Source organism: Actinomycetospora lutea (assembly GCF_028737205.1).
GTDB lineage: Bacteria > Actinomycetota > Actinomycetes > Mycobacteriales > Pseudonocardiaceae > Actinomycetospora > Actinomycetospora lutea.
This window is the reverse complement of the sequence record NZ_JAQZAL010000002.1, coordinates 55,255-112,441: the sequence shown is the minus strand read 5'-3', so window position 1 is coordinate 112,441 and position 57,187 is coordinate 55,255. Positions and strand designations below refer to the sequence as shown.

The following is a 57,187-nucleotide window of genomic DNA, read 5'->3' as shown; positions in this document are numbered from 1 at the left end:
ACGGGGTCGAGGAGCGCTGCGTGTACAAGCCGGTGCGCGGCGAGCGCCCGCTCTGGGACTTCCCGGACGGCACCCTCGCAGGCCGCGAGGTGGCGACGTTCCTGGTCAGCGAGGCCGCGGGCTTCCGCGTGGTGCCGCCGACCGTGCTGCGCGACGGCCCCTTCGGGCCCGGCATGGTGCAACGCTGGATCGAGACCGACGACGAGCGCGAGCTGGTCGACATCCTGGCCCCGAAGGACGTGGACGAGAACTGGCGCACCGTGCTGCGCGCCCGCGGCAGGGACGGCGACCCCGCGCTGCTCGTCCACGCCGACGACCCGGCCCTGCGGCGGATGGCCGCGCTCGACGTCGTGGTCAACAACGCCGACCGCAAGGGCGGGCACGTCCTCGCCGGGATCGACGGCGGCGTCTACGGCGTCGACCACGGCATCTGCCTGCACCGCGAGGAGAAGCTGCGCACGGTGCTGTGGGGCTGGGTCGGCGAGCCGCTGACCGACGACGTCGTCGACGGTCTGCGCAGGCTGCGCGCCGCGCTCTCGCCGGGCAACGCCGCCGGGCTGAACGACACGCTGCACGAGCACCTCACCCGCGCCGAGGTCAACGCGCTGCGCTCGCGGATCTCGCGGCTGATCGACGCGAACGAGCTCCCCGCGCCCGGCGGCCGGTGGCCCCCGATCCCGTGGCCCGCGTTCTGACCCCACCCACCCCGTGTGCGCGGAATTCCCGGCTGTCGCCGGGAATTCCGCTCACATTGCTCCGAGGCGAGGTAGCCCGCCGTGCCGTCCGCACGCCGCGACCCGCGCTGGCCGCGCGACTTCCACCACCGGCGCACCGCCGACCTGCTGAGCCCGTGGCAGGCGTTCGAGCTCTTCCGGTCGTTCCCGCCGCAGGCCGAGCGGGACGGCGCCCGGGTCCCGGTGGTCGCCGCCGACCCGTACCCGTCGGTCGGCCCCGGGCGGATCGCGGTCACCTGGCTGGGCCACGCGTCGGTCCTGCTGCACGTCGACGACGTCACCCTGCTCGTCGACCCGGTGCTCGTGGGCGGCATCCCCGGCGCCCGCCAGCGGCTGACCGCGCCGGCCCTGGGCCCCGAGCGGCTGCCGCCGCTGGACGCGGTGCTGATCAGCCACGACCACTACGACCACCTCGACGCGCCCACCTTGCGGCGCCTGCCGCGCGCGACGCCGGTGCTGGTCGGGGGCGGCAGCGCGCCCTGGTTCGCCCGCCGGGGGTTCACCGACGTCACCGAGCTGGACTGGTGGGAGGGCGTCGAGCGGGGCGGGGTGCGGATCGAATTCGTCCCCGCGCACCACTGGTCGCGCCGCACGCTGTTCGACACCTGCCGGCGGCTGTGGGGCGGCTGGGTGGTCACGGGTGCCGACGGGCGCAGCGTGATCCACGCCGGGGACACCGGCTACGGGCCGTTCCCGGCGCGCATCGGGGCCCGGCACCGCGACCTCGCCGTCGCCGTGCTGCCGGTCGGCGCCTACGCGCCCCGCCGCCTGCTGCGCGGGGTGCACATGGACCCCGCCGAGGCGGTCCGGGCCGCCGGCGACCTCGGCGCGCGCCACCTCGTCCCCGTCCACTGGGGCACGTTCACGCTCTCGGGCGAGCCGGTGCTCGAGCCGCTCGAACGCGTGCGCGAGGAGTGGGTGCGCGACGGGCGCGACCGCGCCGACCTCTGGGACCTGCCCGTCGGGGGGACGCGCGTCCTGTGAGCTCTCCCGTCGTCCCCCCGCGGCGGTCCCCGACGCGTTCCGGGTGGCGATGCTCGTGCTGGTGCCGGTGTGGCCGGTCGCGCTGCTCGGGATCGCCCGCTCCGCGCGGCGCGGGCGCGCTCAGTCGGCGGCCGACGGGAACCGCGGCTCCCGCTTCTCGCGCAGCGCCGTGTAGCCCTCGACGACGTCGGGGCCCAGGAAGGTCAGCATCTCGTAGGCCGCCGACTGGTCGAAGGTCGGCCCGGCGCTGCGCAGCCAGTTGTTGAGGCTGCGCTTGGTCAGGCGGATGGCCTGCTGGGCGCCGGTGCCCAGGGTGTCGGCGACGCGCAGGGCCTCGTCGAGCACCTGGTCGCGGGGCAGGGCCTTGGCCACCATGCCGAAGCGCTCCGCCTCGGCCCCGGTGACCATCTCACCGGTGAGCAGGTAGTAGCGCGCCTTGGCCATGCCGGCGAGCAGGGGCCAGATGATCGCGGCGTGGTCGCCCGCCGCCACCCCGAGCTTGACGTGCCCGTCGCCGAGCCTGGCGTCCTCGGCGGCGATCGCGATGTCGGCGAGCAGGGCCACGACGACCCCCGCCCCGACCGCGACCCCGTTGATCGCCGAGATGATCGGCTTCTCGCAGTCGATGATGTTGTAGACCAGGTCGGACATCTCGCGGAGCATGTGCTGGACGCGGTCGTAGTCGCCGGCCATCCGCTCGACCATGGCGAGGTCGCCGCCCGCGGAGAACGCCTTCCCGGCCCCGGTGATCACCGCGACGCGGGTCCGCTCGTCGGCGGACACGTCGCGCCACACGCGGGCGAGCTCGCCGTGGAGCACCTCGTCGGCGGCGTTGTACTTGTCGGGACGGTCGATCGTGATGAGCAGGACGCCGTGGTCGCGGCGCTCGAAGGTCAGCTGCTGGTAGTCCTCGTACAACGTCGACTCCCTCGTCGCGGTCGGTGGTCGTGCTCAGCTCATCGACAGCCCGCCGCTGACGCTCAGCGTCTGGCCCGTGATGTAGGCGGCCTCCTCGGAGGCGAGGAAGGCGACGGCGCCCGCGAGGTCCTCGGGCTGCGCGAGGCGGCGCAGGGGGATGGCCTTGGTCAGCGCCTCGCGCAGCTTCGGGCTGTCGCCGGCGAACTCGGCGAACAGCGCGGTGTCCGTGGGGCCCGGGCAGACGCAGTTGACGCCGATCCCGTGGCGGGCCATCTCGCGGGCGCAGGTCTTGGTGAAGGCGATGACCCCGCCCTTGGCCGCGGAGTAGACGGCCTCGCCGGAGGAGCCGACCCGGCCGGCGTCGGAGGCGAGGTTGACGACACGGCCGCCCCCCTGCTCGGCCATGATCGGCAGGACGGCCTTCGAGGTGTGCAGCACCCCGTAGAGGTTGATCGCGATGACCTTGTCCCAGTCGGCGGGGTCGGAGTCGACGAACGGCCCGGCCTTGTCCCAGCCGGCGTTGTTGACCAGCACGTCGATGCGCCCGAACCGCTCGCGGACGGTGCCGACCATCTCCTCCACCGAGGCGCGGGACGCGACGTCGGTGGCGAGCCCGAGCGCGCCGCCCCCGAGCGCGGCCGCGGTCGCCGCCGCGGTGTCGCCGTCGACGTCGGTGGCGACGACGGTCGCGCCCTCGGCGCCGAGCTTCTCGGCGATCGCCCGCCCGATGCCCCGGCCGGCGCCGGTCACGATCGCGACCCTGTCGTCCATCCTGCCCATGGCGCACGACGCTACTTCGCGGGCTCCGAGGCGCTCGCCGACACCTCGACGGTGCCGGTCAGCCCCGGCCCGTGAGGTGGGCGACGACGATGACGTCGTCCTCGGAGGAGCGCCCGCTCGCGTCGAGCGCGCCCCCGCACGTGATCAGCCGCAGCTCGGCGCCCGCCGTGTCGCCGTAGACGTCGTGGTCGCCACGCCCATCGCCGCGCACGCGGCGCTGACCCCCAACGCGACCACCGCCGTCGCCGGTCCGGGCACGAGCGGGGAGCCGGATCACGATCGGCGACGTAGCGTGGAGCGGTGAGCTCTCCTGCTGCTCCCTCCGTTCCCACCGTTCCCTCTGGTCTCCCGACCACCGCCGGCGAGCTGGCCCGCAGCGGCCACCCGGCGGCGGCGGTCCGCAGCGTGCGGACCGAGCTGCGCGACAACCTGCTCGCTCGCCTGCGCGACGGCTCCCAGAACGGCAGCGACCCCTGGCCGGGGATCGTCGGGTTCGACCGCACCGTGCTGCCCCAGTTCGAGCGCGCGGTCCTCGCCGGGCACGACGTCGTCCTGCTCGGCGAGCGCGGTCAGGGCAAGACCCGGCTGCTGCGCAGCCTCGTGGGCCTGCTCGACGAGTGGACGCCCGTCATCGCCGGCTCCGAGCTCGGCGAGCATCCGGCCGACCCGATCACCCCGGCGAGCCGGCGCCGTGTCGCCGAGCTGGGCGACGACCTGCCGATCACCTGGCGGCACCGCTCCGAGCGCTACGCCGAGAAGCTGGCGACGCCCGACACGAGCGTCGCCGACCTCATCGGCGACGTCGACCCGGTCAAGGTCGCCGAGGGCCGCAGCCTGGGTGACCCCGAGACCATCCACTACGGCCTCGTCCCGCGGGCGCACCGCGGCATCGTGACGATCAACGAGCTGCCCGACCTCGCCGAGCGCATCCAGGTGGCGCTGCTCAACGTCATGGAGGAGCGCGACATCCAGGTCCGCGGCTACACGCTGCGGCTGCCGCTGGACATCATGCTCGTGGCCAGCGCGAACCCCGAGGACTACACCAACCGCGGGCGGATCATCACCCCGCTCAAGGACCGGTTCGGGGCCGAGGTCCGCACCCACTACCCGCTCGAGGTCGCCGGCGAGATCGCCCTGGCACGCCAGGAGGCCCACCTCGTCGCCGAGGTGCCCGACCACCTGGTCGAGGTCCTCGCGCGCTTCACCCGCCACCTGCGCCAGTCCAGCGCGGTCGACCAGCGCAGCGGCGTGTCCGCGCGCTTCACGATCGCCGCGGCCGAGACCGTCGCGGCCGCCGCGCTGCGCCGCGCCGCGGTCACCGGTGAGGAGGTCGCCGTGGCCCGGCCCGTCGACCTCGAGTCGGTGCCGCCGGTGCTGCGCGGCAAGCTCGAGTTCGAATCGGGGGAGGAGGGCCGCGAGGCCGAGCTCCTCACCCACCTGCTGCGCCGCTCGATCACCGAGACCGCCCGCGCCCGCCTGGCCGGGGTCGACCTGACCCCGCTGGCCGACGGGGTGTCCGCGCTCGAGGGCTCCCGCCGCGTGGTCACCGGCGACCGCGTCGCCGCCCGCCAGGTGGTCGACGCGCTGCCCTCGATCTCGGTGGTCTACACGGTGGCCGAGCGCCTCGGCGCCGCGGGCACGGAGGCTCCCGGACCGCTGGCCAGCGCCGTCGAGCTCGCGCTCGAGCACCTCTACCTCACCCGCAAGCTCGCGAAGGACAGCCTGTACAGCGGGGACGCCGAGGACGGGACGGTGGCCTATGGTGGCTGACCCCACCGGCCCGGAGGGGCAGGGGCCCGGCAGCGGGCGCTACTCCTACGGGCGGTACGACGACGGCCCCGACCCGCTCGCCCCGCCCTTCGACCTGCGCGAGGCGATGGACGAGCTGGGCCGCGACGTCATGGAGGGCACGTCGCCGCGGCGGGCGATGCAGGAGCTGATGCGCCGCGGGATGGGAGAGCAGCGGGGTCTCGACGACCTCATGCGCCGGCTCAACGAGCGGCGCAGCCGGCTGCAGCGCACCCACCGCCTCGACGGCACCCTGCAGGAGGTCCGCGAGCTGCTCGAGCAGGCGCTCGAGGCGGAGCGGAACTCGCTGCAGGCCGAGGAGTCCGACGACGCGCGGTTCCGCGAGATGCAGCTCGACGCCCTGCCCCCGTCGCCGGCGGGCGCCGTGCGCGAGCTCGAGTCCTACGACTGGCGCAACGCCGAGGCGCGCCAGGCGTACGAGCAGATCCGCGACCTGCTCGGCCGGGAGGCGCTCGACCAGCGCTTCCAGGGCATGAAGCAGGCGATGGAGAACGCCACCCCGCAGGACGTCGAGGCCGTCCGGGAGATGATCTCCGACCTCAACGACCTGCTCGAGGCCCACGGGCGCGGCGAGGACACCACGGACCAGTTCCGCGAGTTCATGGGCAAGCACGGCCAGTACTTCCCGGAGAACCCGCAGACCACCGACGAGCTGATCGACCTGCTCGCGGAACGGTCGGCGGCGGCCCAGCGGATGATGAACTCGCTGTCGGCCGAGCAGCGCGCCGAGCTCGAGGGCCTCATGCAGCAGGCCTTCGGCGACCCGCGCCTGGCCGAGCAGCTCGGCCGGCTCGACCAGCAGCTGCAGGGACTGCGCCCCGGCGAGGACTGGCAGGGCCGCGGCCGCTTCCGCGGCGAGGACCCGCTCGGCATGGGCGAGGCGACCCGCGCCATGGAGGAGCTCGGGCAGATGGACGCCCTGGCCGAGCAGCTCTCGCAGTCGTACCCGGGCGCGCGCATGGAGGACATCGACCTCGAGGCGCTCGAGGCGACGCTCGGCGAGCAGGCCCGCGTCGATGCGCAGCGCCTGGCGGAGCTCCAGCGCGAGCTCGAGCGGCAGGGTGTGTTCCAGCGTGCGGCCGACGGCTCGTTGATGCTCTCGCCCAAGGCGCTGCGCCAGCTCGGGCAGTCGTCGTTGCGCGACGTCGTCGGCTCGCTGTCGACACGGCGAGGCGAGCGGGAGACGCAGCGATCCGGCGCCGCGGGGGAGGCCACCGGTGCCACGCGGCCCTGGTCGTTCGGCGACACGGAGCAGTGGGACGTGCCCCGGACGCTGCTCAACGCCGAGATGCGGCACGCCTCGGGCGACGCGCGGGCCCTCGACGTCACCGACGTGGAGATCGTCGAGACCGAGCAGCGGACCCGCGCCGCGGTGGCGCTGTGCGTCGACACCTCGTGGTCGATGGTGGCCGACGGCCGGTGGGTGCCGATGAAGCGCACCGCCCTGGCGCTGCACCACCTCGTCTCGACGCGGTTCCGGGGCGACGCGCTGCAGCTGGTCACCTTCGGGCGCCACGCCAAGGAGGTCGACCTGGGCGAGCTGACCGCGCTCGAGGGGGCCTGGGAGCAGGGCACGAACCTGCACCACGCGCTCCTGCTCGCCGGACGGCACCTGCGCAAGAACGCCGACGCGGCGCCGGTCGTCCTGGTCGTCACCGACGGCGAGCCGACCGCGCACCTCGAGCCCGACGGGCACGCGGTGTTCGACTACCCGCCGAGCCCGGAGACGCTGCGGGCGACGCTCGGGGAGGTCGACGCGCTGGCGCGGCTGAACGCGGCGCTGACCGTCTTCATGCTCGGGGAGGACCCGCGCCTGGAGGCGTTCGTGGACCTCGTCGCCCGGCGCGCCGGCGGACGGGTGGTGAACCCCGACCTCGACGGGCTCGGCGCCGCCGTGGTGAGCGACTACCTCGCGAGCCGCCGGAGACGCTGACGCTGCGCACATCGGACGAGGGGCGAACACCCTGATGGGTGAACGCCGACACCGCACTCGGGCGTCACGACCACGGGGGGCGACACCGCGTACGCTCGACCGTGGCTGGAGCCGATCCCCCCCGCGGCTCCCGGCCACCCCGGCCGGGTCCGTCATCCCGTGCAGGGACGACGTGCTCGCCCACGACGACCCTGCTGACACGACCCGGCCGGGGTTCCACACCGGTGTTCGCGTGCCGCGCGCGAGCGGTTCGCCACGAGCACCGGACGCCGCGCGTCGCCGGGCTTAGGCTCGTGACCATGCGAGCCTGGTCATCGGTCGACATCCCGCGGGTCCCCGGAAGCCCGCCCCCGCTGCGCCTGCACGACACCGCGAGCGACAGCATCCGGCCGACCTCGCCCGGGTCGACGGCGAAGATGTACGTCTGCGGGATCACGCCCTACGACGCCACCCACCTCGGGCACGCCGCGACCTACCTGGCGTTCGACCTGATCAACCGCCTCTGGCTCGATGCGGGTCATGACGTGCACTACGTCCAGAACGTCACCGACATCGACGACCCGCTGCTCGAGCGGGCCGAGCGCGACAGCGACGACTGGGTGGTCCTCGGGATGCGCGAGACCGCGCTGTTCCGCGAGGACATGTCGGCGCTGCGGATCCTCCCGCCGCGCGAGTTCATCGGCGCCGTCGAGGCCGTCGACGAGATCAGCGAGCTGGTGGGCAAGCTCCTGGCCAGCGGCGCGGCCTACCGCGCCGACGACGAGCAGTTCCCGGACGTCTACCACGACCACACCGCGACCCGGGACTTCGGCTACGTCTCGCGCTACTCCGAGGCGCGCATGCTCGAGGTCTTCCCGCAGCGCGGCGGCGACCCCGACCGGGTCGGCAAGCGCCACCCGCTCGACGCGCTGCTGTGGCGCATGGCCCGCGACGGCGAGCCGCACTGGGCCTCCGACCTCGGCGAGGGTCGCCCCGGCTGGCACGTCGAGTGCGCCGCGATCGCGCTGAACCGCCTCGGCGACCAGTACGACGTGCAGGGCGGCGGCTCGGACCTCGCCTTCCCGCACCACGAGTTCGGCTCCGCCCACGCCGAGGCGCTCACCGGCGCGCACCCCCTGGCCCGGCACTACTGCCACGCCGGGATGATCGGCCTCGACGGCGAGAAGATGTCGAAGTCGAAGGGCAACCTCGTCTTCGTCTCCCGCCTGCGCGCCGACCGCGTCGACCCCATGGCCGTCCGCCTCGCCCTGCTGTCCGGGCACTGGCGCACCGACCGGTCCTGGACCGCGGAGCTGCTCACGGCGGGCCAGGCGCGCCTGCACCGCTGGCGCGAGGCGGCCAGCTCGCCGACGGGCCCGGACCCCGACGACACCATCGCCCGCGTGCGCGCCCACCTCGCCGACGACCTCGACACGCCCGGCGCGCTGGCCACCCTCGACGCGTGGGCCGACGAGGTGCTCGCCCGGCGCGACGGCGCCGGCTGGACCCCCGAGGGTCCCGCCCGGATCACCGACGCCGTCGACGCGCTGCTCGGCGTCCCGCTGCGATAGGCCGTCCGCGGGTACGTGGATCCCATGGCCCGCAACGTCCTCGGCGAGGAGCTCGCCGACTGCAGTCACGACCCCGTCACCGGCTTCTACCGCGACGGGTGCTGCGAGACCGGCGCCGACGACGCGGGCGTGCACACCGTGTGCGCCCGCGTCACCGCCGAGTTCCTCAGCTTCAGCGCGTCCCGGGGCAACGACCTGACGCGCCCGGCCCCGCAGTTCCCGGGCCTGAAGCCCGGCGACCGCTGGTGCCTGTGCGCGAGCCGGTGGAAGGAGGCCCTCGACGCCGGCGTCGCGCCGCCGGTCGTCCTCGAGGCCACCCACGCCCGCACCCTGGAGTGGGTCGACCTCGCCGACCTGGAGGCGCACCGCGCCCCGGAGTGAACGGTGCGCCGGGCCCTGTCGCCGCGAGGGGCACGTTGCGCATGATCGGCGGGCCCGCCGACCTGCCGGACGTGCCGCTCGGCCGCGGCAACCGGCCCACGCGCCGCGCGCGGATGCGGTAGGCATCGCGCTGTGCCCTCGGACTCCCATGGGTCGAGCTCCCCTATCGGCGTACTCCTCTTTCCCATGCGTCTCCCACCACCCACCGCGACCCAGGTGCAGGCGCACCGGTTCGCGGTGCGCCGGCTGGAGTCCGCACTGGTGGGCCGGGACCCGACGCCCCGCCACGACCCGGGCCGCCGGCAGAACCGCGCGCTGCTGGTCGGCGCGGTGCTCGGCGTGCTCGCGCTCGTCGGGTTCGCCGTGGTCGGGCTGGTCCGGGGCGACGAGGGCTGGCGCGACGAGGCCGTGGTGCGCGGCGAGCCCTCCGGCGCGCTGTACGCCGTCGCCCACGGGCCCGACCGCCTCGTCCCCGCGCTCAACCTGGCCTCGGCCCGGCTGCTCGCGGCGGCGGCGGGCAACGCCCCCGGCGGCCTCCTCGGCCCGCCGGTCCCGGTCCGCGACGACCTCCTCGCCGAGGCGCCCCGCACCGCGCCGGCGGGCATCCCCGGCGCGCCGTCGGTGCTGCCGGACCCGGCCGCGCCGGCTCCCGACGCCTGGGCGGTCTGCGACCGCGTGACCCTCGACCCCTCGGTGCCCGACCCGGCCGCCGACCCCGCGCTGACGACGGTCGCGCTCGGCGGCCTGCCCTCGCCGGGACGTCCGCTCGCCCCGGACGAGGCCCTGCTCCTGCGCGTCGAGGACCGGTTCTGGCTGGTCACCGAGGGACGGCGCGCGCTCATCACGCCGCAGGCCGGCGCGGTGGTGCGCGGGCTGGAGCTCACCGGCGCCCGCGCGCGGGTCGCGAGCCCCGCCCTGCTCGGCACGCTGCCCGAGGCGCCGCCGCTGCAGCCCGTCACCGTGCCCGGCTCCGGGGCCACGCCGACCGAGCCGCGCACCGCCGCGCTCGGGGTCCCCGTCGGCGCGGTGGTGAGCCCCGACGGCGCCCGCTTCTTCCTCGTGGCCCCCGACGGGGTGCAGGAGGTGCCCGCGGTCGTCGCCCAGCTCGCCCGGTTCGCCAACCCCGACCCGACCGCCGACCCGGGCATCGCCGCCGTGCCGGCCGGGCGCCTCGACGACACCCCGCGGGTCGCGGTGGTCGACGTCCGCGCGTACCCCGCGACCTTCCCGCGCCCGGTGACCTACGACGCCGCGACCACCGTGTGCGTGCGCCCCGACGCCACGGGCGCCGCCGCGGTGTTCGCCGGGCCCGCCCTGCCCGGTCCCGCCGAGCCCACCCCGCTCGCCGGCCCGCCCCTGGACGGCGCGTGGGTGGCGGGCGGCGGGGCCCACGTCGTCCCGAGCGCGCCGGGCGCGCCGGGCGGGCCCGCCGTGCTCGTGGACGCCGGCGGGCGGGTCTTCCCCGTGCCCGATCCGGTCGCGGCGTCGGCCCTCGGCCTCGGCGCCCCGCGCCCGGCCCCCCGCGCGGTGCTCGACCTCCTCCCGCGCGGACCCACCCTCGACCCGCTCGCGGCGCAGACCGCCCGCTGAGCCACCGCATGCGGCAGGGTGCCGGCATGGGCGTGCGGACCTCGCGGAGGACGGGTGCGATCGCGGCGCCCTGGGCGCTGTGGACCGTCGTGCTCGTCGTCGCCTTCGGCACCAACGTCCCGACGCCCCTCCTGCTGGTCTACCGGGACACGCTCGGGCTCGCGCCGACGACGCTGACCGCGGCGTTCGGCGTCTACGCCGCCGGCCTCATCCCGGCGCTGCTGCTCTCGGGGCCCGCGTCCGACCGGTTGGGGCGGCGGCCCATCGTCGTGCCGTTCGTGGTCCTCGCCGGGCTCGTCTCCGTGCTCTTCCTCGCGGCCGGGTCGTCGGTGCTCGTGCTCTTCCTCGGGCGCTTCCTGCAGGGTGCGGTGTCCGGGGTGGTGTTCAGCGTCGGCACCGCGTGGCTGGGGGAGCTGATCGGCGAGGCCGGCCGCTCGGCGCGCCTGACGACGATCGCGCTGGCGATGGGCTGGGCCACCGGGCCCCTGGTCGCCGGCCTCATGGGGCAGTGGGTGGTGCTGCCGACCGTGCTGCCCTACCTCGTGCACGTCGCGCTGATGGTCGGCGCGATCGCGCTGCTGCCCGGCATCCCCGAGACGCTGGGCCCGGAGCGGCGCCGGGCCGGCGGGCCCGTCGTGAACCTCGGCGTCCCGGCGGGCGCCCGGCGCGCCTTCGTCCGGGTGGTCGTGCCGATCGCCATCGGGGTCTTCGCCTTCCCCTCGACCGCCGCGACCGTCCTGCCGCTGCTGCTCACCCCGCAGATGCCGGGGATCGCCGTCGCGGTCGCCGGGATCGTCGCCGGGGTGACGCTCTCGACCGGCGCGCTCGTGCCGCCCCTCGCGCGCCGCCTCGGCGCGCCGCGGGCCGGCCCGGCGGGCCTCGCGCTCGGCGCCGCCGGTCTCGGGCTCGCGCTCCTCGCCCTGGCGACGGGCGCGTGGCCGGCGCTGCTGCCCGCCGCACTGCTGCTCGGCGCCGGCTACGGGCTCTGCCTCGCCTCGGGGCTGACGATCGTCGCCGGGCTCGCCCTGCCCAGCGAGCGCGGGGCGCTCACCGGCACGTTCTACGCCTGCGCCTACCTGGGCTTCGGCGTGCCCTTCCTGCTCTCCGCCCTCGCCGGCGACGGCGACCTCACCGGCCCGCTCGCCGGGCTGGCGATCGCCTCGGCGGTGGTCGCCGCGGTGCTCGCGCTGCCCGCGGCCCGCCGGCTCGTCACCCCCTGACCCCGCTGCTCACCCCGCGCGGCGCCAGCAGCCCCGCCGCGAGGAGCACCACGGCGGCGAGACCGAACCCGGCGACGGGGGAGAGGTGGTAGGGCGCGAGGAACACCGCCGGCGCGGCGGACGCACCCAGGAAGCGCCCGGCCTGGACCACCGAGACCCCGCCCGCCGTGGTGCCGCGCAGGACGAGGGTGTTGACGCCGACGAGCACGAGCTGCGCGGCGGCGCCGGCGAGCGCCCAGGCCGCGCCGATGGCGATCACCGAGGGCAGCACCCCGACCGCGCCGACGAGCAGCGCGCCGGCGATCGCGCCGACCCGGACCGTCACGCCGGGCCCGAAGCGGTCGACCCCGGACCCGATGACTCGCGCGGTGAGCAGCCCGCAGACCCCGAAGCCCGTGAGCAGGGCGCCGCGCAGTGCCGCGCCGACGGTGAAGGCGTCCTCGACGCGCAGGGCCACGAGGAACGACAGCCCGCCCAGCGCGGCCCACGCGAGCCCCGCGACGAGCGCGAGGCGCAGCACCGCGGGCCGCCAGGCGTCGCGCAGGCGGGGCCGCCCGGCGCCGTCGCCCGCCCGTCCGGCCGGCGGGTCCGCGGGCAGCCCGGCCACCGCGAGCAGGGCGGCCACCACGGCGACGCCCACGAACGCCGCGCGCCAGTCGACGCTGGCGGCCAGCCCGCCCACCAGCGGCGCGAAGGTCATCCCGGCCGCCTGCAGCGAGCCCATCACCCCGAGCGAGCGGCCGAGGCGCTCCGGCGGGGTGGCGGCGGCCAGCGAGGCGAGCAGCAGCGGCGTCGTGAACGCGTTGGCCGCGCCCTGCAACGCCCGCGCGCACAGGAAGAGCCACCCGGTGCCCGCGACCGCTCCGAGCAGCGAGAACACCACGTACGCCACGTAGGCCCACCGCACGGTGCGCGCGGCGCCCCAGCGCTGCCCGAGCGTCCCGGACACGAGCATGAGCAGCGCGAACGGGAGCAGGTAGGCGGTCAGCGAGGCCGACGCCGCCGACGGGGAGAGCCCGAGGTCGGCGCCGAGCTCGGGCAGCATCGAGGCGGTGATGCCGCCGCCGAACGGCCCGAGGAACGCGCCCGCGTAGAGCGCCCCGATCCGGAGACGGGCGAGGCGGGACGGGGACTGCGTGGACGGGGGCGCGCTCACCGCTCCCAGGGACCCTTGCCGGGCCCGGGCGGGCCGCCGGCGGTGCCGCCGGGGCCGCCGCCGGGGCCGCGGCGGCGCAGGTAGCGCTCGAAGTCGGCGGCGATCTCCTCGCCGGAGGCCTCCTCGAGGTCGGTCTCGGCGTCGCCGGCCTCCTCGAGGGCCTTGACGTACTCGCGCACCTCGTCGTCCTCGTCGGCCATCTCCGAGACCGTGCGCTCCCACTTCTCGGCCTGCTCGGGCAGGCCGCCGAGGGGCACCTCCACGTCGAGGACCTCCTCGACGCGCTGCAGCAGCGCGATCGTGGCCTTCGGGGCGGGCGGCTGGGAGACGTAGTGCGGCACCGCGGCCCAGAAGGAGATCGCGGGGATGCCGGCCTGCACGCAGGCGTCCTGGAGGACCCCGACGATGCCGGTGGGGCCCTGGTAGCGCGAGCGCTGCAGCCGGTAGCGGGCCGCGGACGCCTTGTCGAACGAGGTGCCGGTGACGGGCACCGGGCGGGTGTGGGGCGTGTCGGCGAGCAGCGCGCCCAGCGTGATCACCGTGCCCACGCCCAGCTCGCGGGCGTGCTCGATGATCTCGGCGCAGAACGCGCGCCAGCGCATGTTCGGCTCGATCCCGCGCACGAGGACGAGGTCCTGGGCGGAGCCGGGCGGGCGGCAGCGGGTCAGGCGGGTGGTGGGCCAGTCGATCGCGCGGCTGACGCCGTCGACCAGGCGCATCGTGGGGCGCGAGACCTGGAAGTCGTAGTACTCGTCGGGATCGATGGCGGAGAGCTCGGTGGCGTCCCAGTGCAGCGAGAGGTGCTCGACCGCCGTACTGGCCGCGTCACCGGCGTCGTTCCAGCCCTCGAAGGCCGCGAGCATGACGGGAGCGGCGGCGTCCGCGGTGTCGTCCGGGGTGTCGTCCGGGGCGTCTTCCGGGGAGGGGACGGGGTCGTCGGGGCGGTCGTCGGGCACGGACACGCGGACAGCCTACGTCCCGTGACGAGGCTCGCAGTGCGCCTGGCACTGCTCCTCGATCACGTTACGATCGTTCGATGACTACTTCGAGTGAGTCTGCATTCCTGTCCGCTCTGCACTCCCGGGTCCTCATCGGCGATGGTGCCATGGGGACCGCGCTGCAGGACCAGGACCTCTCGCTCGACGACTTCGAGCAGCTCGAGGGCTGCAACGAGATCCTCAACGTCTCGCGCCCCGACGCCGTGCTGGCCGTGCACCAGGGCCACCTCGAGGCCGGCGCCGACGTCATCGAGACGAACACGTTCGGCACCAACTGGCCGAACCTCAACGAGTACGACATCCCGGACCGCATCCGCGAGCTCGCCCTCGAGGGCACGAAGATCGCGCGCCAGGCCGCCGACGAGTACGCCACCCCCGAGCGCCCCCGGTTCGTGTTCGGCTCCAACGGCCCCGGGACGAAGCTGCCCACCCTCGGGCACGCTCCGTACGCCCAGCTGCGCGACGCCTACATCGAGTCGGTGCTCGGCCAGCTCGAGGGCGGCGCCGACGCGATCCTCGTCGAGACCTGCCAGGACCTCCTGCAGTCGAAGGCCGCAATCCTCGGCGCGTACCGCGCCATGGACCAGTACGGCAAGCGCGTGCCGGTCATCTGCCACGTCACCGTCGAGCTCACCGGCACGATGCTGGTCGGCTCCGAGATCACGGCGGCGCTCACGGCGCTCGAGCCCCTGGGCATCGACGGCATCGGCCTGAACTGCGCCACCGGCCCGGCCGAGATGAGCGAGCACCTGCGCGCCCTGAGCCGCCAGAGCCGCATCCCGGTCAGCGTGATGCCCAACGCCGGCCTGCCCGAGCTCGGCCCGAACGGGCCCGAGTACCCGCTGACCCCGGACGAGCTGGCCGACTACTGCGCCTCGTTCATCACCGACTACGGGCTCCAGCTCGTCGGCGGCTGCTGCGGCACGACGAACGACCACGTCCGCGCGCTCGCCGAGAAGTGCCGGGACCTCACGCCCACCGAGCGCGACCCGCAGCCCGAGCCGGGCATCTCCTCGATGTACCACTCGGTGCCGTTCCGCCAGGACACGGGCCTGCTCATGATCGGTGAGCGCTCCAACGCCAACGGCTCGAAGGCGTTCCGCGAGTCGATGGTCGAGGACGACTACGAGAAGTGCGTGGAGATCGCCAAGGCGCAGATCCGCGAGGGCGCGCACTGGATGGACCTCTGCATCGACTACGTCGGGCGCGACGGCGTCGCCGACATGGACCGCCTCGCCCACGACGTGTCGACGGCCTCGACGCTGCCGGTGGTGCTGGACTCCACCGAGCCCGAGGTGCTCGAGGCCGGGCTGGAGCAGCTCGGCGGGCGCTCGGCGATCAACTCGGTGAACTACGAGGACGGCGACGGGCCGGACTCGCGGTTCCAGAAGATCATGCGTCTGGTGCGCGAGCACGGCGCCGCCGTCGTCGGCCTCTGCATCGACGAGGAGGGCCAGGCCCGCACCGCGGAGTGGAAGACCCGCGTGGCCTTCCGCCTCATCGAGGACCTCACCGAGAACTGGGGCATGCGGGTCGAGGACATCATCATCGACTGCCTGACCTTCCCGATCTCCACCGGCCAGGAGGAGGTCCGCCGCGACGGCATCGAGACGATCGAGGCGATCAAGCAGCTCAAGGAGAAGTACCCGCAGGTCCAGACGACGCTGGGGCTGTCGAACATCTCGTTCGGTCTCAACCCGGCCGCCCGCCAGGTCCTGAACTCGGTCTTCCTCAACGAGTGCGTCGACGCCGGTCTCGACACCGCGATCCTCAACGCCTCGAAGATCCTGCCGTTCTCGCAGATCGACGACGAGCAGCGCGAGGCCGCGCTCGACCTCGTCTACAACCGGCGCGAGAAGCACGACCCGCTGCAGCACTTCATGAACCTCTTCGAGGGCGTGTCGGCGCAGTCGGCGAAGGACGAGCGGGCCGAGAAGCTGGCCGCGATGCCGCTCTTCGAGCGCCTCGCGCAGCGGATCATCGACGGCGACCGCAACGGCCTCGAGGCCGACCTCGACGCCGGCATGCAGGAGAAGGACCCGCTCGAGATCATCAACACCGACCTGCTCGGTGGCATGAAGGTCGTCGGTGAACTCTTCGGCGCCGGCAAGATGCAGCTGCCGTTCGTGCTCGCGTCGGCCGAGGTCATGAAGGCCGCGGTGGCCCACCTCGAACCGCACATGGAGGCGACCGACAACTCCGGCAAGGGCAAGATCCTGCTGGCGACGGTCAAGGGCGACGTCCACGACATCGGCAAGAACCTCGTCGACATCATCCTGTCCAACAACGGCTACGACGTGGTGAACATCGGCATCAAGCAGCCGATCAACGCCATCCTCGAGGCCGCGGACGAGAACAAGGTCGACGCCATCGGGATGTCCGGGCTGCTGGTGAAGTCCACCGTGGTCATGAAGGACAACCTGCAGGAGATGAACGACCGCGGGGTCGCCGAGCAGTACCCGGTGCTCCTCGGCGGTGCGGCGCTCACCCGCTCCTACGTCGAGAACGACCTCGGCGAGATCTACCAGGGCGACGTCCGGTACGCGAAGGACGCCTTCGAGGGCCTGCGGCTCATGGACTCGGTCATGACGGGCGAGGGCCCGTCGGACGAGGAGAAGGAGAAGATGGCCGAGCGCAAGGAGCGCCGCGAGCGTTCCGAGCGCATCAAGGCCAAGCGCGAGGCCGAGGCCGGCGAGGAGAACCCGGCGTTCGACCCGACCGCGATCTCCGACGTCGCGCGGCGCATCGAGGTCCCGACGCCGCCGTTCTGGGGCACCCGCGTCGTGCGCGGCCTGCGCCTGCAGGACTTCGCGGCGCTGCTCGACGAGCGCGCCACGTTCTTCGGGCAGTGGGGACTGCGCGGCCAGAAGGGCGACGAGGGCCCGTCGTACGACGAGCTCGTCGAGACCGAGGGCCGCCCGCGCCTGCGCTACTGGCTCGACCGGCTGCAGTCCGAGGGCATCACCAGCCACGCCGCGCTCGTCACCGGCTACTTCCCGGTGATCTCCGAGGGCCAGGAGGTCGTGGTCCTCGACGAGGCCAAGCCGGACGCCGGCGAGCTGCACCGCTTCGCGTTCCCGCGCCAGAAGCGCGACCGGCGCCTGTGCCTCGCCGACTTCTTCCGCACCCGCGACGAGGCCCGCGAGCTCGGCGGCGTCGACGTCATGCCGATGAACCTCGTGACGATGGGCCAGCCCATCGCCGACTTCGCCAACAAGTTGTTCGCGGACAACTCCTACCGCGACTACCTCGAGGTCCACGGCCTCGGCGTGCAGCTCACCGAGGCGCTCGCCGAGTACTGGCACCGCCGCGTGCGCGAGGAGCTGACCTTCGCCGACGGCTCCACGATGGCCGACCAGGACCCGGCGGACGTCCACGAGTACTTCAAGCTCGGCTACCGCGGCGCCCGCTTCTCGCTGGGCTACGGCGCCTGCCCGGACGTCGAGGACCGCGCCAAGATCGTGGACCTGCTCGACCCGAGCCGCATCGGCGTCGAGCTCTCCGAGGAGGACCAGCTGCACCCCGAGCAGTCCACGGACGCGCTCGTCGTGCACCACCCGGAGGCCAAGTACTTCAATGCCTAGCCTCGCGGCACGCCGGTCCGACCCGGCGTGCGGCGCCGCGTCCAGCTGATCACGTAGAGGAGCTCGTGTGGAGTTGCAGGCCGTCCTGTGGGACATGGACGGCACGCTGGTCGACTCCGAGCGGCTCTGGGACGTGTCCCTGGCCGACCTCGCCGCGCACCTCGGCGGCACGCTCTCGGCGGCGAGCCGCGAGGACCTCGTGGGCTCGTCGCTGCGGCGCTCGGTGGCGGCGGTGCGCGCCGAGGCCGGCCTCGACCCCGACGACGACGCCGCGGTGCACGCGGACGGGCGCTGGCTGCTCGAGCGGACCAAGGTCCTGTTCGCGCACGACCTCCCGTGGCGCCCCGGCGCCCGGGAGGCGCTGGCGACGGTCCGGGACGCGGGGCTGGCGACGGCACTCGTCACCAGCACCTACCGGGAGCTGACCGACGTCGCGCTCGACACCATCGGGCGCGGGTTCTTCGACGTCACCGTGTGCGGGGACGAGGTGCCGGCGACCAAGCCCGACCCGGCGCCCTACCGGCGGGCCGCGGAGCTCCTCGGCGTCGACGTCGCGGCGTGCGTGGCGGTCGAGGACTCGCCGACCGGGACCCGCTCGGCCGTCGCGGCCGGCGCCACCGTCCTCGTCGTGCCCTCCGAGGTGGCCGTGGCGCCGGGGGAGCGCCGTGTGCTGCGCGGGAGCCTCGTCGGGCTGGGCGTGGACGAGCTGAACGCGGCCGTCCGGGACCACGCGTCCGGGCGGCGCGACCACCGGACGCGGGCCGACGTGCACTGAGCGCGTGGCGTCCCCGCGCGAACGGGGGATGCGGGACCCACTCGCGGGCGTGTCCGCCCGCCCGACCGTCCGTTCGGCGCCCCCCGGAGCCCGGAGGGCGCACCGGGACCGTGACGGGCGTGGGGACCGGGGAGAGTGGGGTCAGCCCGTGGTGTGCGACCGGTTTCGGGTCCGTGCGACGATTGCTCGACGTGAAGACGTTCGACGAGCTCTTCGACGAGCTGACCGTCAAGGCCCGGGACCGGCCCGAGGGGTCGGGGACCGTGGCTGCTCTGGATGCCGGGGTCCACGCCCAGGGCAAGAAGGTGCTCGAGGAGGCCGGCGAGGTGTGGATCGCGGCCGAGTACGAGACCGACGACAAGCTGGCCGAGGAGATCTCCCAGCTGCTCTACCGCGTCCAGGTCATCATGCTCGGGCGCGGCCTGTCCCTCGACGAGGTCTACAAGCACCTGTAGTCGACACCCGCGGGTGTCAGGAGGAGAAGGACCCATGCTCCGCGTCGCCGTTCCCAACAAGGGATCCCTGGCCGAGGAGGCGTCGACGATGCTGCGCGACGCCGGCTACCGGCAACGGACGGACAGCCGCGACCTGAGCCTGCAGGACGAGGCCAACGCGGTCACGTTCTTCTACCTCCGCCCGAAGGACATCGCGACCTACGTCTCCGAGGGCCAGCTGCACCTCGGGATCACCGGGCACGACCTCACCGAGGAGTCCAGCGCCTCGGTCAACCAGCTGCTCCAGCTCGGGTTCGGGCACTCGAAGTTCCGCTACGCCGCGCCCCTGCGCAACGAGTGGAGCATCCAGGACCTGGCGGGCAAGCGGATCGCGACCTCGTACCCCCGGCTCGTGCGGGCGAACCTCGCGCAGCAGCGCATCGCGGCGAAGGACGTCATCCGCCTGGACGGGGCGGTCGAGATCTCGATCGAGCTCGGGGTGGCCGACGCCATCGCCGACGTCGTCAGCTCCGGGCGCACCCTCGCCCAGCACGGCCTGGTGACCCTGGGCGACCCGATCACCGAGTCGCAGGCGGTGATCATCGACCGCAACGCCAAGTTCGACCAGGCGCCGGACGCCCCCGACACCCAGCGCGAGAAGTCCCGCTTCGTCGAGCGCCTGCGCGGCGTCGTCTACGCCCGCCGCTACGTGATGCTCGACTACGACTGCCCCGTCGGCCTGCTCGACCGCGCCGTCGAGCTGACGCCGGGCATCGAGTCGCCGACCGTCGCGCCGCTGTCGAACGAGAAGTTCGTCGCCGTCCGCTCGATGGTCGAGCGCAAGCGGGTCAACGACACCATGGACGAGCTCGCCGAGCTGGGTGCCACCGGCATCGTCACCTCGTCGCTGCAGTCCTGCCGCGCCATCGGCTCGGCGAACGGGCACTGAGCCTCAGCCGGGACGTCAGCGGGGTCGCACCGTCAGGGCCTGCGCGGCCCGGCCGACCGGCCCGTGCTCGTCGTGGAGCACCGAGAACGCGGTGCCCAGACCCTCGGGGCCGATGACGCTGTCGGCATCGAGCCCGATCCACGCCCCCCGGGGGGCGCGGTGCAGGTGCAGGCTCAGGTCGGTGTTGACGAACAGCCAGTCGTTGAGGTCCAGGCGGGCCGCGACGCCGTTGGTGGAGTCGGCGACCGCCGCAAGGCACTGCCACGGCGTCGGCTCCTCGCCCTCCACCACCGGCACCCGCAGGCGTCCCCACGCCCGTCCCGGTCCGGACCGGCCGAGGTGCCCGGAGAGCCACCGCCAGTCCACCGCGTCGAGGTAGCCGGGCAGCCAGCCCGCCGGCGTGGGGATGACGGCGCCCTGCTCGGGTCCCGGCATCGCCGGGCCCGCGTCGGTGGCCGCGGCGCTCGTGTCGGTGACGGCGAGGCGCCAGCCCGTGGCCCGGGCCACCGTCCGGCCCGCCGCGGCGAGCTCCGCGACCACCAGCTCGATCGTCCGCCCGGGCCGCTCGACCCACGCGCGCACGGTCAGCTCGCCCATCGGCACCCGCCCCAGCACCTCGACGGTGACCCGCGAGAGCAGCACCTCCTCGCGCGGCGCGCACCGCTCCAGCGCCCGCACCAGCAGCGCGCTCGGCGGACCCATGTGCTGGGCGTCGGGGAACCACGGGCCGGCGGTCGAGCCGGTCGCGAGGACCCGCAGGCCGTCGGCGCCGTCCGCGGAGAGCGGGCGGAAGAACGGCTCGGTGACGGTCGTGGTCATGCCTCTCCTGGTGCGGGGTGGGGTAGGCCGATCGGCCGAGGTGTCCACGGCTGGTCTCGTGGTCGATGACGGGGCCGGGTTCGAGGATCCACATCCTCCTGGCGGTGCTGATCGCGGCGATCACCGTCGCGGGCGTGGTGGTCGCGACGCAGGCACAACGACCGCTGGTCGCTCGCCATGTCGATCTCTCGAGACTTGTCACGAGTGTTGTCCCGCGGCCGGCAGTAAACCGCACGAGCCGCGTCCCTCCGGTCGGACCTCCGATGCCACCGACACTCGTGACACTCCCGAGACATCGTTCTGGAGAGCGGCGCGGTCCCGTCCCCGACGCCTCACCCGGGCTCGCCCGCCCGCGGCCGGGGGAGCGGGGTCACGGTGTCGCCCGGCCACCCGGGGTAGGCCGGGGGCGTGCCGTCCCATGCGGGGCAGAGCGGCTTGAACGCGCAGAAGGCGCAGCCGGGGCCGGGGTCCGGGCGGAAGTCGCCGGTCGGGGCGGCGCGGCGGATCGCGGCCCACACGGCGCGGAGCACGCCCGCGAACCGCTCGAGCTCGTCGGCGCGGGGGCGCAGCGTGAGGCTCGTGGTGTCGGCGAGGTGCAGCAGCCGCAGCGTCGGGACCACGCCCCGGGAGCGCGCCAGCAGGAGCGCGTAGAAGCGGACCCCGAACATCATCGGCCCCTCGGCGCGCAGGGAGGGCGAGCGCCCGCTCTTGTAGTCGACGACGGTGAGCCCGTTCGGCGTGGTGTCGAGGCGGTCGAGGTGGCCGCGCAGGGGAGTGCCGTCCTCCAGTTCCGCCTCGATCCGCAGCTCGCGGGCCTCCGACACCACGGTGCGCGGGTCCTCGAGCGCGAAGTAGCGGGCGAGCAGCTCGTCGACCCCGGGCTCCTCGCCGAGCAGCGCGCGCTCGTCGGGCGCGAGCTCGTCGAGGACGCCCCGGGCCAGGGCCCGCGCCGCCTCCGGCCGGCGCGCCCCGGGCTCGAGGGCGTGCAGCCGCTCGAGCACGGCGTGCACCACCGTGCCCCGCAGCGCGCCCGGCGAGGGCGTCTCGGGCAGCCGGTCGACCGCGCGGAAGCGGTAGAGCAGCGCGCAGCGCCGGAAGTCGACGGCCCGCGACGGCGAGAGGGCGGGCGCCCGCGGGGCCTCGACCGCCCCGCCGACCTCCGTGCTCATGTCCGTGAGGCTAGATCAGCGCCCCGACAGCTCCTGTCCTCGACGCCGGTCCCTAGGGTGGTCCGCCGTGCACAGCGAGGAACTGGACGAGGAGCGCGGGCCGGTGCGCAGCGGCCCGTTCCGGCCCGGCGACCGGGTGCAGCTCACCGACCCGAAGGGCCGGCACTTCAGCCTGGTGCTCGAGCGCGGGCAGAGCTACCACACGCACCGCGGGGCGATCGACCACGACAAGCTCATCGGCGCCCCCGAGGGCAGCGTCGTGCACTCCGCCGCGAACACCCCCTACCTCGCGCTGCGCCCCCTGCTGCCCGACTACGTGCTGGCGATGCCGCGCGGTGCGCAGGTGATCTACCCGAAGGACGCCGCGCAGATCGTCATGTGGGGCGACGTGTTCCCGGGCGCGCGGGTGCTCGAGGCCGGCGCCGGCTCGGGCGCGCTGACGTGCAGCCTGCTGCGCGCCGTGGGGCCGACGGGCCACGTGCGCTCCTACGAGATCCGCGCCGACCACGCCGAGCACGCCGTCACCAACGTCGAGCGCTTCTACGGGGAGCGCCCGGACAACTGGGACCTGCGGGTCGGCGACCTCGCCGAGCACGACACGGGCGAGACCGCCGACCGTGTCGTGCTCGACATGCTCGCGCCGTGGGAGGTGTTGCCCGTCGTGCGCGACACGCTGGTCCCGGGCGGCGTGCTCGTCGGGTACGTGGCGACGACGACGCAGCTCTCCACGCTCACCGAGGCGCTGCGCGAGCAGGCCTGCTGGACCGAGCCGGAGGCGTGGGAGACCATGGTCCGCCCCTGGCACGCGGTCGGGCTCGCGGTGCGCCCGGAGCACCGCATGATCGCCCACACCGCGTTCCTGCTGACCGCTCGGCGCCTGGCCGACGGCGTCACACCGCCGCGCGTGCAGCGTAGGCCCAGCCGGGGCTGACCCAGCGTGAGCACCCGGTGGTGCTCGGTGCTGGAGGAATCACCCTCGGTGACCCCACGCAAGGGGCCTGCGTGAGAAGTCCGTCACCGGCACGCTACTCCACGGACACCTCGATTCGCGGGTACGGTTTGCGGCACGGAGTAGCGGAGGAGGGCGCCGTGACGAATGACGACGACCCCAGGGGCCGATCCGACAGGGCAGACAGCGGTCGGGACCGCGGCGAGCGACACGACCGCGGCTCGGCGGACATGGCAGCACAGGTGCGCTTCCTCGAGGACGAGGTCGCGCTGTTGCGTCGCAAGTTGACCGAATCCCCTCGGCACGCGCGCATCCTCGAACAGCGTCTGGGCGAGGCGCAGCAGCGCGTCTCGCAGCTGACCGAGCGGAACGACAAGCTCACCGAGACGCTCAAGGAGGCCCGGGCGCAGCTCGTGGCGCTGCGCGAGGAGGTCGACCGGCTCGCGCAGCCGCCGTCGAGCTACGGCGTGTTCCTCGAGTCGTTCGAGGACTCCACGGTCGACGTCTTCACCTCCGGGCGCCGCATGCGGGTGGCCGTGTCGCCGGCGGTCGAGGTCGCCGAGCTGACCCGGGGCCAGACCCTGCGGCTCAACGAGGCGCTCACCGTCGTCGAGGCCGGCACCTACGAGCGCGTGGGCGAGGTCGTGGCCCTGCGCGAGGTCCTCACCGACGAGGACGGCACGCGCAACCGCGCCCTCATCATCGGCAACGCCGACGAGGAGCGGGTGATCCACCTCGCCGACTCGCTGCTGATCGGCGACGCGCCGGAGCTCAAGCCCGGCGACTCCCTGATGGTCGACACCCGTGTGGGCTACGCCTACGAGAAGGTGCCCAAGGCCGAGGTCGAGGAGCTCGTCCTCGAGGAGGTTCCCGACGTCGCCTACACCGACATCGGCGGGCTCTCGCGCCAGATCGACTCCATCCGCGACGCGGTCGAGCTGCCCTTCCTGCACGCCGACCTGTTCCGGACCTACCAGCTGCGCCCGCCCAAGGGCGTGCTGCTCTACGGCCCGCCCGGCTGCGGCAAGACGCTCATCGCGAAGGCGGTGGCCAACTCGCTGGCGAAGAAGGTCGCCGAGACCCGCGGCGAGGACAGCCGCGACGTCAAGGCGCACTTCCTCAACATCAAGGGCCCGGAGCTGCTCAACAAGTTCGTCGGCGAGACCGAGCGGCACATCCGGATGATCTTCCAGCGGGCGCGCGAGAAGGCGTCCGAGGGCACCCCGGTGATCGTGTTCTTCGACGAGATGGACTCGATCTTCCGTACCCGCGGGTCCGGCGTGTCCAGCGACGTCGAGACGACGATCGTGCCCCAGCTCCTGTCCGAGATCGACGGTGTCGAGGGGCTCGAGAACGTCATCGTCATCGGCGCCTCGAACCGCGAGGACATGATCGACCCCGCGATCCTGCGGCCGGGCCGGCTCGACGTGAAGATCAAGATCGAGCGCCCGGACGCCGAGGCGGCGCAGGACATCTTCTCGAAGTACCTGATCGACGGCCTGCCGCTGCACGAGGACGACATCTCCGAGTTCGGCGGCAACCGCGCGGCCTGCCTCGACGGCATGATCGAGCGGGTCGTCGAGCGGATGTACGCCGAGACCGACGACAACCGGTTCCTCGAGGTCACCTACGCCAACGGGGACAAGGAGGTCCTGTACTTCAAGGACTTCAACTCCGGTGCGGTCATCGAGAACATCGTCGGGCGGGCGAAGAAGTCGGCCATCAAGTCCCAGCTGGAGAGCTCCCAGCCGGGTCTGCGGGTCCAGCACCTGCTGGACGCCGTGGTCGACGAGTTCGCCGAGTCGGAGGACCTGCCCAACACCACCAACCCGGACGACTGGGCCCGGATCTCGGGCAAGAAGGGCGAGCGGATCGTCTACATCCGCACGCTCGTCACCGGCAAGGGTGCGACGCAGGGCAAGGAGATCGACACCGCGTCGAACACCGGTCAGTACCTCTGACACCAGGTACCACAGGTACCGTGTTGTCATGAGCGACAGCGCACGCCGGCCGTCCCGCCCGGACCGCAACGAGGTCCGCGGGGCGGCCGGTGTCGCGTCCGAGGCCGTCGACATCGTGTCCCGCCCGGTCCAGGGCACCCACGAGGCGGTCGCCGGCACCGTGTTCGGGGCGCTGCGCCGCGTCGGCCTCGGTCCCGCGTCGCGGCCGGTGCAGGTGGTGCACGACGGCATCACCACGGGCGTCTACGCCGCGGTGCGCGGCATCTCGGGGCTCGCGGGCCGGGGGATCGGGGCGGCGGCCGCGCTCGCCCGTCCCGGCGAGTGGCGCCCGATCACGGGCACGCCCACCGGCGCGGTGCTCACCGGTGCGGTCAACGGGCTCGTCGGCGACCACATGGTGGCCCTCGACAACGACCTCGCCGTCCCGATGGCGCTCTACACGTCCACGCTGGAGGACGAGCACGGCGAGCTGCCCGCCGACCCCGAGGCCCTGCGCGCGGTCGTCGCCGACCACCCCGAGCGCGACCTCTCCCGGCTCGTGCTGTTCGTGCACGGGCTGGGGGAGACCGAGCACGCCTGGCGCCTCTACGGCGAGGCCAGCGCGGGGGAGGGCTACGCCGAGCGCCTCGCGTCGGCGACCGGCGCGACGCCGCTGCTGCTGCGCTACAACAGCGGGCTGCGCCTCGCCGACAACGGCACCGCGCTGTCGCTGCTGCTCACCGACCTGTTCGCGCGCTGGCCCGAGCCGGTGCGCCGCCTCGACCTCGTCGGGCACTCCATGGGCGGGCTCGTGCTGCGCCACGCCTGCCACCACGCGGTCCAGACCGGGCAGCCGTGGGTCGGTGCCGTGCGGCGGATGGTCTACCTCGGCTCGCCCCACCGCGGGGCGCCGCTGGCCCACCGCGTCGACCAGCTGGCCTCGCAGCTCTCGCGCTGGTCGAACTCCTGGAGACGGAGCGAAGCGAAGCTCGACCGTGGGGTGGGCACGTGGGGCGAGTTCCTCGACCGCCGCTCGGCCGGCATCCGCGACCTCGTCGCCGGGGTGTCCGACACCGAGGTCCCGCTGCTCGCGCACGCGTCGCACCACGCGGTGGCCGCCTGTGTCACCAGCTCGGCGCGGTCGCCGCTGGCCAACGCCCTGGGCGACCTGCTCGTGCCCGTCGACTCGGCGGGCGGCTCGGTCACCGACGTCGAACCGTTGACGTCGTCACACCACTTCCACCTGCTGAACGACCCGGACGTGCACGACCATCTGATGCGATGGCTGAGCGCGGAGGACGAGCCGGAGGACGCAGCGAGCGAGTGACGGGGCGCGGCTCGCACCGCGCGCGTCTCGTCGTCCTCGGCGCGCTGACCGCCGCCGCGCCGCTGTCGCTGGACACCTACCTCCCCGCCCTGCCGGCGCTGGCCGCCGACCTCGCCACCTCGCCCTCGGTCACCCAGCTCTCGCTGACCGCGTGCCTCATCGGCCTCGCGCTCGGCCAGCTGGTGGCCGGGCCGCTGTCGGACGTCCTGGGCCGGCGCCGCCCGATGCTGCTCGGGGCCACCGGGTTCGCGGTCGCGTCGGTCCTGTGCGCCGTGGCGCCGAGCATCGAGGTGCTCGTCGCCCTGCGCCTGGCCCAGGGGCTGCTCGGCGCGGTCGGGATCGTCGTCGCCCGGGCCGTGGTGCGCGACACCAGCGACGCCACGAGCTCGGCGCGGGCCTTCGCGACGCTGATGCTCGTGTCCGGCGTGGCCCCGATCGTCGCGCCGGTGCTCGGAGGGCAGCTGCTGCGCGTGACGAGCTGGCGCGGGGTGTTCGTCGTCCTCGCGGTCTACGGGGCGCTCACCGGGCTCGCCGTGCTCGGGCTGGTGCGCGAGTCGCTGCCGCGCTCGCGCCGGCGCGTGGGCAGCGCCGCGGCCACCCTCGCGTCGTTCCGGGTGCTGCTGGGCGACCGGCGGGTCGTGGCGTGCGTCCTGACCGCCGGGCTGACGTTCTCGGCGATGTTCGCCTACATCTCCGGGTCGACGTTCGTGCTGCAGGACCTCTACGGCCTCTCGCCGCAGGCCTTCTCCGGGGTGTTCGCGGTCAACTCGGTGGCCATCGTGACGTCGGTGCAGGTCGCGGGGCGTCTGGCGGGCTCGGGACGGGTGCGCCCGGAGCGCCTGATGGTGGTCGGGCTCGGGGTCGCGCTCGTGGGCACCGGCGGGCTGCTGGCCTCGACGCTGCTCGACACGGGCCTCGCCGGGCTGCTGGCCGGGCTCGTGCTCACCGTCATCGGGGTGGGCTTCGTGCTGCCGTGCGCGACGACGCTCGCCCTCGCCGACCACCCCGAGCACGCCGGGAGCGCCTCGGCGCTGCTGGGGACCGCCCAGTTCCTCGTCGGCGCGGGCACCGCCCCGCTCGTCGGGCTCGCCGGGAGCCGCTCGGCCGTGCCGATGGCGGCCACGATGGCCGGCGCGGTCCTGCTGGGCGCGGTGGCGTTCACCCTCCTGTGGCGCGGCACGCAGGCACCCCTCGGCCCGGAGGGGGCCGAGGACGGCCGGCGCAATTAGGGTCGGGGCATGACCGCGAGCCGCATCATGGGCACCGAGATCGAGTACGGCATCTCCGTCCCCGGCGACCCGGCCGCGAACCCGGTCATCACCTCGACCCAGATCGTGCTGGCCTACGCCGCGGCCGCCGACGTCCCGCGCGCCCGGCGCGCCCGCTGGGACTACGAGGTCGAGTCGCCGCTGCGCGACGCCCGCGGCTTCGACCTGGGCCCGAGCGCGGGCCCGCCGCCCGACGCGGGCGACCTCGACGACCTCGGCGCCGCCAACGTCATCCTCACCAACGGGGCGCGCCTCTACGTCGACCACGCGCACCCCGAGTTCTCCGCACCCGAGGTCACCACCCCGCGCGACGCGGTGATCTGGGACAAGGCGGGCGAGCGGGTCATGGAGGACGCCGCCGAGCGCGCCGCCACCGTCCCGGGCACCCCGCGCATCCAGCTCTACAAGAACAACATCGACAACAAGGGCGCGAGCTACGGCTCCCACGAGAACTACCTCTGCGCCCGCCAGACCCCGTTCCCGACGATCATCACCGGGCTCACGCCGTTCTTCGCCTCGCGCCAGGTCGTCTGCGGCGCTGGCCGGGTGGGCCTCGGGCCGTCGGGGGACGAGCCGGGCTTCCAGCTCTCGCAGCGCGCGGACTACATCGAGGTCGAGGTCGGGCTGGAGACCACGCTCAAGCGCGGCATCATCAACACCCGCGACGAGCCCCACGCCGACGCGGACAAGTACCGGCGCCTGCACGTCATCATCGGCGACGCGACGCTCGCCGAGTACTCGACGTTCCTCAAGGTCGGCACCACCGCGCTGGTGCTCTCGATGATCGAGGCCGGTGTCCGGTTCGACGACCTGCGCCTGCTCGAGCCCGTGCGCTCGGTGCACCGCATCAGCCACGACCCGACGCTCGAGACCCTCGTCGACCTCTCCGACGGCCGGAAGATGACCGCGCTCGACCTGCAGCGCACCTACCTCGAGCGGGCCTGGCAGCACGAGGAGACCGCGGGCGACGGCGAGATCGACCCGATGACCCGCGAGGTGCTCGAGGTCTGGCAGCAGGTGCTCGACGACCTCGGCACCGACCCGCTGCGCTGCGCCGACCGGCTCGACTGGGTCGCGAAGCTCAACCTGCTGCAGAGCTACCAGCAGCGCGACAACCTGCCCTGGGACTCGCCGAAGCTGCACCTCATCGACCTGCAGTACGCCGACGTGCGCCAGGCCAAAGGGCTCTACAACCGGCTCGTGACCCGCGGCTCCATCCAGCGCCTGGTCAGCGAGGACGAGGTCCGCGCGGCGGTCACCCACCCGCCGGAGGACACCCGCGCCTACTTCCGCGGCCGGTGCCTGGAGCGCTACCCCGGCGAGGTGGCCGCGGCGTCGTGGGACTCGGTCATCTTCGACCTCGGCCGCGAGTCCCTGGTGCGCATCCCGACCCTCGAGCCCCTGCGCGGCACCCGCAAGCACGTCGGCGAGCTCATCGACAACTCGGCCGACGCGACGGCCCTGGTCGAAGCGCTCACGCGGGGCTAGTTCCCGGGCAGATGTCGTCCGCGATCTGTAGGGTTCGAAGGCGCAGTACCCCGCTGTGACGAAGGACCCCGGGAGGCTAGCCATGGCGCAGGAACAGACCCAGCGGCAGGGCGGGGGCGACGACGGCGAGGGCAGCGAGGACACCACCGCTGCCGGCCAGGAGCGCCGCGAGAAGCTCGGTGAGGACGTGGACACGATCCTCGACGAGATCGACGACGTGCTCGAGGAGAACGCCGAGGACTTCGTCCGGGCGTACGTCCAGAAGGGCGGCCAGTAACCTCTCGGCGGAGTCAGGTACTCCGTTCGGCCTAGAGACACCCCGCCGCCCCCGTGGCCCGGTTCCCCGGGTCCCGGGGGCGGTGTCCATCCCCGACCGCACCCCGACCGCACCCCGACCGCACCCCGACCAGCACAGACTCAGGAGCGCCCCACCGATGGAGCCCTCGTCGGCCCTGCCCCCGGCCTACTTCTCCGCCGGGACGGCCTCGTTCGTCGACTTCCTGCGGGAGGTCCGGCCCGATCTGCTGCCCGGGGCGGGGGCGCGCACCGTGACCGCGGAACAGGCCGGCGTGTCGGCCGCGCACGGCACCACGATCGTCGCCGCGACCTTCGCCGGCGGCGTCGCCGTCGCCGGCGACCGGCGCGCGACGATGGGCAACCTCATCTCCTCGCGCGACATGCAGAAGGTCTACGTCACCGACGACTGGTCGGCGGCCGGCATCGCGGGCACCGCGGGGATGGCCGTCGAGGCGGTCCGGCTGTTCACCGTCGAGCTGCAGCACTACGAGAAGATCGAGGGCGTCCCGCTCACCTTCGACGGCAAGGCCAACAAGCTCGCCGGCATGGTGCGCGGCAATCTCGGCGCCGCCATGCAGGGCCTGTCGTTCGTGCCGCTGTTCGTCGGCTTCGACGTCGACGCCATCGACCCGGCCCGCGCCGGGCGCATCGTCTCCTTCGACGTCGTCGGCAGCCGCAACGAGGAGACCCACTACGCGGGCGTCGGCTCCGGCTCGCTGTTCGCCAAGTCGTCGCTGAAGAAGCGCCACGACCCCGACGGCTCGCGCGACGACGTCGTGCGCGCCCTCCTCGAGGCGCTCTACGACGCCGCCGACGACGACACCGCCACCGGCGGCCCCGACACCATCCGCGGCATCAACCCGGTCGTCGTGACGATCGACGCCGAGGGCGCGACGATGCTGGGTGACGACGAGGTCGGCGCGGTCGCCGACGCCGTGATCGCCGGGCGTCGCGAGCGTCCCGGCGGCTGACCGACGACCGGCCCCACCAGCAGACGAGAGACCAGGAGCGCTCCCCGCCATGACGATGCCGTTCTACGCGTCGGTCGACCAGCTGATGCGCGACCGCTCGGACCTCGCGCGCAAGGGCATCGCGCGGGGCCGCAGCGTCGTCGTGCTGACCTTCGCGGGCGGCGTGCTGTTCGTGGCGGAGAACCGCTCGAACTCGCTGCGCAAGGTCTCGGAGATCTACGACGCGCTCGGGTTCGCCGCGGTCGGGCGCTACAACGAGTTCGAGAACCTGCGCACCGCCGGCATCCGGTTCGCCGACGTCCGCGGCTACTCCTACGACCGCCGCGACGTCTCGGGGCGCTCGCTCGCCAACGCCTACGCGCAGATCCTCGGCGCGAGCTTCATCGAGCAGCAGAAGCCCTTCGAGGTCGAGCTGTGCGTCGCGGAGGTCGGCGACACCCCCGAGCGCGACAAGCTGTTCCGCATCACCTACGACGGCTCGATCTCCGACGAGCCGCGCTTCGTGGTCATGGGCGGCACCACCGAGCCGATCAGCGCGGCCCTGCGGTCGTCGTACGACGCCGACCTGGACATGGCCGGCGCCCTGCGGATCGCCGTCGACGCCCTGCAGTCCGCGAACGGAAGCTCGTCGGGGTCGGGGAGCACGAGCGCGAGCGACGACCGCACCCTGGGCGTCGACGCGCTCGAGGTGGCCGTGCTCGACCGCAGCCGCCGGCCCCGCCGCGCGTTCCGGCGCATCGCCGGCGCCGCCCTGGCCGGCCTGCTGCCCACGGCGGAGCAGGCCGGGTCGGGCGACGCGCCCGCCGAGGACACGGGCGCCGGCGACGAGGTCTCCGGCGCGGGCGGGGCCGACCCCTCGGCCTAGCCTCGCGGCGCCGAGTGGTCGCTGCGGGCTACCGGTCCTGCGGCCGGTACACCGGGATCGCGCCCGGCGCGATCCGGAAGACGAAGCGGTCGGCGTCGGGCTGGACCTCGCCGTCGGTGGCCAGGCCGATCGGCGGGCCGACGACACGCACCGACAGCCGCGTCCGCGAGTGCGCGACGTAGACGCGGCTGCGCGACAGCGTGCCGGCCAGGACCGAGACGACGAACCGGGTGCGGGAGAACGGCACGTCGGCGCGCAGGTAGCGCACGTCGAGCTTGCGCGCGTCGAGGCGCGGGCGGAACAGCGGCGCCATCCCGCGCGGCTCGTAGCCGCCGTTGCCGACGAACAGCAGCCAGATCGTGCGGCGCTTGCCGTCGAGCTCGACGACCAGCGGCGTCGCCTCCGCCAGCACCCGCACCAGCGCCAGCGCCGCGGCGGGCCACTTGCCCCAGCGCTCCTCCCAGTCCTCGCGCAGGCGGACCATGTCGGGGTAGCCACCGAGGCTCGCGGTGTTGACGAACGCGACGGAGCGGTCGCTCCCGTCGGGGGAGCTCATGTCGACGACGCCGACGTCCACGAGCACGGCCTGGCCGTCGCGGGCCGCCGCGAGCGCGGTGGGCGTGTCGTCGATGCCGACGTCGCGGGCGAAGTGGTTGAGGGTGCCCTCGGGCAGCACCATCAGGGGCACCCGACGGCGCTGCGCGAGCCCGGCCAGCGAGGCCACCGAACCGTCCCCGCCGGCCACACCGATCGCCCGCGGGGCGGTGCCGTCGGCGGTCGGGCGGTCGAGGGCGGCCTCGACCTCCTCGACGAAGTCGATGCCCGGCTCGGGCACGAGCACCTGGGCACGGGGGAGCACCTCGTGGATCTCCGACGGCGGGGCGGGCGGGAGCTCCTCCTCCGGCTCGTCCGGGACCCCGATGACGGGCGCGACGATCTGGGTGAGGGTCTCGAGCGGGCCCGGTGTCCCGGCCGAGCTGTTGGCGACGACGACGAGCCCCGAGCCGTCGCCCAGCGCGGGCGCGTCCCCGGCGGGGCGGGCGCGGGCGGGAGCGTGCCGCACCACCGGCCACCAGCGTCGCGTCAGCACCGCGACCCCGACCCCGAGGACGGCACCGGCGAGGACGTCCTCGACGGTCCGCTCGCCCAGGGACACGCGGGCCGCCGACACCCCGACCGCGACCGGCGCGAGCGCCGCGCCGACGACGGGCGACTCCATGGCGGCCGCGGTGACGAAGGCCGACGAGGACGCGGCGTGCGCCGACGGGAAGCGCCGGCCCCACGGGCGGGCGCGCGGCAGCAGGGGCTTGGCCAGCGCGTGCGCGATCGCGGAGGTGGCGGCCGCGGCCATCACCCCGCGGACGCCGGCGCGCCGGCGCGGCCCGCGCCCGGAGGCGAACAGCCCGCCCGCCACGACGGCCCAGAGCAGGCCCCGGTCGGCGGTGCGGTCGAGGCGGCTCATCCAGCGGGGGCCGTCGGGGGAGCGGGGCTCCGGGGGGATCGCGGTCACCGGGCGGTGGCCCGCTGCGGCCACAGCGACTCGTCGCGGCGGTAGATGGGCACGGGGTGGTCGGCGACCCGGTAGCGCAGGCGCCGGCCGCGGCCCACGACCTCGCCGTCGGCCGCGACGTCGACCGGCCCGTCGAGCAGCTCGATGTCCAGCGATCGCATGGCGCTCTCCTGGTAGATCCTGTTGTGCCCGAGCACGCCGGTGGCGAGGGCGACGAAGGCCCGCGCACGGGCCAGCGGCCGGTCGGCGCGCAGGTAGCGGACCTCCAGCACGCCGGTGTCGAGCCGGGGCCGGTACGACGGCACCATCCCGGTCGGCACGTAGGGCCCGTTGCCGACGAACAGCATCCACACCGAGCGCTCGACCCCGTTGAGGCGGACCCGGATGGGCCGGCTGCGCGCGAGCGTCACGAGCAGGGCGGCGATCGCCGAGGGCCACTTGCCCCACCAGCGCTGCTGCCACTTCTCGCGCAGCCGGACCATCTCGGGGTAGCCGCCGAACGCCGAGGTGTTGACGAAGACGACGCGCTGCGGCTCCTGGCGGCCCTCGATGTCGGCGTGGATCCGCAGCTCGCCGAGGTCGACGGCGACGGCCTCGCCCGCGCCGGTCGCGTCGATGGCCTCCTGGGTGTCGTAGACCCCTACGTCGCGCCCGAAGTGGTTCAGCGTCCCCGCCGGGACCAGGGCGAGCGGCAGGTCGAGGTCCTCGGCGACGCGGGCCGCCGCGGCCACCGAGCCGTCGCCGCCGGCGATGCCGACCGCCCGCGTCCCGGGCTCGCGGGCGGCGTCGATGAGCGTCTCGGCGAGGTCGGCGCCGTCCTCGAGGCGCAGGACGCGCGCGCGGGGCAGCGCGGTGATCAGCTCGTCGTAGGGGTCGACGCCCGCGCGCCCGGAGCGGCTGTTCACGAGCAGCACGAGGCCCTCGCCCTCGGGCAGGGCCGGGGCACCGGCGACGGGACGGGCGGCGGCCTCGTCGATGTCGCGCACCGGCAGCCAGCGCTTGGTGGCCAGCGCGGCGCCCGCGCCGAGGGCCACGCCGGCGGCGACGTCGCTGGTCCAGTGCACCCCGACGTGCACGCGGGAGTACGCCACGGTGGCCGCCAGGGGCACGACCCAGGCCGCGGCCTTCGGGCTCTCCATCGCCACGGCGGTGGCGAACGCGGCCGCCGAGGCGGCGTGCCCGGAGGGGAACGACGACGAGGTCGGCGGGTCGTCCAGCGAGCGGTAGGTCGGCAGCAGCTCGGCCGCGGGGCGGCGGCGCGGGACCAGGGGCTTGAGCACGCCGTTGGCGAGCAGGCTCGCGCCCGCGATGGCGAGGACGCCGCGCAGGCCCCCGCGCCGGGTGTGCCGGGTGCCGGCGGCCAGCGTGGCGGCGACCGCGAACCAGAGCTTGCTGTGGTCGGCCGAGCGGCTCAGCGCGGCCAGCCCAGGGTCGGCAGCCGAATAGGGCAGGTGGCCGATCGCCGTGGTGATCCGGCAGTCCTGGTCGTTGACGTCGGCGAGGCGCCGCTTGCTGCCGCGGGCGCCGTCGCGCACCCGCCGACCCACGCCGCGTGAGATGTCCGATGCGAGTTCTCGTGCCGGGAGCGCCACGGCACGACCGTAGTGATCGGGGGTGGCGCGGTTCGTCATGGCCCGTGACGGCGGGTGACCCGGCACGCCGGAGAGGCCTCATCGAGCCCGTCGCTGGCTTAGGGTGGTGCGCATGCAGCGGAGGATTTACGGGGTCGAGACCGAGTTCGGTGTCACCTGCACCTTCCACGGCCAGCGACGCCTCTCGCCCGACGAGGTGGCCCGCTACCTGTTCCGCCGGGTCGTCTCCTGGGGACGCTCGTCGAACGTGTTCCTCCGCAACGGCTCGCGGCTCTACCTCGACGTCGGCAGCCATCCCGAGTACGCCACCGCGGAGTGCGACTCGCTGACCCAGCTCGTCGCCCACGACAAGGCGGGGGAGCGGATCCTCGAGGACCTCCTGCTCGACGCCGAGCGGCGCCTCGCCGACGAGGGCATCGGCGGCGACATCTTCCTGTTCAAGAACAACACCGACTCGGCGGGCAACTCCTACGGCTGCCACGAGAACTACCTGGTGGGCCGCTCCGGCGAGTTCTCGCGGATCGCCGACGTCCTGCTGCCCTTCCTCGTGACGCGCCAGCTCATCGCCGGCGCCGGCAAGGTGCTGCAGACGCCGCGGGGTGCCGTGTTCTGCCTGTCGCAGCGCGCCGAGCACATCTGGGAGGGCGTCTCCTCGGCGACCACCCGGTCGCGCCCCATCATCAACACCCGTGACGAGCCCCACGCCGACGCCGAGCGCTACCGGCGCCTGCACGTCATCGTCGGCGACTCGAACATGTCCGAGGTCACCACGCTGCTCAAGGTGGGCACCACCCACCTCGTGCTCGAGATGATCGAGCAGGGCGTGCAGTTCCGGGACTTCACGCTCGACAACCCGATCCGCGCCATCCGCGAGATCAGCCACGACCTCTCCGGGCGCCGCCCGGTCCGCCTGGCCGGGGGCCGCGAGGCGAGCGCGCTGGACATCCAGCGCGAGTACCACGCGCGGGCCGTCGAGCACGTGGCGCGCCGCGGTTCCGACCCGGTCACCGACCGCGTCGTCGAGCTCTGGGGCCGCACCCTCGACGCCGTCGAGCGCCAGGACCTCTCGCTGATCGACCGCGAGATCGACTGGGCGATCAAGCACCGGCTGGTCCAGCGCTACCGCTCACGCAACGACCTCGGCCTCTCGAGCCCCCGCGTGGCCCAGCTCGACCTCGCCTACCACGACATCCGGCGGGGTCGCGGCGTGTTCGACCTGCTGCAGCGCAAGGACATGGTCGACCGCGTCACCGACGACGGCGAGATCGAGGCGGCCAAGGACACCCCGCCCCAGAGCACCCGCGCGAAGCTGCGCGGCGACTTCATCGCCGCCGCCCAGGCCGCCGGGAGGGACTTCACAGTGGATTGGGTGCACCTCAAACTGAACGACCAGGCCCAGCGAACCGTCCTCTGCAAGGATCCCTTCCGCGCCGTCGACGAACGTGTGGACCGGCTGATCGCGACCTTGTAACGGAGGCCACGTCGGCGGCGTGCGTCAGGGGCGCACGAGGTACTCACGAACGCGCACTGACCGACGACGCCGAGGACGGCACGAGAACTCGATGCAGCACCAGCCCCGCACCTCCCGCCTGCACGGCCCCGTCGCGGCGCCGAGCACGCTGCACCCCGGCACGATCGAAGGGGCCGCACCGGTCCCGGTCGACACGTCGGTCGTGGGCACGGTGCTCGGCGGCCGCTACCGGATCGGGGAGTGCATCGGGGCCGGCGCCATGGGCGTGGTGTTCACCGCCTGGGACCGCCGGCTACGCCGCACGGTGGCGATCAAGCAGCTCGCCGCGCGCGGGTACCGCGACGACACCGAGGAGCGGGTCGCCCGCACCCGGGCCATGCGCGAGGGCCGGATCGCCGCGCGCGTGGTGCACCCGCGCGCGATCGCGGTGTTCGACGTCGTGCTGGACGACGACCAGGGCTCGGGGCGCGGGCCGTGGCTCGTCATGGAGTACCTGCCCTCGCGCTCGCTGGCCGCGGTGCTCGCCGAGCAGGGCCCGCTCGAGCCCTCCGAGGCCGCGTGGATCGGCGCCCAGGTGGCCGAGGCGCTCGGCGCGGTGCACGAGGCGGGCATCGTCCACGGCGACATCAAGCCCGGCAACGTCCTGATCACCGACGAGGGCGTCGCCAAGATCACCGACTTCGGGGTCTCACGCGCCACGTGGGACACGACCTCCACCGGCGGCGGGATGGTCGCGGGCACGCCGGGCTACTTCGCCCCCGAGGTCGCGCGCGGCGGTGACCCGTCGCCCGCCTCCGACGTGTTCTCCCTGGGCGCCACGCTCTACGCCGCCGTGGAGAACCAGCTCGTCTGCGGGCACCACGACAACACCCTCGCCGTCCTGCACGCGATGGCCGAGGGCCGGCTGCGCCCGGCCGAGCGCGCCGGGGTGCTGGGGCGCCCGCTCGCCGCGATGCTGCGCCTCGATCCGGCCCACCGGCCCGCGGTCGGCGCCGTCGAACGCGCCCTGCGCTCCCGCGCCGGCACGACGCCGTTCATCCCGGCGCCCGCCGCGACCGCTACCGAGGCGGGTCCGGAGGTCGACGTCCCCGCCCCGCGCCCGACCGGCACGGCCGACCTGCCCCTCGGCGCCGTCGTGGGTGCCGCGGCGGCCGGCGCGCCCGCGCCCGACGGGATCGATCCCGAAGGGCCGGTGCCCGCCGCCGACGCCCGGCGGATCAGCGGGCCGTCCGCCGCCGGTGCGGCGTCGTCGCTGGCCCGTCCCGGCGCGGCCGCCGCGCCCACCCGCACCACCGGTTCCGACCGCAGCCGCCCGTCGCGGCGGCCCTCGCCCCGGCGGCTCGCGGCGGTGGCCGCGGCGGCGGCGGTCGTGCTCGGCGGCGGCATCGGCATCGGGGTGGCCGCCACGGCCGGGAGCGGCACGGTCGCGGCGCCGCCGCCGTCGGTCGCCGCCCCGACCTCCGCGGCCCCCGCCTCGGTCCCGCCGGTCGGGGCGGTCCCGACCCCCAGCGTGGCGGCGCCGCTCTCGCCGGCCGACCCCGCGCCGCCGGGCGACCCGGCCGCGGTCGTCGTCGACTACTACGCGGCCCTGCCCGGCGACCTCGACCGCGCCTGGAGCCGGCTGTCGGAGCGGGCGCAGGACGAGTCGGGCGGCTACGGCGGCTACCAGCGGTTCTGGTCGGGGATCCGCGAGGTGCGGACGTCGAACGTCGCGGTGCGCGGCGACACCGTCACCGCCGACATCGAGTTCACCACCGCGAGCGGGCGGACCAGCCGCGAGAACTACCGCTTCGAGGTCGACCAGGACGACGACGGCCAGGTGCGCATCCAGCACGCCGAGCGCAGCAGCGACTCGAGTTGACGCGCCGGGCCCCGGCGTTCGAACACCTGGGCGAGACCTCGGTAGGCTCTCGCGCGTGACGACCAGCCCGTCCGCGCGCGCCGAACGCCTGGTCAACCTGGTGCTCTGCCTGCTCTCGACGCGCCAGTACCTCAGCGCCGAGCGCATCCGTGCCACGGTGCCCGGCTACGCGGACGTCGCCTCCGACGAGGCGTTCTTCCGGATGTTCGAGCGCGACAAGGCCGAGCTGCGCGAGCTCGGGGTCCCGCTCGAGACCGGGCGCTCGACGATGGCCGAGCCCGTCGACGGCTACCGGATCGCCCGGGGCGACTACGAGCTGCCCGACATCGACCTGGCCCCGGACGAGGCCACCGCGGTCGCGCTCGCCGCGCGGCTGTGGGACTCGCCGGCGCTGGCGGGCGCGGCGCGCTCGGCGCTGCAGAAGCTGCGGGCGGCCGGGATCGCGGTCGACCCGGACGCCGCGTCCGCGGTCCAGCCGCGACTGCAGGCCGCCGAGCCGGCGTTCGCGCCCCTGCTCGCGGCCAGCCGGGCCGGCCGCGTCGTCACCTTCACCCACCGGTCGAACCCCACGGCCGAGGCCCGCACCCGCACCGTGGAGCCGTGGGGCGTCGTGTCGTGGCGGGGGCGCTGGTACCTGGTCGGCCACGACCGCGACCGCGCCGACGTGCGCTGCTTCCGGCTCTCGCGCATCGGCGACGACGTGCGCGCCATCGGTGCGCGGGGCGCGGTCTCCCCGCCCGCGGGCGTCGACCTCGTCGCCCTGGTCGCCGCCTCCGCCGGACCGCCGCCGCCGTCGGGCACGGCGCGCGTCCGGCTCGTGCCCGGGCGGGCCGAGGGGCTGCGGCGCGGGTCGCGGCCCGATCCGGGGGGCGACCCGGACGTCGTCGAGATCGACCTCTCGCGCGTCGACACCGCGGCCCGGTGGGTGGCCGCCTACGGGCCCGACGCCGTCGTGCTCGACCCGCCGGAGCTGCGCAAGGCCGTGGTGGCGCTGCTGCGGGGGACGCTCGCCACCCTGGAGACGGGGAGCGTCCGGTGACCGCCGGTGTGTCCGAGCGGCTGCCGCGCCTGCTCACGCTCGTGCCCTACCTGCTGGCGCGCCCCGGCATCGCCGTCGCCGAGGCGGCCGCGGACTTCGGGGTGCCCGAGGCCCAGCTGCGCCGCGACCTCGAGCTGCTGTGGATGTGCGGGCTGCCGGGCTACGGCCCGGGCGACCTGGTCGACCTGTCGTTCGAGGGCGACACGGTGACGGTCACGTTCGACGCCGGCATGCGCCGTCCCCTGCGGCTGTCGGGCGCCGAGGCGGCCACCCTCGCCGTCGCGCTGCGCGCGCTCGCCGACGCCCCGGGGATGGTCGACGCCGACGCCGTCCAGCGGGCGCTGGCGAAGATCGAGGACGCCGCCGGCCGCGTCGGCGCGGGCCCCTCCGACGTCGTCGAGCCCGCGGGCGAGGGCGGCGTGGCCGTCGGGCTGGGGCGCCGGCCCGGGCGCGCCGAGGACGCCGTGCGCCGGGCCGTCGAGACCGGCCGGGCCCTGCGGCTGACCTACTACTCGGCGTCCCGCGACGCCGTCGGGCGCCGCGTGGTCGACCCGATGCGCCTGCTGCTCGTCGACGCCTCCGCCTACCTCGAGGCGTGGTGCCGGCGGGCCGAGGGCGTGCGGCTGTTCCGGCTCGACCGGGTCGACGACGCCGAGGTCCTCGACGAGCCCTCCGCCCCGCCCCCGGGCACCCGGGGCCGCGAGGGGTCGGGGGAGGACCTCCTGCGCCCCGACGACGGCGCGTTCGTCGCCGCGCTCGTCCTGCACCCGGCGGCCCGCTGGGTGGCGGAGTACTACCCGGTCGAGGACCTGCACGCCGACGACGACGGGTCGGCGCGCGTGACGATGCGCTACGGCGACCGCGACTGGATGGTGCGCCTGCTGCTCGGCCTGGGCGACGCCGTCGACGTCCTGGCACCGCCGGACCTGATCGAGGCGCGCCGGGCCCGCGCGCGCGAGGCCCTGGCCGCCTACGGCGAGGACGACCGCTGAGCGTGCAGCCGGGCGTGCAGCCGGGCGTGCAGCCGGGCGAGCAGCCGCCAGAGCGGTCGCTGCACGGCCTCGGGGATGCCGTGCAGCGCGAACGACAGGTCGTGTCGGACGTTGATCGCGGCCAGCTCACCGAGGGGCGGGAACCGTCCGCCGCGGGCGAGCGCGCGGAACTGTTCCTCCAGCGGGCCGGCCGGGGTCTCCCGCATCCGGATACGGGCGGGCTCGTCGAACGGGTTGGAGAAGGTGTGCACCACCTGGGGCGGGACCCTCGCGGTCCGGCCGGGCCCCAGGTCGTGGCGATCGGCACCGACGTGGACCCGGAGCCGTCCCTCGAGCACGGTGAAGGCCTCGGTCTGGGCGCGGTGGCGGTGGCGGGGCGGCCCGGACAGGCCCGCGGGCAGGAGCGCGTCCACCTCGAACACGGGGCCGCCGCGGCGGCCGGACGCGCGGATGGTGATCGTCTCACCGGTGGGCAGGTGGAGCGTCTCGGACATCGACCGATCCTCCTCGGGTCGGGTCGGGTCGGGACGGGAACGACGCGGCCGTGCTCACGACGACGGCGCCGGACGGTCGGCCTCCAGCTCGGTGCGCACGAGCCGGGTGAGCAGGAGCGCGACCGCGCCCGCGACGACCCCGACGAGGGTGCCGGTGACCAGGCTGGAGACGGCCGCGGCGGTGCGGAGGACGGCGGCACCGGTGGCGGGGTCGAGCCGGCCGACGGTCGGCGGACCGCCGGGGAACGCGGCGTCCCACAGCAGCTGGTGACCGGCGGCGAGGAGCACGCCGTAGAGGGCGCCGATGACGACGACGGTGAGGAACGGCCGCCGGGGCCGCCGCCAGACCACCGCGGCGATCCAGCACGCCGGGGGGACGACCACGAGCAGCCCGTTCACGAGCGTGCCCTCCTCGACGACCCCGAGATCGTGCAGCACGACCCGCGGGGCGGCGAGCGCGGCGAGCAGCACCAGGACCGGCCACCCGAAGCCGAGGGCCCGACGGGGGGCGCTCACCGGGGGGCCGTCGCGCGGGCGGGCGCCTCGCCGGACGTGTCGGCGGCCGCGGAGGCGCGCACATGACGGAGCAGCGCGGTGAACGCGAGCACCGAGGTGACGGCGCCGCCCGCGAGGCGGACCCGGTGGCCGGCGACGAACTCGGCGGCCACCTGGCGCAGGTACTCCGCGGTGTGCGTGCCGGGCGGGTCGACGAACATGATCTCGTTGCGCGGCCAGAAGAACGCCGCGGAGAAGAGGAACTCGGCGGCGACGAAGACCGCCAGCGCGGCGCCCACCCACCAGCGCACGCGGGGGTCGCGCCGGGTCGCCACCACCGCGACGAGGCCGACCAGCACCACGGTGGCGCCCAGCGGGGGGAAGTAGTCGCTGGGGCCTCCCGCGACGAGGAACTCCCGCGCCCGGTCCAGCGACGCGGGCGGGTCGGCGAAGATGTTGGGGTAGAGCATGACGGTCTCGGCGGCCACGCCCCCGAAGGACAGCAGGGCCGCCCAGGCGAAGACGACGAGCGCGATGGTCGTGACGGTCGTGCGGGACACGGTTCCTCCCGGGGCGGGCGGCGGGGACGGTTCAGGACGCTAGGGAGAGCGCGCCCCGCCGGTCTGCCGCCCCGGCGCCCGACCGCCGTCGCTCCTCGACGTACACGGACCCCGGCAGATGTCGCTCCGCGGCGTCTTCGCCGGCCCGCCGTCCCGCTCTAGGCTCGGCCGTCGTGCAGGCCGTTCGCCCCACCCGGACCGACGCGGTCCTGGCCGTCGCGGTGTCGTGTCTCGTCGCCGCCGCGATCGTCGGCGACGCCGGTCGGAGCACGGACCCGGACCCCGCCGTCCAGGCCGTGGCGTACGCCTTCGCGCTCGGTTTCGGCGGCCTGCTGCTGCTCAGCCGCTCGTGGCCGGTCCCCGTGCTGCTGGCGACGGCGCTCGGCCTCGTCGCCTGGTACGTGATCGACCTCCCGGCCATCGGCCTCGCCGCCCCGGCCGCCGCGGCGCTCTACGCCACCGCCGAGCGCGGACACGCGCTCGGGGCCGCCGCCGTCGCGGCGGGCCTCCTCGTGATCTCGGTGGTCGCGCGGCTCGCCGAGGGCGACGACGTGGGCACGGTGCTGGGCTTCGACGCGGGGGCCGAGGCGGTGCTCATGGTCGCCGTCATCGCCCTCGGCGACGCGGTGCGCAGCAGGCGGGCACTGCGTGCGGAGCTCGTCCGGCAGGCGCGCGAGGCCGAGGAGGAGCAGGCCCGCGAGGCCGCGCGTCAGGTCGAGGCCGAGCGCGTGCGCATCGCCCGCGAGCTGCACGACTCCCTGGGGCACACGATGTCGGTGGTGAGCCTGCAGGCCGCGCTCGCCGACGAGGCCCTCACCGACGGCGAGACGGCGCAGGCCCACGCCGCGGTGGCCGCCATCGGCGCCGCCGGCGCGGGCGCCATGACCGAGCTGCGGGCCACCCTCTCCACGCTGCGACGGGACTCCCCGAGCTCCGAGCCGCCCGCGGGCCTGGACCGGCTGCCGGCCCTGGTCGACGGCGTGTCCCGCAGCGGCGTGCCGGTCGAGCTCCGGCTCCGTGGCGACACCTCCGGGCTCCCCGCGATCATCGCGACGACGGCCTACCGCGTGGTCCAGGAGGCGCTGACGAACGTGCTGCGTCACGCCGGGGCCGACCGGGCGCACGTCACGGTCGAGGTCGGCGCGTCGCGGGTGGTGCTCGAGGTCGCCGACGACGGGAGGGGTGTCCCCGGACGGGTCGAGACCGGTGACGGGTTGCGGGGGATCACGGAGCGGGTGGCCCTGCTCGGGGGCGACGTGCACCTCGGCAACGGCGACGAGGGCGGCTTCGTCGTCCGGGCCTGCCTGCCGCGCGTCGGGGACGGCCCGTGAGCCCCGTGCGTGTCGTCCTCGTCGACGACCAGCACCTCGTCCGCGCGGGGCTGCGGGGACTGCTCGGCCGCGGCGAGGACATCATGGTCGTCGGCGAGGCGGGCGACGGCGCGGCCGGCGTGGCGCTCGTGCGCGCGGAGCGCCCGGACGTCGTGCTCATGGACGTGCACATGCCCGGCACCGACGGGCTGGTCGCCACCCGGCGCATCGTGGGCGACCCGGCGCTCCGGCGGGTCCGTGTCGTCGTGCTCACGACCTTCGACGACGACGAGTACCTGTTCGCGGCCATCAGGGCGGGGGCGTCGGGCTTCCTGCTCAAGGACACCGGGCCGGAGGCGCTCCGGGAGGCCGTCCGCACCGTGGCCCGCGGCGACGCACTGCTCTCTCCCGCCGTCACCGGGCGGGTGCTCGCGGCCGCGGCCGCGGCGGCGGCCCCCGCTCCCGAGCGCCTCGCCGGTCTCAGCCCCCGCGAACGCGACGTCCTGGCGGAGGTCGGGAAGGGACGCTCCAACGCCGAGGCGGGCGCGGCCCTGCACCTCAGCCCCGACACCGCCCGCACCTACGTGAGCCGCCTCCTGACCAAGCTGGGCGCGCGCGACCGCTCCCAGCTGGTCGTGATCGCCTACGAGAGCGGCCTGGTCCGTCCGGGAGCCCCGGGCTGAGGGCTCCCGGCGTTCACCGTGCGGTCACCCCCTCGCGTTAGGGTCGTGGCCGTGCCGTACCTGTGGAGCGTCGTGGCGGTGCTCGCCGCGCTGGTCGGGCTCGGGCTCGTGGTGGTCGCGCTGCTCGGGCCGGTCCGGCGGTTCGGCCTGGTCGCCGGCGTGGCGCGCGAGCAGATCGGCCGGGACGTCGGGCTGATCAACGCCCGCGTCGCCGCGCTCAAGGTCCGCCTCGCCGAGCGTCGCGCGTAACATCGGCGGCACCGTGGAAGGAGCCACACCGTGAGCGAATGGGTCATCGTCGCGATCGTCGGCGTGGTGCTGCTGTTCAGCGCCAGGAAGCTGCCCGACATGGCGCGGGGGCTGGGCCAGTCGATGCGCATCTTCAAGGCCGAGACGCGCGGGCTGCGCGAGGACGAGAAGGCCGAGAAGGGCACCGCGAACGACACCGCCGCACCGCAGGCCCCGGGCCGCGCGCTGGACGAGGCGCCGTCGAACGGCACCACGCCCGCCCCGCAGGACACCCCGGCCCCGCGCCCGGGCTCCACCTCGTCCTGAGGTGACCGCGGGCGACGCGCAGCGCAACGGAGCCGGCGCGGTCGGCTCCGGGTCCCGCGCCCGGTGGTGGCGCAGCCTGCGCTGGCCCGGCGCGCGCCGCCGGGCCAACCCCGACGGCACGATGACGCTCGTCGAGCACATCTACGAGCTGCGGCGCCGCCTGGCCATCGCCCTGCTGGCCGTCGCGGCCGGCACGGTGCTCGGCTTCATCTGGTACACCGCCTACCCCTTCGGCCTGCCCTCGCTCGGCCAGATCCTCACCGACCCCTACTGCGCGCTGCCCCCGGCCAACCGGGTCCAGCTCGGCGGGGGCGAGGAGTGCCGCCTGGTCGCGTTCGGGGTGTTCGAGCAGTTCGTCCTGCGCCTGCAGGTGGCGGCGACCGCCGGGGCGCTGCTGTCGAGCCCGATCTGGTTCGCCCAGATCTGGGGCTTCATCACGCCCGGGCTGTACGCGAAGGAGAAGCGCTTCGCGTACACCTTCGTCACCGCCGCGGTGGTGCTGTTCACCGCGGGCGCGGTCCTCGCGTACTACGTGGTGACCCAGGCGCTGCAGTTCCTGTTCACCATCGGCGGCGACGTCCAGGCCACCGTGCTGCGCGGGTCGGACTACTTCAGCCTGCTGCTCGCCCTGCTGATCATCTTCGGGGTGAGCTTCGAGCTCCCGCTGCTGGTCATCATGCTCAACCGCGTCGGCGTGGTCGCCTACGAGCAGCTCAAGCGGTGGCGCCGCGGCCTGGTCTTCGGCCTGTTCGTCTTCGCCGCCGTGGCGACGCCCGGCCAGGACCCGATCTCGATGCTCGCCCTGGGCGTCTCACTGGTGCTGCTGCTGGAGTTCGCGATCCAGGTGGCGCGGGTGCACGACAAGCGCGCTGCGCGGCGGCGTCTCGAGCAGGGCTGGAGCCGGATCCCGGACTGGAAGGGCCTCGACCCCGACCAGCCCTCGCCGCTCGACGACCGCCTCGGCTCGACGACGCCGACCGCGGGCCCCGCCCCGCGCATCCAGCCGGTGGTGCCACCCCCGGCCGACCGGGGCAACGACGGGTCCGCCGACCGGTGGGACGTCACCTGAGCCAGCGGCACGTCGCCCCGATGTGTCAGTGTGGGTAGGTGGCCACTCGCTCTCCCGCCGAGGCCTACGAGCAGGCTCGCACCCGCTCCGCCCACCCCGAGCTCAGCCGCTTCGCCACGGAGCTCTCGTTCGAGCTCGACGACTTCCAGCGCCGCTCGTGCCTGGCCCTCGAGCAGGGCCACGGCGTGCTGGTGTGCGCGCCGACGGGGGCCGGCAAGACGGTCGTCGGCGAGTTCGCCGTGCACCTGGCGCTCGCCCGCGGGCAGAAGTGCTTCTACACGACGCCGATCAAGGCCCTGTCGAACCAGAAGTACGCCGACCTCGTCGAGCGCCACGGCGCCGACGCCGTCGGGCTGCTGACCGGCGACGCCGCGATCAACGGCTCGGCGCCCGTGGTGGTCATGACCACCGAGGTGCTGCGCAACATGCTCTACGCCGAGTCGCCGGCGCTCGAGGGCCTGGCGTACGTGGTGATGGACGAGGTCCACTACCTCGCCGACCGCTTCCGCGGCGCGGTGTGGGAGGAGGTCATCCTCCACCTGCCCGAGCACGTGCAGCTCGCGTCGCTGTCGGCCACCGTGAGCAACGCCGAGGAGTTCGGCGACTGGCTGGTGGCCGTCCGCGGCGACACCACGGTCGTCGTCGACGAGACGCGCCCGGTGCCGCTGTGGCAGCACATGGTCGTCGGGCACCGCATGTTCGACCTGTTCGCCGAGGAGCGCCGGGGAGGGACCACGAAGCTCGAGGTCGACCCGACGCTCGTGCGCGCCGTCGCCGAGGTCGACCGCGGCCCGTCGCTGCGGGGTGGCCGCAGCCGCTCGGGCCCGCCCGGGCGCGGCGGCGACCGGCGCGGGGGACCGGGCCGGCGCCAGGGTCCCCCCGGCCGGGGCGGGGCCTCGGGCTTCCGCCCGCCCTCGCGGGTCGACGTCATCGAGCGCCTCGACGCCGCGGGCCTGCTGCCCGCGATCACCTTCATCTTCAGCCGGGCCGGGTGCGACGCGGCGGTGACGCAGTGCGTGCGCTCCGGGCTGCGCCTCACCGGGCCCGACGACGTCGCCGTGATCCGCGAGGTCGTCGAGCGGCGGACCTCCGGCCTGCCCGACGCCGACCTCGAGGTCCTGGGCTACTGGGAGTGGCGCGAGGGCCTCGAGCGCGGCGTCGCGGCGCACCACGCCGGCATGCTGCCCGCGTTCAAGGAGACCGTCGAGGAGCTGTTCGTCCGCGGGCTCGTGCGGGCGGTCTTCGCCACCGAGACCCTCGCGCTGGGCATCAACATGCCCGCGCGCACGGTCGTGCTCGAGAAGCTCGTGAAGTACAACGGCGAGGCGCACGTCGAGCTCACGCCGGGGGAGTACACCCAGCTCACCGGGCGCGCCGGGCGCCGCGGCATCGACGTCGAGGGCCACGCGGTGGTGATCTGGACGCCGGGCGTCGACCCCGAGCAGGTCGCGGGCCTCGCGTCGACCCGCACGTACCCGCTGCGCTCGTCGTTCCGCCCCGGCTACAACATGGCCGTCAACCTCGTCGACCGCCTCGGCGTGGAGGACGCCCGCGAGCTGCTCGAGCAGTCCTTCGCGCAGTTCCAGGCCGACCGCAGCGTCGTCGGGCTCGCCAAGCGCCTCGAGCGCAACCGCGAGGCCCTCGCCGGCTACGCCGAGGCCGCGGGCGGCCGCTCGGGCGAGGAGAAGGACTTCCGCTCCTTCTCCGAGTACATGGACCTGCGGCGCCGGGTCACCGAGCGCGAGAAGACGCTCTCCCGCCAGGGCCGCTCGGCGCAGAAGGCCGAGGCCGCGGCCTCGCTGGAGGCGCTGCGGCCCGGCGACGTCATCGCGGTGCCCGGCGGCAAGCGGGCCGGCCTCGCCGTCGTGCTCGACCCCGGCGTCGACCGCAGCCCCCGCGGCCAGGAGCCGCGCCCGCTCGTGCTCACCGAGGACCGCTGGGCGGGCCGGCTCTCGCTCGCCGACTTCCCCGAGCCGGTCGCCGCACTCGGCACGATGAAGCTGCCGCGCAGGATCGACCACCGCGTGCCGCGGCTGCGCCGCGACCTCGCCAACGCCCTGCGCGAGACGGGCATCGAGCCCCCGCTGCGCAACGGGTCGGCCCGGCGGCGCCGCGGCGCGGCCGACAACGAGGACGGCGAGCTCGCCGCCCTGCGCCGTGCCCTGCGCTCCCACCCGTGCCACGGGCTGGCCGACCGGGACGAGCGCGCCCGCTGGTACGAGCGCCACCAGCGCCTCGAGCGCGAGACCGAGCAGCTCCAGTCGCGCGTGCGCTCGACGACCCACTCGCTGGCCCGCACCTTCGACCGCATCCGCGGGCTGCTCACCGAGCGGGGCTACCTCGACGACGCGCCCGACGCCGAGCAGGACGTCACCGAGGACGGGCGCCGGCTCTCGCGCCTGTGGGGCGAGTCGGACCTGCTCGTCGCCGAGTGCCTGCGCCAGCGGATCTGGCGCGGCCTGGGGCCCGCCGAGATCGCGGCCGTCGCGTCGTCGCTGGTGTACGACAGCCGCCGCGACGACGGCGGCGTGCCCCGGGTGCCCGAGGACGCGGTCACCGCGGTGGACGCGACCGTGCAGCTCTGGCACGACCTCGTCGCCGACGAGCGCCGCCACCACGTCGACAAGACCCGCGAGCCCGACCTCGGCTTCGCCTGGGCGGTGCACCGCTGGGTCCGCGGCGACTCCCTCGCCACGGTGCTCGACGGGGCCCGCACGCACGGCACCGAGCTCTCCGCGGGAGACTTCGTGCGCTGGTGCCGGCAGGTCGTCGACCTGCTGGACCAGATCCGCGCCGTCGCGGGCAGCGAGGACACCGTCGGACGAGCCGCCGCCGACGCGGTCCGCGCCGTCCGCCGCGGCGTCGTCGCCGTCGGAGAGGCCTGAGCCGTGAGCGAGCCGGACGACCCGACCGTCGCCGCCCGGTCGCCCTGGGCTGCGCCGGACGGCGGTGCCGGCGAGGACACGACCCGGGAGGGGCCGACCACCACCGGTACGCACTACGACGCCCCGTCCGACGCCGGCACCCAGCGCTACACCGTCCCGCCCGGCCAGGGTCCGCAGCCGTCGGGCTACGGGGCCCCGCCCGGCCAGCACCCCGGCTACGGGCCCCCGCCCGGACAGCACCCGGGCTACGGGCCGCCGGGACAGCAGCCGGGGTACGGCCCGCCCACCGCGCAGCAGCAGGGCCACGGCCGCCCGCAGGCCCCGGGCACCGCGGTCTGGGCCCCGCCCGGCGCCGGTCCGTCCGGACCCCCGACCGGCTGGGGACAGCCCGCGCCCGGCTGGGGCGGGCCGTACCCGCCGCCGCCGCGCAAGCCGTTCCCGTGGAAGGTCGTCGGCCTGGTCGTGGGGGCGCTCCTGCTGATCGCCCTGATCGTCGTGGGGCTGTTGGCGTTCGTGGTCGGGCCGCGGTTCGCGCGGGTGGACGTCCTCGACGCGGACGCGGTCGCGCAGGGTGTGACGCGGGTGGTCACCGAGGACTGGCGCCGCCAGATCACCGGCGTCTCGTGCCCCGCCGACCAGGAGGTCCGGCCCGGCGTGCGGTTCACCTGCTCGGCCACCGTCGACGGGCGCCCGGTCCAGGTGCCGGTGCAGGTCGTCGACGCCGACGGCACGTACTCGGTCGGCCAACCGCGCTGATGGCCACGCTCGACGACGTCCGGCGCCTGGCGCTGGCCCTCCCGCGGACCGACGAGACGGTCTCGTGGGGATCGGCGCACTGGCGGGTGTCGTCGAAGGGCTTCGTCTGGGAGCGCCCGCTGCGCCGCGCCGACGAGGCCGCGCTCGCCGAGGCGGGCGTCCCGCTGCCCGAGGGTGACGTGCTCGGCGTGCGGGTCGCCGACGAGGGCGTCAAGGCGGCCCTGATCGCCGACGACCCCGCCGTGTACTTCACGACCCCGCACTTCGACGGCTACCCCGCGGTGCTCGTGCGGCTCGAGCGGATCGGCGCCGACGAGCTGCGCGAGCTCGTCGAGGAGGCCTGGCTGCAGCGCGCGCCCAAGACGGTCGCGGCGGCCTGGCTCGCCGAGCAGGATCGCTAGGCGCGGCAACGACTAGGGCGCGTCCTCGCCCCTGAGCGCCGCGACCAGCCGGTCGACCGAGCCGGTGAGGTTCCAGCGCTCGGCGAGCTCGGCGAGCTTGTCGGTGTCCACCGGGCCGTGGGGCAGGCTGCGGCGCTCGCCGGTCCAGTCGAGGGGCGCGTCGGGGGCGACGCGCACGACCTCCGGGGCCTTGACGAGGTACTCGCCGGCCTTCGCCATCTTGGCGCGCACGGCCGAGGACATCCGGGTGTCGGACCGGTCGAGGACCGCGTTGATCATCTCGTTCCAGGAGCCGAACTTCGACACGACCTGCGCCGCGGTCTTCTCGCCGATGCCGGCGACGCCCGGCAGCCCGTCGGAGGGGTCGCCGCGCAGCATCGCCATCTCGGCGTAACCGTCGCCGGCGCGGGCGACCGGCACCCCGTAGCGCGCCGCGACGTCCTCGGGGCCGTAGAGCTCGTACTTCGACACGCCGCGGGCGATGTAGACGATCCGCACCGGGGCGGGCTCGTCGCGCACGAGCTGGAGCAGGTCGCGGTCGCCGCTGACGACCTCGATCGCGTCGGTCGTCTCGGTGGCGCACAGGGTGCCGATGACGTCGTCGGCCTCGTAGCCCTCGGCGCCGGCGGTCGGGATCCCGGCGGCGGCGAGGACCTCGAGGATGATCTCCACCTGCGGCCCGAGCTCGGGCGGGGCGGCCTCGGCGTCGGGCGCGCCGCCGACGGGGGAGGACGGGTCGCCCATCGACGGGTCGACGCGGTGCGCCTTGTACGACGGGATCGCGCGGACCCGGAACGCCGGGCGCCAGTCGCGGTCGAGGCAGGCGATCACCGCGCCGGGCTGACGGCCGCGCACGAGGCGGGCGACCATGTCGCAGAACCCCCGCGCGGCGTTCACCGGCGTGCCGTCCTCGGCGGTCAGCGTCGCCGGCACCCCGTAGAAGGCCCGGAACCACAGGCTGGCCGAGTCGAGGAGCATCACGGGCGCGTCCATACCGGGCAGCTTCCCACGCTCCGGGCTCGCCCCGACGCCGACGGTCACCGTGCTTGACGGACGCGCCGGCGGAGGAGTGCGCTGGTCAGAGGGCATCGATCCCGGGAGCGGCCATGGACACCGTCGTCGTCGGCGCAGGACCCACCGGGCTCGTGGGTGCGGTCGCCCTGGCCCGCCGGGGACACCGCGTGGCGCTGGTCGACAACGACCCGGGCCCCGCCGACGCCGAGCACTGGTCGCGGCGCGGGGTCATGCAGTTCCACCACCCGCACGGCTTCCGACCCCAGGCGGTCGACGTCATCCGGGCGGTGATGCCCGAGGCGTTCGACGCCCTGCTCGCCCACGGTGCCGAGCCGTTCGGGCCGGACGGCGCGGTCGCGGGCGACGAGGTCCCGCCGGGCTCGGGCCTGCGGTGCCGGCGGATGGTCGTCGAGCGCGAGCTGCGCCGCGTCGCCGAGGCCGAGCCCGGGGTGACGTGGATCCGGGCGCGGGCGGAGGCCGTCCAGGGCGAGTGCGGCCGGGCGACCGGGGTGCGGCTGCGCGACGGTGCGGTCGACGCCGACCTGGTCCTCGTCGCGACGGGACGCACGGCGGGTCTCGCCGACGACCGGCGGGCGCCCGCCGACGCCACCGACTGCGGCCTCGCCTACGTCTCGCGCCAGTACCGCCTGCTCCCCGGGGCGGAGCCGGGGCCGGTGAACTCGCCGCTCGGGGCGGTCGCGCTGCACGCCGGCTACGTCGTCATCGTCTTCGCCCACGACGCGGGCACCTTCTCGACGCTGATCGCCCGCCCGAGCGCCGACCGCCGCCTCGCCGACCTGCGCCACGAGGCCGCCTGGGCCGCCGCGGTCGCCGCCGTCCCGCTGCTCGCCACCTGGTGCGACCCGGCCCGGGCGGCGCCGATCTCGCCGGTCCTGCCGGGCGGGCGGCTGCACAACACCTACCGCGGCCAGCTCGACGACCGCGGGAGGGTGCCGCTGCCGGGCGTCGTGTACGTCGGCGACAGCGTGTGCACCACCAACCCGACCGCGGGCCGCGGGGTGTCCACGTCGCTGCTGCAGGTCGAGCACCTGCTCGCGCTCCTCGACGACGGCGGCGGGGCCGACCCGGAGGCCCTCGCGCTCGTCCAGGACGCCTGGTGCCACGCGTGGATCCGGCCCTGGTTCCTCGACCACCTCGCCACCGACGCCGCCCAGACCGCGCGCTGGGCCGGCGAGGACGTCGACCCGACCCGGCCCCCGACGTCCGACCTCGTCGTCTCCGCGACCGAGGTCGACCGCTCGCTGATGGCCGTGGTCGGGCCGTACCTCACCATGCGCGCGCTGCCCGACTCGCTGGTCGCGTTGCACCCGCGGGTCCGGGAGATCTACGCCTCCGGCTGGCGGCCGCCGGTCGCCGAGGGGCCGACCGTCGACGAGCTGGCCGGGCTGGTGGGCGCGGCGGTGGGGCCGGGCGTGCCCGCCCCACCGTCGGTCGCGCCGGCCGCCCCGGCGACGGCCCGCGCGTAGCCGGTCCCCGCCGCGAGCAGCACCAGGCCGGCGCCGAGGAACGCCGCGACCCGCGCGAGCCCGTCGAGGGCGGTGAGGTCGAAGAGCAGCAGCTTCGCCACGGCCGCCGCGACGAGCACGCCCCCGAGGATCCGCGGCAGCGACGACTGCAGCCCGCGCACCAGCAGCACCAGGGCGATCGCGGTCCAGGAGATCGTCACGAGGACGTGGCCGACGAGGAAGGCGCCGCGGGTGGGGGAGACGAGCAGCGCGGTCGTCACCACCGTGCCGGTCGCGCCGTAGAGCCCGACCAGGCCGAGCCCGGCAACCGCGACCGCGGCGTTGGTGCGGTCCCGCAGGGCCTCGAGGCGGGTGAGCGCGGCGAGGGCCGCCGCGGCGACCGCGACGAGTAGCAGCGACGTCGCGAGCGCGCCGACGAGCTCGCCGACGACCGCGGTCGTGGCCGTGCCGCCGGGCGCGGTCAGGACGAACGGGCGGGTGGGGAAGTCCGCGACCAGCGCGGGCGGCGCGTCGACGGCCAGCGCGGTGGCCCCGCCGACGAGGGCGAGCGCGCCCCCGGCGACCAGCGGCCCGACGCGGCGGGCGGCGGCCGCGGTGACCGCGAGCACCGCGGCCTCGGCGAGCAGCGGCACGGAGACCGGGCCGGAGTCGACGGCGATCAGGGTCGCGACGAGCAGGGAGACGGTCCCGGCGGTGCCGGCGACGAGCGCGAGCGGGCGGTGTGCCGGGTCGCGGTCGAGGGCCACGACGGCGAGCAGCAGGGCCACCGCGACACCGCCGGCGACCAGCGCGCCGGGCACGCGGGCCAGGCCCGGCGCGACGAGCAGGACCGGGAGCACCGGCAGGCCCAGCAGTGACGTCGCCACGGCCCGGCCCGGGGCCCCGACGGCCACGGCCGTGGCGGCACCGGCCGCGAGGACCGCGAGCACGGCGAGCGTGGTGGGCAGGTCGGAGAACGTCCCGCCGGCGAGGAACCGGATCGCCGCGCCCAGCGCGGCCAGCGTGCTCGCGACCGACGCCACGGCGGCGACGAGCGGCCACGCCCGGCGGCGGGCCACGACCACGGCGGCCACCTGCGAGGCGAGCAGGACGGTGACGAGCGTCGGCGTCGGCGCACCCACCACGAGCGGCGCGGCGAGGGCCGCGGCGACCAGGACCCCGAGCGCGAGGCCCCGGTGGCGCCAGCGGTCGGCGAGCGCGAGCCCGCCCGCCGTGACGGCCAGGGCGAGCGGGGCCGCGACCGCGAGCGGCAGCAGGTCGAAGAGCGCCACCGCGGCGACGTCGGCGAGGAAGAGCGCGGCGACGCCGGTGGCGACGAGGGCCACGGCACCCGCGGGCGCCTCCGACGCGCCGGCCCGGCGGCGCACCCGGACCCCGATCCCGACGAGCGCGAGGCCCAGCACCGCGCCGCCGACCACGCGGGCCTCGGGGCCGAACCACCCGCGCCCCGCGGCGAGGACGAGCAGCATCACCACGCCGAGGACGGTGGTCGCGCCGCCGGTGACGGCCAACAGGCGCGCGGGGGTCCAGGCCACGCGCGGGGTCCGGGGCGGGCGGGGTGGGCGCGGCGGGCGGGGCGGACGGGCGGGGCCGCGGCCACCGGGAGGGAAGGCCGGCACCCCGCGCGGGGGAGGACCGGGACGCGGGGCCCAGGCCGCCGGGGGCGCCCAGGCGCCGGCCGGCGTCCACGCCGGGGGCGGGGGCGGCGGGACGGGCGCGGGGACCGGCCCGGGGCGCGGCGCCGGGGCCGGGCTCTCGCTCGGGCGCAGCGTCCGCAGGTCCGCGCGGATGCGGTCGACCTCGCGGGAGAGGCCGGCGAGGTCGTCGTCGAGGCGGGCGAGGAGCGCGTCCTGCGGCACCGGGCTGCTCATACCGGCGAGCCTCCCGGAGGGAGCCCGCCGCACCCAGGGGACATCTACTCAACCGCGCCGCCGCGTGACCGGGCGGTCGACGGGGAAGAGGACCGTCGGCGGGCACGATCGTGTCCGGGACCACACGCGAGGGGAGACACGACCATGGGCGACATCGCGTCCAAGCTCGACAAGGAGTACGAGACCAAGAGCGCGCAGGAGATCGCCGACGCGCCGGTCGCCGCGCTGCAGGGCGTCAGCGAGAGCGACGCGGAGAAGCTCAAGGAGGCGTTCAACATCAAGACCGTGCGCGACCTGGGCACGAACAAGTACTTCCTCTGGGCGCAGGCCTTCGCCAAGCTCGCCGAGTGACAGCCGGGTGATGCGGCAGGGCGCGCCCCGGGCCACCCCGGGGCGCGCCCGTCTGACCTAGGCTCGGCGACCATGAGCGGCACCGCGCCCGACCACGTCACCGCCCGGCTCGAGCGGGCCCGCGCCGCCGCCCGGCAGGCCGGGGTGGACGCCCTGGTCGTGACCCCCGGGCCCGATCTGCAGTACCTCACCGGCGTCGTCAAGCACTCCCACGAGCGCCTCTCGGCGCTGCTGCTGCCCGCGCAGGGTGCGCCCGCGTTCGTCGTCCCGACGCTCGAGCGCCCCGGTCTGGACGGGTCGGCGGTCGAGGCCATGGACGTGCTGACCTGGACCGACGGGGTCGACCCGCACGCGCTCGCCGCCTCGGCGCTCGGAGACGTCCGGCGGGTCGCGGTGGCCGCGGACATGCCGGCCCTGCACGTCCTGGGCCTGCGCGACGCGCTGCCCGGCGCGACCCTCGAGCTCGCCACCCCGATCCTGCGGCAGCTGCGGATGCGCAAGGACGCCGAGGAGATCGCCTCGCTGCGCACGGCCGGGGCCGCCATCGACGACGTCCACGCGCGCGTGCCCGGGTGGCTCGTCGCGGGGCGGACCGAGGCCGAGGTCGGCGCCGACATCACCCGCGCCATCCTCGAGACCGGGCACGCCGAGGCCGCGTTCGTCATCGTCGGTTCGGGACCCAACGGCGCGAGCCCGCACCACGAGCTGTCCGACCGTGTCCTGCAGACCGGCGACGTCGTCGTCGTGGACATCGGCGGCCCGCTGCCCGACGGCTACAACTCCGACTCCACCCGCACCTACGTGGTGGGGGAGCCCGACGCCGAGGTGCGCGAGGTCTACGCGGTGCTCCAGCGCGCCCAGGCTGCCGCGGTCGACGCGGTGCGCCCCGGCGCCACGGCCGCGAGCATCGACGAGGCCGCCCGCGCGATCATCCGCGACGCCGGGTACGGCGAGTACTTCGTGCACCGCACCGGCCACGGCATCGGCCTCGAGGTGCACGAGGAGCCCTACATCGTCGACGGCAACGACCTCCCGCTCGAGCCGGGCATGGCCTTCAGCGTCGAGCCGGGCATCTACTTCCCCGGCCGGTGGGGCGCCCGCATCGAGGACATCGTGGTCGTCACCGAGTCCGGCGGCGAGTCGGTGAACCGGCGCCCCCACGACCTGCACCCGTGCTGACGACCGACCCCGGATCGCAGCGTCGGGCCCCGTCGCGCGATCTGTCCGAGCGACGGGGCCCTTCGCCCGGATCGTGGTCGCGCGTCGCCGGCGCCGTGGTCGCCGGGCTCCTGCTCTACGTCGCGTTCCCCCCGCTCGGGGCCTGGTGGGCCGCGCCGCTGGGGATCGCGCTGGCCGTCACGGTCGTCGACGGGCGCCGGCTGCGCGCCGCGTTCGGGCTCGGGCTGCTGGTGGGCGTGGCCTACCAGTGGCCGCTGCTGCACTGGACCGGCGAGTACGTCGGCGGCGTGTGGTTCCTGCTGCTCGCGGCCCTGACCGTGGTCGTGGCGGTGCCGATCGGTCTGCTGCCGCTGGTGACGCGGCTGCCCGGCGCGCCGCTGTGGGTCGCGTGCCTGTGGGTCGCCGGCGAGGCGGTCATCGAGCGGGCCCCGTTCGACGGCTTCCCCTGGGCCAAGCTCGCGTTCGGGCAGCCCGGCGGCCCGTTCGCGTCGCTGGCCTCGCTGGGCGGGGCACCGCTGGTCGGTGCCGCGGTCGCGCTGTGCGGCGCCGGGCTCTGGGCGCTGGTCCGCGCGCTGCGGCCCCCGCGCCGGGCCCGCGCCGTCGCGGGCGCGCTGGTCGCCGTGCTGCTCGGTCCGGTGGCCGGCCTGGCCGCGTGGCCCGCGGTCGCCGCGAGCCCGCCCGGCCCGACCGCCGTCGTCGCCGCCGTGCAGGGCAACGTGCCGCGCGCGGGTCTCGACTTCAACGCGCAGCGCCGCGCGGTGCTCGACAACCACGTGGCGGAGACACGCCGGCTCGCCGACGACGTCCGCGCCGGCCGCACCCCGCGCCCCGACCTCGTGATCTGGCCCGAGAACGCCTCGGACATCGACCCGATCCGCAACGCCGACGCCGGCGCGGAGATCCAGGCGGTCACCGACGAGATCGGCGTGCCCGTGGTGGTCGGCGCCGTGCTGTCGGGCACCCGCGGCCCCGACGGCACCCTCGTCCAGGGCCCGCGGAACACCGCCATCGTCTGGGTGCCGGGCACCGGCCCGACCGGGACCTACACGAAGCGCCACATCCTGCCGTTCGGCGAGTACATCCCGCTGCGCCCCGTCGCGCGCGCGGTCTCGCCGCTCGTCGACCGCGTCACCGACTTCGAACCGGGCACCGGCTCCGGGGTGCTGCCGGCCGGCCCGGTGCGCCTCGGCGTCGCGACCTGCTACGAGGTCGTCTTCGACGACGCGGTCCGCGACGCCGTGGCGGGCGGCGCCGACCTGCTCACCGTGCCGACGAACAACGCGACGTTCGGCTACAGCGACATGACCTACCAGCAGCAGGGCATGTCGCGGCTGCGCGCGATCGAGCACGACCGCGCCGTGGTGATCGCCGCGACCAGCGGGCAGAGCGCGGTGATCGCCCCGGACGGGTCCCTGGTCGCGCGCACCGGGGCGCTGTTCACCCCCGGCGTGCTCGTCGAGCAGGTGCCGCTGCGCACCACGACGACGCTCGCGACGCGCCTCGGGCCGGCGCCGGAGTGGGCGCTCGTCGCCCTCGCGCTGGGCGCGCTCGTCGTCGGGGTCGCGCGCCGCCCGCGGGGGCGCGCGTGACCGGTCCGGCCGCCGACGGGTCGGACGTGCTGGTGACCGTCCCGACCTACAACGAGCGCGAGAGCCTGCCGCGGCTCGTGACCCGGCTCCACGCCACCCTGCCCGGGCTGCGGATCCTCGTCGTCGACGACGGCAGCCCGGACGGCACCGGCGCGCTCGCCGACGCGATCGCCGACGCCGACCCCCGCGTGCGGGTGCACCACCACGCGCCCCGCGCCGGCCTCGGCGCCGCGTACGTCGACGCGTTCTCGCTGATCCTCGACGGGTGCTGCGACGGGTTCGCGCGCGGCGTCGGGTGGATCGTGCAGATGGACGCCGACGGGTCGCACGCCCCGGAGGAGCTGCCGCGCCTGCTCGCGGCGGCCGCGGACGCCGACGTCGTGCTCGGCTCGCGCTACGTGCCCGGCGGCGCGACGGCGGGCTGGGCGTGGCACCGCCGGCTGCTCTCCCGCGCGGGCAACGTGTACTCGCGGCGGGCGCTGCGCCTGCGGCTGCACGACGTCACCGGCGGGTACCGCTGCTTCCGCCGCGCGGCGCTGGCCGAGCTCGGGATGGCGACGGTGGCCTCGGAGGGCTACTGCTTCCAGGTCGACGTCGCGTTCCGGGTGGACCGCGCGGGGCTGCGCGCCCGCGAGGTGCCGATCACGTTCGTCGAGCGCGAGCACGGCCTGTCCAAGATGAGCGGAGCCGTGGTGCGCGAGGCGCTCTGGCGCATCACCTCGTGGGCCGTGCGCGACCGGGTCCGGCGCCACCGCGCGCGCCCGGCCCGGAGCTGACCCCGGGATCGCCTCCGGACACACGCGAGGGCCGCCCCGGCTCTCCGGGACGGCCCTGGTTCGTGTGCCGCGCGCTCAGGCGCTCTCGGAGCGGCGCTCCTTGAGCAGGCCGAGCCGCTCGTCGAGCAGCTCCTCCAGCTCGGGGACGGACCGGCGCTCGAGCAGCATGTCCCAGTGGGTCCGCGGCGGCTTGGCCTTCTTCTGCTCGGGCTCGGTGCCGTCGATCCGCTTGCCCTCGTCGCCGTGCAGACGGCACTCCCAGGTCACCGGCGCCTCGGCGTCGTCGGAGAACGGCACCTCGAAGTCGTGGCCCTTGGGGCAGCGGTAGGCGAAGGAACGGCGGGGGGCGAGGTCGTGGT

At 75.2% G+C, this 57,187-nt stretch carries 51 protein-coding genes and 1 pseudogene (2 of these 52 running past the window's edge); 37 read left to right on the top strand and 15 right to left on the bottom strand.

The features are described from left to right. Both PHK61_RS03135 and PHK61_RS03130 read left to right on the top strand, forming a co-directional pair. Positions 1-695: the 3' portion of an SCO1664 family protein gene (locus PHK61_RS03135; RefSeq protein WP_274279708.1), read on the top strand. Its footprint begins 88 nt before the window's first position; 695 of the gene's 783 nt are visible here — the last part of the coding sequence; its start codon lies beyond the left edge, outside the window; it ends in the stop codon at positions 693-695. Positions 696-776: 81 nt separating this feature from the next. Further along, positions 777-1,718: an MBL fold metallo-hydrolase gene (locus tag PHK61_RS03130; RefSeq protein ID WP_274279504.1), complete on the top strand. Its 942-nt coding sequence runs from the start codon at positions 777-779 to the stop codon at positions 1,716-1,718. A 120-nt stretch (positions 1,719-1,838) separates the two neighbouring features. Here the strand turns inward: PHK61_RS03130 and PHK61_RS03125 are convergent, their stop codons facing one another. Genes PHK61_RS03125 through PHK61_RS03115 form a run of 3 tightly spaced genes read right to left on the bottom strand, consistent with a single transcriptional unit; the run spans position 1,839 to position 3,627 of the window. Then, positions 1,839-2,636, bottom strand: a complete 798-nt coding sequence (locus tag PHK61_RS03125) for an enoyl-CoA hydratase/isomerase family protein (protein WP_274279503.1) — start codon at positions 2,634-2,636, stop codon at positions 1,839-1,841. A gap of 33 nt (positions 2,637-2,669) precedes the next feature. After that, positions 2,670-3,416 carry an SDR family NAD(P)-dependent oxidoreductase gene (locus tag PHK61_RS03120; protein WP_274279502.1) on the bottom strand — a complete coding sequence of 249 codons (747 nt, stop codon included), beginning with the start codon at positions 3,414-3,416 and terminating at the stop codon, positions 2,670-2,672. A 58-nt stretch (positions 3,417-3,474) separates the two neighbouring features. Next, positions 3,475-3,627, bottom strand: coding sequence for a class F sortase (locus PHK61_RS03115; RefSeq protein ID WP_420791340.1), 153 nt, complete (start codon positions 3,625-3,627; stop codon positions 3,475-3,477). Positions 3,628-3,716: 89 nt separating this feature from the next. Here PHK61_RS03115 and PHK61_RS03110 point away from each other — a divergent pair, with 89 nt between their 5' ends. From PHK61_RS03110 to PHK61_RS03085, 6 genes are all read left to right on the top strand, one after another. Next, positions 3,717-5,186, top strand: coding sequence for an ATP-binding protein (locus PHK61_RS03110; protein WP_274279501.1), 1,470 nt, complete (start codon positions 3,717-3,719; stop codon positions 5,184-5,186). Beyond that, positions 5,176-7,158: a VWA domain-containing protein gene (locus tag PHK61_RS03105; RefSeq protein ID WP_420791339.1), complete on the top strand. Its 1,983-nt coding sequence runs from the start codon at positions 5,176-5,178 to the stop codon at positions 7,156-7,158. The genes PHK61_RS03110 and PHK61_RS03105 overlap by 11 nt, the downstream gene beginning before the upstream one ends. 299 nt (positions 7,159-7,457) lie before the next feature. Further along, positions 7,458-8,708: a cysteine--1-D-myo-inosityl 2-amino-2-deoxy-alpha-D-glucopyranoside ligase gene (mshC, locus tag PHK61_RS03100; RefSeq protein WP_274279499.1), complete on the top strand. Its 1,251-nt coding sequence runs from the start codon at positions 7,458-7,460 to the stop codon at positions 8,706-8,708. A gap of 24 nt (positions 8,709-8,732) precedes the next feature. After that, a complete protein-coding gene (locus tag PHK61_RS03095) occupies positions 8,733-9,089 on the top strand; it encodes a DUF2237 family protein (RefSeq protein ID WP_274279498.1) in 357 nt (118 codons plus the stop codon). A 186-nt stretch (positions 9,090-9,275) separates the two neighbouring features. Continuing rightward, positions 9,276-10,679: a type VII secretion protein EccB gene (gene eccB / locus PHK61_RS03090; protein WP_274279497.1), complete on the top strand. Its 1,404-nt coding sequence runs from the start codon at positions 9,276-9,278 to the stop codon at positions 10,677-10,679. Between the two features lie 26 nt (positions 10,680-10,705). Further along, entirely contained in the window at positions 10,706-11,899 is a 1,194-nt protein-coding gene (locus PHK61_RS03085) for an MFS transporter (RefSeq protein ID WP_274279496.1), read from the top strand. Here PHK61_RS03085 and PHK61_RS03080 read toward each other — a convergent pair. Both PHK61_RS03080 and PHK61_RS03075 read right to left on the bottom strand, forming a co-directional pair. Further along, complete coding sequence (locus tag PHK61_RS03080) at positions 11,889-13,055, bottom strand: MFS transporter (protein WP_274279495.1); 1,167 nt, start codon at positions 13,053-13,055, stop codon at positions 11,889-11,891. The two genes, PHK61_RS03085 and PHK61_RS03080, sit on opposite strands and share 11 nt — an antisense overlap. Continuing rightward, on the bottom strand, positions 13,052-13,918 hold the full coding sequence (locus PHK61_RS03075) for a PAC2 family protein (protein ID WP_274279707.1): 867 nt from the start codon (positions 13,916-13,918) through the stop codon (positions 13,052-13,054). Before PHK61_RS03075 ends, PHK61_RS03080 begins: the two co-directional genes overlap by 4 nt. Positions 13,919-14,091: 173 nt before the next feature. Between PHK61_RS03075 and metH the strand changes: the two genes are divergently transcribed. From metH to hisG, 4 genes are all read left to right on the top strand, one after another. Continuing rightward, positions 14,092-17,637 carry a methionine synthase gene (gene metH / locus PHK61_RS03070; RefSeq protein ID WP_274279494.1) on the top strand — a complete coding sequence of 1,182 codons (3,546 nt, stop codon included), beginning with the start codon at positions 14,092-14,094 and terminating at the stop codon, positions 17,635-17,637. A 67-nt stretch (positions 17,638-17,704) separates the two neighbouring features. After that, a complete protein-coding gene (locus PHK61_RS03065) occupies positions 17,705-18,412 on the top strand; it encodes an HAD family hydrolase (protein WP_274279493.1) in 708 nt (235 codons plus the stop codon). Positions 18,413-18,603: 191 nt separating this feature from the next. Continuing rightward, positions 18,604-18,867, top strand: coding sequence for a phosphoribosyl-ATP diphosphatase (locus PHK61_RS03060; RefSeq protein WP_274279492.1), 264 nt, complete (start codon positions 18,604-18,606; stop codon positions 18,865-18,867). A 34-nt stretch (positions 18,868-18,901) separates the two neighbouring features. After that, positions 18,902-19,795 (top strand): ATP phosphoribosyltransferase, encoded by an 894-nt coding sequence (gene hisG / locus PHK61_RS03055; RefSeq protein WP_274279491.1) that lies wholly within the window; start codon positions 18,902-18,904, stop codon positions 19,793-19,795. 15 nt (positions 19,796-19,810) lie between these two features. On the opposite strand, the gene PHK61_RS03050 is transcribed toward hisG, so the two are convergent. Next, positions 19,811-20,614 carry a thioesterase family protein gene (locus PHK61_RS03050; protein ID WP_274279490.1) on the bottom strand — a complete coding sequence of 268 codons (804 nt, stop codon included), beginning with the start codon at positions 20,612-20,614 and terminating at the stop codon, positions 19,811-19,813. A gap of 332 nt (positions 20,615-20,946) precedes the next feature. Next, positions 20,947-21,783, bottom strand: a complete 837-nt coding sequence (locus tag PHK61_RS03045) for a RecB family exonuclease (protein WP_274279489.1) — start codon at positions 21,781-21,783, stop codon at positions 20,947-20,949. Between the two features lie 103 nt (positions 21,784-21,886). Here PHK61_RS03045 and PHK61_RS03040 point away from each other — a divergent pair, with 103 nt between their 5' ends. The 8 genes from PHK61_RS03040 to prcA all read left to right on the top strand — a co-directional run bounded on the left by PHK61_RS03040 (position 21,887) and on the right by prcA (position 30,888). Next, positions 21,887-22,714: a tRNA (adenine-N1)-methyltransferase gene (locus tag PHK61_RS03040; RefSeq protein WP_274279706.1), complete on the top strand. Its 828-nt coding sequence runs from the start codon at positions 21,887-21,889 to the stop codon at positions 22,712-22,714. A 158-nt stretch (positions 22,715-22,872) separates the two neighbouring features. Beyond that, a complete protein-coding gene (gene arc, locus PHK61_RS03035; RefSeq protein WP_274279488.1) occupies positions 22,873-24,693 on the top strand; it encodes a proteasome ATPase in 1,821 nt (606 codons plus the stop codon). 28 nt (positions 24,694-24,721) lie between these two features. Next, positions 24,722-25,999 (top strand): esterase/lipase family protein, encoded by a 1,278-nt coding sequence (locus PHK61_RS03030; RefSeq protein WP_274279487.1) that lies wholly within the window; start codon positions 24,722-24,724, stop codon positions 25,997-25,999. Beyond that, positions 25,996-27,228: a multidrug effflux MFS transporter gene (locus PHK61_RS03025; RefSeq protein ID WP_274279486.1), complete on the top strand. Its 1,233-nt coding sequence runs from the start codon at positions 25,996-25,998 to the stop codon at positions 27,226-27,228. Before PHK61_RS03030 ends, PHK61_RS03025 begins: the two co-directional genes overlap by 4 nt. Before the next feature lie 9 nt (positions 27,229-27,237). Beyond that, positions 27,238-28,755, top strand: a complete 1,518-nt coding sequence (gene dop / locus PHK61_RS03020) for a depupylase/deamidase Dop (protein ID WP_274279485.1) — start codon at positions 27,238-27,240, stop codon at positions 28,753-28,755. A gap of 82 nt (positions 28,756-28,837) precedes the next feature. Continuing rightward, on the top strand, positions 28,838-29,032 hold the full coding sequence (locus tag PHK61_RS03015) for a ubiquitin-like protein Pup (RefSeq protein ID WP_133828699.1): 195 nt from the start codon (positions 28,838-28,840) through the stop codon (positions 29,030-29,032). A gap of 157 nt (positions 29,033-29,189) precedes the next feature. After that, positions 29,190-30,023 (top strand): proteasome subunit beta, encoded by an 834-nt coding sequence (prcB, locus tag PHK61_RS03010; RefSeq protein ID WP_274279484.1) that lies wholly within the window; start codon positions 29,190-29,192, stop codon positions 30,021-30,023. Positions 30,024-30,072: 49 nt separating this feature from the next. Then, positions 30,073-30,888, top strand: coding sequence for a proteasome subunit alpha (gene prcA / locus PHK61_RS03005; RefSeq protein ID WP_274279483.1), 816 nt, complete (start codon positions 30,073-30,075; stop codon positions 30,886-30,888). 28 nt (positions 30,889-30,916) lie between these two features. Here the strand turns inward: prcA and PHK61_RS03000 are convergent, their stop codons facing one another. Together PHK61_RS03000 and PHK61_RS02995 are read right to left on the bottom strand one after the other, a co-directional pair. Next, entirely contained in the window at positions 30,917-32,422 is a 1,506-nt protein-coding gene (locus PHK61_RS03000) for a bifunctional phosphatase PAP2/diacylglycerol kinase family protein (protein WP_274279482.1), read from the bottom strand. Then, complete coding sequence (locus PHK61_RS02995; protein WP_274279481.1) at positions 32,395-33,990, bottom strand: bifunctional phosphatase PAP2/diacylglycerol kinase family protein; 1,596 nt, start codon at positions 33,988-33,990, stop codon at positions 32,395-32,397. Before PHK61_RS02995 ends, PHK61_RS03000 begins: the two co-directional genes overlap by 28 nt. 112 nt (positions 33,991-34,102) lie before the next feature. Between PHK61_RS02995 and pafA the strand changes: the two genes are divergently transcribed. The 4 genes from pafA (at position 34,103) to PHK61_RS02975 (ending at position 39,353) form a co-directional block, all read left to right on the top strand. Continuing rightward, positions 34,103-35,461, top strand: coding sequence for a Pup--protein ligase (gene pafA / locus PHK61_RS02990; protein ID WP_274279480.1), 1,359 nt, complete (start codon positions 34,103-34,105; stop codon positions 35,459-35,461). Positions 35,462-35,552: 91 nt separating this feature from the next. Next, the gene (locus tag PHK61_RS02985; RefSeq protein WP_274279479.1) at positions 35,553-37,322 is read left to right on the top strand and encodes a serine/threonine-protein kinase; all 1,770 of its coding nucleotides are present in this window, start codon (positions 35,553-35,555) and stop codon (positions 37,320-37,322) included. A gap of 55 nt (positions 37,323-37,377) precedes the next feature. After that, positions 37,378-38,361, top strand: a complete 984-nt coding sequence (locus tag PHK61_RS02980; protein WP_274279478.1) for a helix-turn-helix transcriptional regulator — start codon at positions 37,378-37,380, stop codon at positions 38,359-38,361. After that, entirely contained in the window at positions 38,358-39,353 is a 996-nt protein-coding gene (locus PHK61_RS02975) for a helix-turn-helix transcriptional regulator (RefSeq protein ID WP_274279477.1), read from the top strand. The genes PHK61_RS02980 and PHK61_RS02975 overlap by 4 nt, the downstream gene beginning before the upstream one ends. On the opposite strand, the gene PHK61_RS02970 is transcribed toward PHK61_RS02975, so the two are convergent. Genes PHK61_RS02970 through PHK61_RS02960 form a run of 3 tightly spaced genes read right to left on the bottom strand, consistent with a single transcriptional unit; the run spans position 39,332 to position 40,902 of the window. Continuing rightward, positions 39,332-39,847, bottom strand: a complete 516-nt coding sequence (locus PHK61_RS02970; protein WP_274279476.1) for a cupin domain-containing protein — start codon at positions 39,845-39,847, stop codon at positions 39,332-39,334. The genes PHK61_RS02975 and PHK61_RS02970 overlap by 22 nt on opposite strands. 54 nt (positions 39,848-39,901) lie before the next feature. Beyond that, complete coding sequence (locus tag PHK61_RS02965) at positions 39,902-40,363, bottom strand: hypothetical protein (protein WP_274279475.1); 462 nt, start codon at positions 40,361-40,363, stop codon at positions 39,902-39,904. Next, positions 40,360-40,902 carry a DUF1772 domain-containing protein gene (locus tag PHK61_RS02960; protein WP_274279474.1) on the bottom strand — a complete coding sequence of 181 codons (543 nt, stop codon included), beginning with the start codon at positions 40,900-40,902 and terminating at the stop codon, positions 40,360-40,362. The genes PHK61_RS02965 and PHK61_RS02960 overlap by 4 nt, the downstream gene beginning before the upstream one ends. Before the next feature lie 173 nt (positions 40,903-41,075). Here PHK61_RS02960 and PHK61_RS02955 point away from each other — a divergent pair, with 173 nt between their 5' ends. The 8 genes from PHK61_RS02955 to PHK61_RS02920 all read left to right on the top strand — a co-directional run bounded on the left by PHK61_RS02955 (position 41,076) and on the right by PHK61_RS02920 (position 48,561). Continuing rightward, positions 41,076-42,233 carry a sensor histidine kinase gene (locus PHK61_RS02955; RefSeq protein WP_274279473.1) on the top strand — a complete coding sequence of 386 codons (1,158 nt, stop codon included), beginning with the start codon at positions 41,076-41,078 and terminating at the stop codon, positions 42,231-42,233. Then, positions 42,230-42,895: a response regulator transcription factor gene (locus PHK61_RS02950; protein WP_274279472.1), complete on the top strand. Its 666-nt coding sequence runs from the start codon at positions 42,230-42,232 to the stop codon at positions 42,893-42,895. The genes PHK61_RS02955 and PHK61_RS02950 overlap by 4 nt, the downstream gene beginning before the upstream one ends. A gap of 51 nt (positions 42,896-42,946) precedes the next feature. Beyond that, complete coding sequence (locus PHK61_RS02945) at positions 42,947-43,144, top strand: hypothetical protein (protein ID WP_274279471.1); 198 nt, start codon at positions 42,947-42,949, stop codon at positions 43,142-43,144. 30 nt (positions 43,145-43,174) lie between these two features. Then, the gene (gene tatA, locus PHK61_RS02940; RefSeq protein WP_274279470.1) at positions 43,175-43,450 is read left to right on the top strand and encodes a Sec-independent protein translocase subunit TatA; all 276 of its coding nucleotides are present in this window, start codon (positions 43,175-43,177) and stop codon (positions 43,448-43,450) included. Positions 43,451-43,571: 121 nt separating this feature from the next. Next, a complete protein-coding gene (tatC, locus tag PHK61_RS02935; RefSeq protein ID WP_420791346.1) occupies positions 43,572-44,519 on the top strand; it encodes a twin-arginine translocase subunit TatC in 948 nt (315 codons plus the stop codon). Positions 44,520-44,557: 38 nt separating this feature from the next. After that, positions 44,558-47,404 carry a DEAD/DEAH box helicase gene (locus PHK61_RS02930; protein ID WP_274279468.1) on the top strand — a complete coding sequence of 949 codons (2,847 nt, stop codon included), beginning with the start codon at positions 44,558-44,560 and terminating at the stop codon, positions 47,402-47,404. A gap of 3 nt (positions 47,405-47,407) precedes the next feature. Continuing rightward, entirely contained in the window at positions 47,408-48,160 is a 753-nt protein-coding gene (locus PHK61_RS02925; RefSeq protein ID WP_274279467.1) for a DUF4333 domain-containing protein, read from the top strand. Continuing rightward, the gene (locus PHK61_RS02920) at positions 48,160-48,561 is read left to right on the top strand and encodes an MmcQ/YjbR family DNA-binding protein (protein WP_274279466.1); all 402 of its coding nucleotides are present in this window, start codon (positions 48,160-48,162) and stop codon (positions 48,559-48,561) included. Before PHK61_RS02925 ends, PHK61_RS02920 begins: the two co-directional genes overlap by 1 nt. 12 nt (positions 48,562-48,573) lie before the next feature. Here the strand turns inward: PHK61_RS02920 and PHK61_RS02915 are convergent, their stop codons facing one another. Then, on the bottom strand, positions 48,574-49,554 hold the full coding sequence (locus tag PHK61_RS02915) for a 5'-3' exonuclease (RefSeq protein ID WP_274279465.1): 981 nt from the start codon (positions 49,552-49,554) through the stop codon (positions 48,574-48,576). Between the two features lie 113 nt (positions 49,555-49,667). Between PHK61_RS02915 and PHK61_RS31880 the strand changes: the two are divergent. After that, positions 49,668-49,820 (top strand): annotated as a pseudogene (locus tag PHK61_RS31880) (FAD-dependent oxidoreductase); the annotation flags it as partial. Positions 49,821-50,920: 1,100 nt separating this feature from the next. Here the strand turns inward: PHK61_RS31880 and PHK61_RS02905 are convergent. Further along, positions 50,921-52,933, bottom strand: coding sequence for a DUF2339 domain-containing protein (locus PHK61_RS02905; RefSeq protein ID WP_274279464.1), 2,013 nt, complete (start codon positions 52,931-52,933; stop codon positions 50,921-50,923). 144 nt (positions 52,934-53,077) lie between these two features. On the opposite strand from PHK61_RS02905, the gene PHK61_RS02900 reads away from it, so the two are divergent. The 4 genes from PHK61_RS02900 (at position 53,078) to PHK61_RS02885 (ending at position 56,828) form a co-directional block, all read left to right on the top strand. Then, positions 53,078-53,284 (top strand): hypothetical protein, encoded by a 207-nt coding sequence (locus tag PHK61_RS02900; RefSeq protein WP_133828686.1) that lies wholly within the window; start codon positions 53,078-53,080, stop codon positions 53,282-53,284. A gap of 72 nt (positions 53,285-53,356) precedes the next feature. Next, on the top strand, positions 53,357-54,463 hold the full coding sequence (locus PHK61_RS02895) for a M24 family metallopeptidase (RefSeq protein WP_274279463.1): 1,107 nt from the start codon (positions 53,357-53,359) through the stop codon (positions 54,461-54,463). Positions 54,464-54,558: 95 nt separating this feature from the next. Continuing rightward, on the top strand, positions 54,559-56,052 hold the full coding sequence (gene lnt / locus PHK61_RS02890) for an apolipoprotein N-acyltransferase (RefSeq protein WP_274279462.1): 1,494 nt from the start codon (positions 54,559-54,561) through the stop codon (positions 56,050-56,052). Continuing rightward, the gene (locus PHK61_RS02885; RefSeq protein ID WP_274279461.1) at positions 56,049-56,828 is read left to right on the top strand and encodes a polyprenol monophosphomannose synthase; all 780 of its coding nucleotides are present in this window, start codon (positions 56,049-56,051) and stop codon (positions 56,826-56,828) included. The genes lnt and PHK61_RS02885 overlap by 4 nt, the downstream gene beginning before the upstream one ends. Before the next feature lie 75 nt (positions 56,829-56,903). Here PHK61_RS02885 and PHK61_RS02880 read toward each other — a convergent pair whose 3' ends face one another. Beyond that, positions 56,904-57,187, bottom strand: the 3' portion of a protein-coding gene (locus PHK61_RS02880) for an RNA polymerase-binding protein RbpA (RefSeq protein WP_133828683.1). 61 nt of this gene lie beyond the right edge of the window; only the last 284 of its 345 coding nucleotides appear in the window; its start codon lies beyond the right edge, outside the window; its stop codon occupies positions 56,904-56,906.

Bases quoted from the DNA above. Each gene is read 5' to 3' on its own strand.
- PHK61_RS03120 (WP_274279502.1), bottom strand. From the start codon at position 3,416: ATGGGCAGGATGGACGACAGGGTCGCGATCGTGACCGGCGCCGGCCGG.
- PHK61_RS03105 (WP_420791339.1), top strand. From the start codon at position 5,176: ATGGTGGCTGACCCCACCGGCCCGGAGGGGCAGGGGCCCGGCAGCGGG.
- mshC (WP_274279499.1), top strand. From the start codon at position 7,458: ATGCGAGCCTGGTCATCGGTCGACATCCCGCGGGTCCCCGGAAGCCCG.
- PHK61_RS03095 (WP_274279498.1), top strand. From the start codon at position 8,733: ATGGCCCGCAACGTCCTCGGCGAGGAGCTCGCCGACTGCAGTCACGAC.
- eccB (WP_274279497.1), top strand. From the start codon at position 9,276: ATGCGTCTCCCACCACCCACCGCGACCCAGGTGCAGGCGCACCGGTTC.
- PHK61_RS03085 (WP_274279496.1), top strand. From the start codon at position 10,706: ATGGGCGTGCGGACCTCGCGGAGGACGGGTGCGATCGCGGCGCCCTGG.
- PHK61_RS03075 (WP_274279707.1), bottom strand. From the start codon at position 13,918: ATGCTCGCGGCCTTCGAGGGCTGGAACGACGCCGGTGACGCGGCCAGT.
- metH (WP_274279494.1), top strand. From the start codon at position 14,092: ATGACTACTTCGAGTGAGTCTGCATTCCTGTCCGCTCTGCACTCCCGG.
- hisG (WP_274279491.1), top strand. From the start codon at position 18,902: ATGCTCCGCGTCGCCGTTCCCAACAAGGGATCCCTGGCCGAGGAGGCG.
- PHK61_RS03050 (WP_274279490.1), bottom strand. From the start codon at position 20,614: ATGACCACGACCGTCACCGAGCCGTTCTTCCGCCCGCTCTCCGCGGAC.
- PHK61_RS03045 (WP_274279489.1), bottom strand. From the start codon at position 21,783: ATGAGCACGGAGGTCGGCGGGGCGGTCGAGGCCCCGCGGGCGCCCGCC.
- PHK61_RS03030 (WP_274279487.1), top strand. From the start codon at position 24,722: ATGAGCGACAGCGCACGCCGGCCGTCCCGCCCGGACCGCAACGAGGTC.
- dop (WP_274279485.1), top strand. From the start codon at position 27,238: ATGACCGCGAGCCGCATCATGGGCACCGAGATCGAGTACGGCATCTCC.
- PHK61_RS03015 (WP_133828699.1), top strand. From the start codon at position 28,838: ATGGCGCAGGAACAGACCCAGCGGCAGGGCGGGGGCGACGACGGCGAG.
- prcB (WP_274279484.1), top strand. From the start codon at position 29,190: ATGGAGCCCTCGTCGGCCCTGCCCCCGGCCTACTTCTCCGCCGGGACG.
- prcA (WP_274279483.1), top strand. From the start codon at position 30,073: ATGACGATGCCGTTCTACGCGTCGGTCGACCAGCTGATGCGCGACCGC.
- pafA (WP_274279480.1), top strand. From the start codon at position 34,103: ATGCAGCGGAGGATTTACGGGGTCGAGACCGAGTTCGGTGTCACCTGC.
- PHK61_RS02985 (WP_274279479.1), top strand. From the start codon at position 35,553: ATGCAGCACCAGCCCCGCACCTCCCGCCTGCACGGCCCCGTCGCGGCG.
- PHK61_RS02970 (WP_274279476.1), bottom strand. From the start codon at position 39,847: ATGTCCGAGACGCTCCACCTGCCCACCGGTGAGACGATCACCATCCGC.
- tatC (WP_420791346.1), top strand. From the start codon at position 43,572: ATGACGCTCGTCGAGCACATCTACGAGCTGCGGCGCCGCCTGGCCATC.
- PHK61_RS02920 (WP_274279466.1), top strand. From the start codon at position 48,160: ATGGCCACGCTCGACGACGTCCGGCGCCTGGCGCTGGCCCTCCCGCGG.
- PHK61_RS02915 (WP_274279465.1), bottom strand. From the start codon at position 49,554: ATGGACGCGCCCGTGATGCTCCTCGACTCGGCCAGCCTGTGGTTCCGG.
- PHK61_RS02905 (WP_274279464.1), bottom strand. From the start codon at position 52,933: ATGAGCAGCCCGGTGCCGCAGGACGCGCTCCTCGCCCGCCTCGACGAC.
- PHK61_RS02900 (WP_133828686.1), top strand. From the start codon at position 53,078: ATGGGCGACATCGCGTCCAAGCTCGACAAGGAGTACGAGACCAAGAGC.
- PHK61_RS02895 (WP_274279463.1), top strand. From the start codon at position 53,357: ATGAGCGGCACCGCGCCCGACCACGTCACCGCCCGGCTCGAGCGGGCC.